Origin of the sequence: Ferriphaselus sp. R-1 (assembly GCF_000746095.1) — a bacterium.
Lineage (GTDB): Bacteria > Pseudomonadota > Gammaproteobacteria > Burkholderiales > Gallionellaceae > Ferriphaselus.
Map to the genome: position 1 here is coordinate 57,672 of NZ_JQKP01000004.1, position 57,671 is coordinate 115,342.

A 57,671-nucleotide genomic window follows, 5' to 3' on the forward strand; every position below is an offset into this window, starting at 1 on the left:
GCTGCGGGCGGCGCACAACGGGGCGGTACCGGAGTCGCTGCTGCACGAGCTGGATGCCATCCTCGGTCTGGACGACAGCGCAATGAACTACCGCGATGCCAAGCGCGGCATCTCCAAGCGCGCACTGCTGGAAGGCGGCCAGTTGCTGGCCGTGCGCCTGACCGGCGAGACCGCCGCGCGCGACTGGCTGAAGGAGATCATCGCCAGCGGCGCGGATGCGACGGCGCTGCGCCCCTGGCTGTTCGCCCCGCTGGCCGCACCCCCCGCCGGTCAGTCGCAACGCGGGCGCATCGTGTGCAACTGCCTCGACGTGTCGGAAACCGAGATTCTCGCGGCACTGCGCGACGGGGCTGACTTCGCCGCATTGCAACAGGGATTGAAATGCGGCACGCAGTGCGGTTCCTGCGTGCCGGAACTGAAACGCCTGGTCACGAACTTTATGGAGAAAGAGACATGCAAAAACTGAAACTGGTCATGGTCGGCAACGGCATGGCAGGGGTGCGCACGCTGGAGGAGCTGCTCAAGCTGGAACCCGATCTGTACGACATCACCGTGTTCGGCGCCGAGCCTTACCCGAACTACAACCGCATCATGCTGTCGCCGGTGCTGGCCGGGGAACAGGAGATACAGGACATCATCCTGAACGACCTCGACTGGTATGCGCAGCACAACATCACCCTGCACCTGAACAAGAAAGTGGTGCGCATCGACCGGCAGAGCAAGACGGTCCACGCTGAGGATGGCACCAGCGCGAGCTATGACCGCTTGCTGCTGGCGACCGGCTCGAAGCCCTTCATCCTGCCAGTGCCCGGCAAGGAGCTGGACGGCGTGATCGGTTACCGCGACATCCACGACACCCACGCCATGATCGAAACCGCCAAGCAATACCGGCATGCGGTGGTCATCGGCGGCGGCCTGCTCGGGCTGGAAGCGGCGAACGGCCTGGCCTTGCGCGGCATGGACGTGACCGTGGTGCACCTGATGCCCTGGCTGATGGAACGCCAGCTCGACCAGGTCTCGGCGCAGATGCTGCAACGCTCGCTGGAAGCCAAGGGACTGAAGTTCCGGCTCGGCACCCAGACCGAGTCCCTGCTCGGCGAGGGACGGGTGCAGGCCATCCGCTTCAAAGACGGCACAGAGATCCCCGCCGACCTGGTGGTGATGGCGGTCGGCATCCGTCCCGACACGGCGCTGGCCGCCTCCGCCGGAGTCCATTGCGACCGGGGCGTCGTGGTCGATGACACGATGCAGACCTACGCGCCGGGCATCTACGCCGTGGGCGAGTGCGCCGCCCATCGCGGTATCGCCTACGGCCTAGTCGCGCCGCTGTTCGAGCAGGCCAAGGTGTGCGCCAACCATCTGGCGCGGCTGGGCATCGCCCGCTACCAGGGTTCGGTGACTTCGACCAAACTGAAAGTGACTGGCATCGACCTGTTCTCGGCAGGCGATTTCAGCGGCGGCGAGGGCACGGACGAGGTCGTGCTGCACGATGCCGCTGGTGGCGTGTACAAAAAGCTGGTGCTGCGCGACGACACGCTGATCGGCGCGGTGATGGTGGGCGACACCAAGGACGGGGCCTGGTATTTCCAGCTGATACGCGACGGCAAGAACGTGGCCGACATGCGCGACCACCTGATGTTCGGCCAGTCGCATCTGGGCAACACCGGCCATCAGGGACAGGACAGCGCGGCAGCCATGCCGGACGAGATGGAGGTGTGCGGCTGCAACGGCGTGTGCAAGGGCACCATCGTCAAAGCCGTGAAGGAACAGGGACTGTTCACGCTGGACGAGGTGCGCAAACACACCAAGGCCTCGGCTTCCTGCGGCTCCTGCACCGGGCTGGTGGAACAGATCCTCGCCTCCACGCTGGGCGGGGCTTATGCCGCCCAGACCGGCAAGGCCAAGCCGCTGTGCGGCTGCACGGCCTTGACGCATGAAGAGGTGCGCAAGTCCATCGTCGATGAGCAGCTGCTGTCCATCCCGCAGGTCATGCAGCAGTTGAACTGGAGCACTCCCAACGGCTGCGCCTCCTGCCGTCCCGCGCTCAACTACTACCTCATCTGCGCCTGGCCGCGCGCGGCGAAGGACGATCCGCAATCGCGCCTCATCAACGAGCGCGCCCACGGCAACATCCAGAAGGACGGCACCTTCTCCGTCGTGCCGCGCATGCATGGCGGTGTCACCACGCCGGAGCAACTGCGCCGCATCGCCGATGTGGCGGACAAATACCAGGTGCGCACGGTCAAGGTGACAGGCGGCCAGCGCATCGACCTGTTCGGCATCAAAAAGGAAGACCTGCCCCAGGTGTGGGCTGACCTGGACATGCCTTCCGGCTATGCCTACGGCAAATCACTGCGCACGGTGAAGACCTGCGTGGGCAGCGAGTGGTGCCGTTTCGGCGTGCAGGATTCGACCCAAATGGGGATCGACATCGAGCACGCGCTGGATCGCATGTGGACACCGCACAAATTCAAGATCGCCGTGTCCGGTTGCCCGCGTAACTGCGCCGAGGCCGCCATCAAGGATGTAGGCATCATCGGCGTGGATTCCGGCTGGGAGATCTATGTCGGCGGCAACGGCGGCATCAAGACCGAAGTCGCGCAGTTCCTGGTCAAGGTGAAGACGCGCGAGGAAGTGATGGAATACGTCGGCGCATTCACCCAGCTGTATCGCGAGGAAGCGCGCTATCTGGATCGGACCGTGCACTACATCGAGCGCGTCGGGATGGATCACATCAAGCAGCGCGTGGTGGAAGATGCCGCCGGTCGCAAGGCCATGTATGACAGATTGCTGTTCGCGCTGGAAGGCGCGCAGGATCCCTGGGCCAAACAAAACCTCAACCCGCGCGAGTACGCGCCGCTCACGCTCTGAAAGGAAACGACATGGAAAACTGGATCCGCATCGCCACGCTGGACGACATCCCGGCGCTGGGTTCACGCGTAGTGAAGACTCCGCAGGGCGACATCGCCCTGTTCCGCACGGCGGACGATCAGGTGTTCGCCCTGCACGACCGTTGTCCGCACAAGGGCGGCCCGCTGTCGCAGGGCATGGTGTTCGGCCACACCGTGGCCTGCCCGTTGCACGGCTGGAACATCAATCTGGAAAGCGGCGAGGCGGTCGCGCCGGACGTGGGTTGTACGAAGAAACTGGCGACCAGGCTGGAAGCGGGAGAGGTCTACCTGCTGGCCTAGTGGGTCTGCCGGGAGACCGGCAGACCCGCTCAGATCTTGGGCAGGGTCACGCCGTGCTGGCCCTGATACTTGCCGCCACGGTCTTTGTACGAGGTCTCGCACACCTCATCGCTCTCGAAGAACAACACTTGCGCCACGCCTTCGTTGGCGTAGATCTTGGCGGGCAGCGGCGTGGTGTTGGAGAACTCCAGCGTGACGTAGCCTTCCCATTCCGGCTCGAACGGCGTGACATTGACGATGATGCCGCAGCGCGCATAGGTGCTCTTGCCCAGACACACCGTCAGCACATTGCGCGGGATGCGGAAATATTCCACGGTGCGCGCCAGCGCGAAGGAGTTCGGCGGGATGATGCAGTAGTCGGCCTCGACGTTGACGAAGGAGTTCGGATCGAAGTTCTTCGGGTCAACAATCGTGCTGTTGATGTTGGTGAACAGCTTGAATTCGCGCGAGCAGCGGATGTCGTAGCCGTAGCTCGACGTGCCGTAGGACACGATCTTCTGGCCGTTGACCTCTTTCACCTGCCCCGGCTCGAACGGCTCTATCATGCCGTGCTGCTCCGCCATGCGGCGTATCCATTTGTCGGATTTGATGCTCATTGCTCTCCGTCCTCTCGCTTCCCTCGCCCACTTGTGGGAGAGGGGCTGGGGGAGAGGGAATCCAGCGGTTGACCCTCTCCCTAACCCTCGCCCGCCTGCGGGAGAGGGGATCTGTTAGGTATTCTGCACCACGATCTTGGGGAACACGGCACTGTGATCCTGCGCCATCTCCGCCACCTTCACCGCCACGCGGCGGGCGATCTGCTTGTAAACGCGGGCGATTGTACCATCCGGGTCAGCCACGACAGTAGGCTTGCCGGAATCGGCCTGTTCGCGGATACGGATGTCCAGCGGCAGACTACCCAGGAACTCGGTGTGGTAATCGGCACACATCTGCTCGCCACCACCCGCACCGAAGATGTGTTCTTCGTGACCGCACTTGGAGCAGATATGCGTGCTCATGTTCTCGATGATGCCGAGGATTTTGATGTTGGTCTTCTCGAACATCTTCAGCCCCTTCTTGGCATCCATCAGCGCGATATCCTGCGGCGTGGTGACGATCACCGCGCCGGTGACCGGAATCTTCTGCGCCAGCGTCAGCTGGATGTCGCCGGTGCCGGGCGGCAGGTCCACCACCAAATAGTCGAGGTTGTCCCAGCGCGTCTGGTTGAGCAACTGGTCCAGCGCCTGGCTGGCCATCGGACCGCGCCAGATCATGGGCGCATCGTCGCCATCGATCATGAAGCCGATGGACATGGCCTGGATGCCGTGGCCCTCCATCGCCTCCATCGACTTGCCGTCCCTGGATTTTGGCCGTCCGGTGATGCCCAGCATGGTGGGCTGCGAGGGGCCGTAGATGTCAGCATCCAGCACGCCGACGCGCGCGCCCTCGGCGGCCAGCGCCAGCGCCAGATTCACCGCTGTGGTGCTCTTGCCCACGCCGCCCTTGCCGGAAGCCACCGCGATGATGTTCTTCACGCCGTCCACCAGTTTCACGCCGCGCTGCACCGCATGGGGCACGACCTTGCTGGAGACGTTCACCGTCAGCGCACCCACACCGGGAACGCTGGCGCGCAGATGCGCTTCCACCTGCGCCCGGATCTCGTCCCACACGCTCTTGGCCGGGTAGCCCAGCAAAATGTCCAGCGATACGTCGCTGCCGCTCACCTTGATATTCTTCACCGACTTGCCGGAAACGAAATCCTTCTTCGTGTTCGGGTCGATCAATTGCTTCAGGGCGGACTGGATGTCGGTTTCGGTAAAGGCCATGCGGTGTCTCCATAAGCGGTTGCTGACGTGGGCGGGGATTTTACCCAATTCCCGCGCTCAAGTTTGTTAAAATCAGCCCCTGCTTTCAACAAGGTCACACCATGCCGCGCAAGATACTCGTCACCTCCGCCCTGCCCTACGCCAACGGCAGCATCCACCTCGGCCACCTGGTCGAGTACATCCAGACCGACATCTGGGTGCGTTTCCAGAAGATGCAAGGGAATTCATGCCACTACGTGTGTGCCGACGACACCCACGGCACGCCCATCATGCTGCGCGCCGAGCGCGAGGGCATCACGCCGGAGGCGCTGATCGCCCGCGTCTGGCAGGAGCACAAGGCCGACTTCGATGCTTTCCACATCGGCTTCGACCACTACGGCTCGACCAACTCCGAACAGACCCGCGAATTCGCCTACGACATCTACCGCAAGCTGCGCGCCAGCGGCCTGATCGAATCGCGCTCCATCGAACAATTCTACGACCCGGTCAAACAGATGTTCCTGCCCGACCGCTTCATCAAGGGCGAGTGCCCCAAGTGCGGCACGAAAGACCAGTACGGCGACAACTGCGAAGCCTGCGGCGCAGCCTACGCCCCCACCGAGCTGAAGAACCCGTACTCCGCCGTCTCCGGCGCCGTGCCCGAGATGCGCCAGTCCGAGCACTTCTTCTTCAAACTCTCCGACCCGCGCTGCCAGCAGTTCCTGCGCGAATGGACCACCGGCGGCGCGCTACAAGCCGAGGCTGCCAACAAGATGCAGGAATGGCTAGGCACCGACGAAGACAACAAGCTCTCCGACTGGGACATCTCGCGCGACGCGCCCTACTTCGGCTTCGAGATTCCCGATGCGCCGGGCAAATACTTCTACGTCTGGCTGGATGCGCCGGTTGGCTACATGGGCAGCTTCAAAGCGCTGTGCGAAGCCAAAGGGCTGGACTTCGATGAATACTGGAAGGCAGATTCGCAGACCGAACTCGTCCACTTCATCGGCAAGGACATCCTCTACTTCCACGCCCTGTTCTGGCCAGCGATGCTTAAGAACGCCGGTTTCCGCACGCCGACCCGGCTGTGCGCCCACGGCTTCCTCACCGTCAACGGCGAGAAGATGAGCAAATCGCGCGGCACCTTCATCACCGCCAGCAGCTACGTCGAGCACGTGAAGAACACCGAATACCTGCGCTACTACTACGCCGCCAAGCTCAACGGCAGCATCGAAGACACCGACCTGAATCTGGATGACTTCGTGGCGCGGGTGAACAGCGACATCGTCGGCAAGTTCGTCAACATCGCCAGCCGCTCGGCCAACTTCGTCGCCAAGCACTTCGACGGTGAACTGAAGCTGCACGGCGAAACCTTCGACCTCGCTGCCGCCCAGGCCAGCGCTGCGCAGGTGGCCGAGGCCTTTGAAAGCCGCAACTACGCCGATGCCATCCGCCAGATCATGAAGATCGCCGATGGCGTGAACGAGTATTTCGACACCCGCCAGCCTTGGGCGCTGGCGAAAGACCCGGCCAAACGTGACAAGCTGCAAACTGTGTGCAGCCAGTGCCTGTACGGCTTCCGCCAGCTCGCCATCCTGCTCGCGCCGGTGCTGCCGCAGATCAGCCGCCGCGTGGCGCGCGAACTGTTCGGCATGGAGCGCGATTTCGTCTGGAGCGATGTTGCCGCACTGCCCGCCCGCGTCGCCCCCTACCAGCACCTCGCCGCCCGCCTGGATGCCAAGCTGGTGGAGGCGATGGTGGCCGCCAATAAGGAATCGCTGCAACCGCCCCCCTCGCCCACCGGGAGAGGGGCTGGGGGTGAGGGAAAGCACCATGCGCCCCTCCCCGCCGACATCAAAGACTTCGCTCGCAAACTTAGATTGGAACAAACCGATGCCGAGCAGTTGGTCTGGGGGCTGTTGCGAGACCGACGAATGGGCGGCGCAAAGTTCCGTCGTCAACACCCGGTCGAGCCGTATGTGTTGGACTTTTACTGTCACGAGGCCAAACTCGCAGTCGAGCTGGATGGTGGGCAACACGCCGAAACCGTGACCAAAGACGAAGCCCGCTCTGCGTTCTTGAAGTCAAAAGGCATTGATGTGCTGCATTTCTGGAACAATGAGGTACTCACAGAAACTCAATCTGTGCTGGAGAAAATCTGGCTGGAGTTGGATGCGCGGAATGCGCTCAATTTGACCGCAAGGGCAGCAGCAACTTCGACGGACACGCCCTCACCCCTAGCCCCTCTCCCAGCGGGAGAGGGGAACATCGCCCCGACCATCTCCATCGACGACTTCACCAAGGTGGATCTGCGCATCGCGAAGATCGTCAACGCCGAGCACGTGGAGGGCGCGGCCAAGCTGCTGCGGCTGACGCTGGACATCGGCGAAGAGAAGACCCGCAACGTGTTCGCCGGGATCAAATCGGCTTATGCGCCGGAGCAACTGGTGGGCCGCCTCACGGTGATGGTCGCCAACCTCGCCCCGCGCAAGATGAAGTTCGGCATGAGCGAAGGCATGGTGCTGGCGGCGTCCGGTGAAGATTCGCCCGGTCTGTTCATCCTGTCACCCGATTCCGGCGCGCAGCCGGGGATGCGGGTGAAGTAAACATCCCGTTCACCTGTCGCAAGGTGAACGCTCATTCTGCGATTTCCGCTCCGTTCCTGGTTCGACACCACGAACGGAGCGCATGGAGGTGCTGCCACAGCCCGTATGGAACAATCGAGCAAGTTGAAGTCGTCGCATTATTTCCGTCCCCGCGCGCTGGAACTGCTGCGCGACTACAGCCAGGCACGCTTCCGCGCTGATGTCACGGCAGGGATCACGGTCGGTGTGGTGGCGCTGCCGCTGGCCATCGCCTTTGCCATCGCTTCGGGGGTCAAGCCGGAAGCGGGCATCTTCACCGCGATCATCGCGGGCTTTCTGATCTCGGCGCTGGGCGGATCGCGGGTGCAGATCGGCGGGCCGACCGGCGCCTTCATCGTCATCGTGTACGGCATCGTCATGCAGTACGGGCTGGCCAATCTGCTCATCTGCACCATCATCGCGGGCTTCATGCTAGTGGGGCTGGGCGTGGCCCGGCTGGGCAGCCTGATCCGCTATTTCCCGCGCCCGCTGGTCTCCGGCTTCACCAGCGGTATCGCGGTGCTCATCATGCTGAGCCAGGTGAAGGAGTTCCTTGGCCTCGACATCGCCGTGATGCCTGCCGAGTTCCTGCACAAAGTCCCCGCCATCTACGCCGCCCTGCCCACCCTGGACTGGGTCACTCTGCTGCTGGCCATCTTGTCGGCACTGCTGATCTGGCACTACCCCAAAGCCTGGGCGCAAAAGATACCCTCGCCCATCGTGGCCCTGGCACTGGGCACGCTGGCGGTGACGTTATTCCACCTGCCGGTGGAGACCATAGGCACGCGCTTCGGCGGCATCCCGCAGGGCTTGCCGGTGTTCGATCCGCCCGAGTTCACTCTGGCGACGGTGAGCTACCTGATCCCGCCCGCCATCACCATCGCCCTGCTCGGTGCGGTCGAGTCTCTGCTCTCCGCCACCGTCGCCGACGGCATGGCCGATGACAAGCACGACCCGAATCAGGAGCTGATCGCCCAAGGCATCGCCAACATCGTCACCCCGTTCTTCGGCGGCATCCCCGCCACCGGGGCCATCGCCCGCACCGCCACCAACGTGCGCGCCGGGGCCACCAGCCCGATCTCCGGCATCGTCCATGCGCTGGTGCTGCTGCTCATCATCCTGATTGCCGCGCCGCTGGCGACCAACATCCCGCTGGCGACCCTGGCCGCCATCCTGATGATCGTGTCGGTCAACATGGGGGAATGGCGCGAGTTCGGACGGCTGCACAGATACCCGCGCGAAGACAGCACGGTGCTGGTCACCACCTTCCTGCTCACCGTGGTGTTCGACCTCACCGTGGCGGTCGAAGTCGGCCTGCTGCTGGCTGGCATCTTCTTCATCCGCAAGATCACCGATCTCACCCACGTCAGCCAGGAAGAGACCGAGCACGAGGAAGACACCGCCGACACCGAACCCAGCCGCAAGCTGCGCGTGCCGCGCGGCGTGATGGTCTACCGCATCTACGGCGCGCTGTTCTTCGGCGCAGCGGACAAGCTGGAAAGCGTGCTGCACCAGCAACACCTGGACCCGGAAGTGCTCATCCTCAAGATGGACGAGGTCATCACCATGGATGCCAGCGCCCTGCACACCCTGCAAGGGCTGGCCGACAAACTGCGCCGACGCGGCAAGCATCTCATCGTCTGCGGCCCGCACACCCAGCCCTACTTCATGATGCGCGATGCCGGCTTCTTCGACGAGCTCGGTCAGGACAACGTCTGCGGCTCGCTAGACCACGCCCTGAAACGTGCCCGCAGCCTGCGCAACGGCACTGCAACATAGCTCGTCAGGACGAATCACAACGGACCTGCCGCCCCCCCTGCTCGTGACCCAGCCATGGGTGAGCTTGGAGCCCGAGCCGAACGATTTCCGTTGCACATCCTACCTGGCCTGCCGGAACCCACACCCCATGTAGGCCTTTGGTCCCATTGTCTGGCGCTCAGGATTGCTGCAATATCCGCCATGATAATCAGCAGGATACGACATGTATCACAATCTTCAGGAGAAAAAGATGAGCAGACATTCCGACCAGGTCGCACTGGGCTTCATGCGACTATCAGAAGAAGAGCGCACAGAGGCGATCAAAAAGATGAGTGATTTTCTGAACACCACCGAGCACAGGAAATCGATGATGATGGAAAGCGTACGCATCCAGGCCGGCCTCGACCATGGGCAACTGGATCAGCGTGGGTGCCGTTGCTGCGGGCGCTTACCCGACGTGCATCCACCCATCCCTCTTTGACACCCACTCCCGGCAAGCAGATGGACGACGCTACGTCTTTGCCCACCCCGCGTACCGTCGGCAACCGCTTTATCCCACGCCCAGCCCTGCCTCTCCCGCGCTAGCCTGCCATTCCGCCGCGACCGCGACACCGATGACACTGACGAGTTGCTCGCCGCAGTAGAGCAGCGGCAGGCGTGCGCGTTGCCAAGGCGGGATCTGGTGTTGTTGCAGCAGGTTCTTCAGCGTGCGAGTCGCAGCGCGAGGGTGGGGACGCAGGGATTCGCCGCCTTGCCGCAGGCGCAGGGTGACGCGGGCAGTGCGCAGCTTGTCCAGACTGATGCCCTGCCCCGACAGCGGGCGGAAATGGATGTCGCGCGCCAGCGGTGGCCAATGCAGGCTGGCTGACTCCTGCCAATCCAGCACCAGCGCAGGGTCGAACGGTGCAGGCCGAGGCAGGACGTAGGCTGCGCCCTGATAGCGCCGCACCTGCCAGCCACCGAACTCCACACAGACCTCGGCGTTGGCGCGCGGGCTAGCGAGTTGCGTCAGCATCTGGTCGAGCTGGGCAGCTTGCGGCAGCGGCGCGCCGCGCGCGTGGAGGAACTGGCGCAACAGATTGGCGGCACGCGGGCGGGACAGCACGGCAAGGCGTTCGACCGCCAGCGTCTCGCCCCATGCGCCGCCTGCGTCTTGCTGCGCCAGTTCGGTCAGCAGCGCGTCGGCCTCAGCGAAGTGGGCGGCACTGCGCGCCAGCGTCTCGCGGCAGGCGGGATAGTGGCGTTCCAGTCGTGGCAGGATATGGTGGCGCAGGAAGTTGCGCGGGTAGCCCGTATCGGCGTTGCTTTCGTCCTCGATCCAGCTCAGGTCGTGGGCAGTGGCATAGTCCAGCAGCTCGCGCCGGGTACAACCCAGCAACGGGCGCAGCAAAGCTGGACCGCTGTCGCCCGCTTTCAACTCGGACATGGCGGCTGCGCCCTTGAGACCCGCACCGCGCAACAGTTGCAGCAACAGGGTCTCGGCCTGATCGTCGGCGTGGTGCGCCAGCGCAATGAACTCGGCAAATTGGCGCGCCAGCGCGGCATGGCGCAAGGTGCGCGCCGCCGCTTCGATACCGAGATGGCGCAGCGGCGCGATGTCCACCCGCTCCACCGCCAGCGGCACGCCCAGCCGCTCACACAGCCCGGCGCAGAAGTCCGCCCAGGCAGCGGCGTTCGGGCTGATGCCGTGATGCACATGTAGGGCGGACACGCGCCAGCCGTGGCGGGGAGCAAGCTGGCTCAGAAGATGCAGCAACACCACCGAATCCATGCCGCCACTGAGTCCGACGCAAACCGCGCCGCCTGCGGGTATGACGGTCACCAAACGAACGGACAGGTGTGTGAGCAAATCAGCGGACATGGCGGACACCGGGCAAAGGAAAAGGCCGCTCATGTTGTAACAGCATCAACACGAACGGCCTCATCATCGAAAACTGCAGTTATGCGGCCTGAATCTCGATTTCTTTGAATTTGCCGTAGCTCATCAGGCGGTTGAAGCGGGCTTGCAGCAGCTCGTCGGAAGTCTTGCCCTGCACCTGCTTCAGCGCATCCTGCAAGGCTTTCTTCACGGTCTGCATTGCAGCGGGATAGTCGCGGTGCGCGCCGCCCTGCGGCTCGGCCACGATCTTGTCCACCAGCCCCAGCGACTTCAGGCGCGTAGCAGTGATGCCCAGCGTCTCGGCAGCATCCGGCGCTTTGTCCGCACTCTTCCACAGGATGGAGGCGCAACCTTCCGGCGAGATCACCGAATAAGTCGCGTATTGCAGCATCAGCGTCACGTCACCCACCGCGATGGCCAGCGCTCCGCCGGAACCACCTTCACCGATGATGGTGCAAATGAGCGGAGTGCGCAGCTCGGCCATCTCGAACAGGTTATGGCCAATGGCCTCGGACTGCCCGCGCTCTTCCGCGCCCACTCCGGGATAGGCACCGGGCGTATCCACAAAAGTCAGGATGGGAATGCCGAATTTCTCGGCCAGCTTCATCAGACGCAACGCCTTGCGGTAACCCTCGGGACGCGGCATGCCGAAGTTGCGGAACTGGCGCTCCTTGGTGTCGCGCCCCTTCTGGTGGCCGATCACCATCACGCTCTGACCATTAAAACGGGCCAACCCGCCCACGATGGCGGCATCATCCGCATAGGTACGGTCACCGTGCAGTTCCTGGAAGTCGGTGAACAGGTGCTGCACATAATCCAGCGTGTAAGGACGCTGCGGATGACGCGACACCTGCGAGATCTGCCAGGGCGTGAGCTTGGCGTAAGTGTCCTTCAGCAATGCGCTACTCTTTTCCTGCAAGCGGCTGATCTCGTCGGAGATATCCAGCGCGGCGGAATCGTCGTGCATCTTGGAAAGTTGCTCGATCTTGCCCTCAAGATCGGCGATAGGCTGCTCAAAGTCGAGAAAGGTCAGTTTCATTTTTAAACCGTTTTCGTTCGTTCAAATTAGGGGCGAATGATACAGGAATACGCCGAGAACCGCTGAAGGGGACACACTGGCAATGCTTGTAAAAAGTCGACAAAACCGTGGTCTGACACCATTTACTCTCTCCAGCGTCAACGTTTGAATTCAGCGGCCGGAAAAAGCGCAGCTTTTGACGGTCCGCTGGAATGATTAGTTAGAACGGCAAGCATTTTCTGAGGACAAATGCCTTAGATACCAGCCCTCTGAACCCAAGGACACTAGCTCACCGCAAGCTAGACCTTTTGTAAGCCAGTCGGACGGTTGTTTTGTGAAGTAGAGCTCAAAACCACCGCCTGAGACCGCGATTCCCCAACGCCTAAGTAGCACCCTGAGTCCTTCGAGTGGTTTTCCCTCGGCCACCTGATTTCTATCTGCAACAGCCAAGACCACATTAAGTGATCGAAGTTGTGTCTGTACACGAGAAATATCGTCCTTTAGGGATGAGTTGCTTTGGCAATACTGGTCAATGTGCTCCATTGAGCTCAGTTCAACTCGGCGCAAACAGGGATTAGATTGGAATTCGTTTTTGATAGCGTCGATTTCTGCATGATGCTGATCGAACCAACCGGAAACTTCAGAAGGCTCAATATCGAGACCCTCGGAGCCACAGGCCGCAAGGGATAAAGCGATCAATGCTATAAATACTCGGAGCATAGAGTTCTAATGTTAAATAGACACCCTAAAAATGGCCGTAAAAAACATCACGATCAATCCTCCATAGTCTCTCGATTTGCGATAAGAGATACCAAGGTTTTCATACGCCCCATATGGGCTACGCTGTGCCGCCCACCGTCAATCCATCTATCCGCACAGTCGGCTGTCCCACGCCGACCGGGACGCTCTGGCCTTCCTTGCCGCAGGTGCCCACACCGGGGTCGAGCGCGAGGTCGTTGCCTATCATCGAGACGCGGTTCAGCGCTTCCGGGCCGTTGCCGATCAGGGTCGCGCCTTTCACTGGGTAGGTGATCTTGCCACCTTCGATCATGTAGGCTTCGGTGGTGGAGAACACGAATTTGCCGCTGGTAATGTCCACTTGCCCGCCGCCGAAGTTAGCCGCGTACAGGCCGTGCTTGACCGAGGCGATGATCTCTTCCGGCGACTTATCGCCGTTCAGCATCATGGTATTGGTCATGCGCGGCATTGGCAGGTGGGCGTAGGATTCGCGGCGCGCGTTGCCGGTCACCGGGACGTTCATCAGGCGCGCATTCAGAGTGTCTTGCAGGTAGCCGCGCAGGATGCCGTCCTCGATCAGCACGGTGCGCTGGGTGGGATTGCCTTCATCGTCCATCTGCAAGGAACCGCGCCGGTTGGCGATGGTGCCGTCGTCCACCACGGTGACACCCTTCGCCGCGACGCGCTCGCCGACGCGACCGGAGAAGGCCGAGCTGCCCTTGCGGTTGAAGTCACCTTCCAGCCCGTGCCCAACGGCCTCGTGCAACAGGATGCCGGGCCAGCCGGAGCCGAGCACCACGGTCATGCTGCCCGCTGGCGCGGGTTTAGCGTCGAGGTTGATCACGGCCTGATGCACCGCCTTGGCGGCGTAATCTTGCAGCAATTCGTCGGTGAAATAATCATAGCCGAAGCGCCCGCCGCCACCCGCCGAACCTTGTTCGCGCTTGCCGTTGGCTTCGACGATGACTTGCAGCGACAGCCGCACCAGCGGACGGATGTCGGCGTTCATCAGGCCGTCGCTGCGCGCCACCAGCACCACCTCGTATTCGCCCGCCAGATTGGCCATCACCTGGGTGACGCGCGGATCGAGGGCGCGTGCGGCACGTTCCAGCTTCTCCAGTAGCGCGACCTTGGCGGCGGCATCCAGCGTCGCCAAAAGATCGTGTGGCAGATAGAGGTCGTGCTTGCGCCCGCCATGCAGTTGCGGCGCAGTCTGCGTGCCGCCCTGACGGGCGATGGCGCGGGTCGCCAGTGCGGCGTTCTCCAGCGCGGCCAGACTGATGTCGTCGGAATAGGCGAAGGCGGTCTTCTCGCCGGAGACGGCGCGCACGCCCACGCCCTGGTCGATACCGAAGCTGCCGGACTTGACGATGCCCTCTTCCAGCGCCCAACTCTCGGCGCGGCTATATTGGAAATACAGGTCGGCGTAGTCCACGCGATGCGTCAGCATCTGGCCGAACACGCCTTGCAAGCGGCCCACATCCAGCCCCTGCGACAACAGCAGCGATTGGCTCGCCAGTTCGAAGATGGAATCACTCATTTCGGCTTGTCGCAGCAGGTGCAGATCAGGGTGCGATGCGACAAGGCCGGCAGACTGGCGCGGATGCTCGCCTGATACGCGGGATTGATGTCGGCTACCACCACACCGGAGCCGCGCGGCAACTCGTCCAGCACGCGCCCCCAGGGATCGACGATCATGCTGTGGCCGTGCGTCTCGCGGCCATTGACGTGGTAACCACCCTGCGCCGAGGCGATGACGTAGGCCAGACTCTCGATGGCGCGGGCGCGGATCAGCACCTCCCAGTGCATCTTGCCGGTGGTGGCGGTGAAGGCCGAGGGCAGCACCAGCAGATCGACATCCTTCATGGCGCGGAACAGTTCGGGGAAGCGCAGATCGTAACAAATCGCCAGGCCGATGCGCCCGAACGGGGTCTCGACCACCACCACCTGGTCGCCCGGCTCGATGGTGCGCGCCTCGTGGTATTTTTCGTTGCCAAGATCCAGATTGAACAGGTGGATCTTGTCATAACGGGCGACTTGCTCGCCCTGGGCGTTGAACACGAGCAGCGAGTTGCGCACCTTGGCGGGATCGTTCGCCACCAGCGGAATGGAACCGCCCACCAGCCAGATGCCGAACTCGCGCGCCGTGTCGGCCAGGAACTGCTGGATGCGCCCCACGCCCGGCTGTTCGCGCACCGCCACCTTGTCGTTCTCGTTCATCCCCATGATGGGGAAATATTCCGGCAGCACCACCAGTTGTGCGCCCTGCTCCACCGCTTTGGCGATGAGGCGGTGCGCCTCGTTCAGATTGGCTTCGACATTGGGGCCGGAAGCCATCTGCACGGCAGCGACCTTGAAGAAGGTGGCGGGATTCGACGAGGAGTTGGGCATGTTTCAGTTCTCCAGAAGAGGATTTTTGGGCGACTCGACCGGCACTTCGCCGACCTTTACTACGCTGGGATTCACCCAGTTTCCGGTGATATTGTATTCAAACGACACCAGTCTATCGAGCGGATTACTCAACAATTTGTTGGCCAGATAGGTACCCACACCGACCACCGGATTGATGACCAGCGCGCCGATCAACGACACGCTGTTGCCCACTGTGGGCAGGATGCGCACCCGCAGGTTCTGCGTCTCCCGGTTCAGGTCGACCTCGCCGCGCATGTTCACTTTGGCGGCGGAACCCTCGATGCTGAACGTATCCGAGCGCAGCACGCCACGCCGGATCTGCGCCTCGCCGTTGATGCTGTCGAACTGGAAGCCTTCGCTAAACACATCCTTGAAGTCCAGCGTGATGCGCTTGGGCAAGGCCTGCAGGCTAAGGATGCTCAGCAGTTTGCCGATGCCGGGATCGATCTTCATGAACTGGCCGCGACCGGCCTCCAGCTTGACGTGACCATCCAGCGTGGCGTAATTGAACTGCGCCGGACCACCGAACCAGGCGAACTGCCCCTCCAGTTTGCCGCTGCCCTGCTTGACGCTGTTGGGGTAACCGGAACGGTCCAGTATCCTGCCCGCGTCATAGATCTGTAGTGCCACGTTCATCTGCGTCACATCGCCGCCACTGGCATTGGTCTGCAGCACACCATCCACGCCCAGCACCCCTTCCGGATTGTTGAGACTCAACCTCTCCAGCCGCCAGTCCCTGCCCCTGGGCTGGCCCGCCAGCTCGAAGCGCCCCAACTGCCTGCCGTTCCAGTTCAGGTTGTCCACCGTCACATCCAGCTTGGGGAGGCGCTCCCCGACCGGCGGCACCGCCAACCCCGAACTGACCTCACGCGCATCACCGGCAGGCTGGGATTCCAGTTTGAGGCTCTTCAGCCGCGCCACCAGCGCACCCTTGCCTTCCGGCATCCAGTTAAGACTGCCGCTCACATCGTCCGAAGCCAGACGCAGCTCCAGCGCATTGCCGCGACTGCGCCCGGTGAGATGCACGCCGTCGATCTTGTGCCTGCCGCCGGTCAGCTTCTGCACCGTCAGGTCTATGCCCGCCAAGGCCGGGACTGCATCCTGACCGCCGGTGCTCAGCGCACCCCAGCCATCCAGCGCCAACACCGGGATGCTGCCGGTCAGCCACACGCCCTCCTTGTCCGGCACTTTCGCCGCCCCGCCAAAATTCACCGTGCCCCGCACCACCTGCATCTCGTCGCCAGACTCCTGACGCTGCAAACGCGCCTCGACCACTTCGCCATAGCGCACCACCAGCCCATCCTGCCCCGGCTGCACACTCTTTTGCTCCAGACGGAACGGGACCACCTCTTCGGCACGCTTGCCGAACGGGGCAGGCAGATCGGATGCCAGTCCGGCCAGAGAGGAACTCACCACCGCATCGACCGCTTTCTTGCGCACCGAAATCTGTGCGGCCCAGTCGGACTCCCCTCGCAGATAGCGCAATACCGCGTAGGGTTCGCTGGCCCGCACCGTCTCGGGGTGGATGCGACCGACAGCCTTGACCTGCAACGTGCCGTCCTCGCCGCTATCGACCTGGACCGTCGCCGGACCGCCCAGGATCTGGGCAGTGACGTTCTGCGTGTGCACTCCCGACTCGGTGAACAGCAGCTTTCCCCGGGTATGCATCGCCTTCGGCATACCCTTGGCCAGCACCAGTTCATCGTCCAGGAAGGCATACTCCCCGGCCACACCGACCGGCTGATCGCCACGCAACGGCACCCGCACCTTCAGTTCCAGATGGCCCTCGCCCTTTGCCGACATGCCGTCGATGAACTCATCGATATAGCCGCGCACCGGACTCTGCTGGATGAACTCCAGCCCGTGCGCCACCGGCCCGGCGAACCCGCCAGTGATCTCCAGCATGGCGGCGGGATCCACCATGTCCGCGAGCACCACCTTGACATCTTTCAGCCCCCCGCCCACCGTCGTGGCCGTCGGACACGACACCTCCATCCGCGCTCCCTCGATGCGCAGATCGACCGTAGCGTTCTCCACCCGGGGCCAGCCAGGCACATATTCCAGCGCTACGTTGCGCGCATGCGTCTCCAGTCTGAACTCGCCCTTGCGCTTGCCCGCGAAAGGGAAGTCCGCCAAGTCGCCCTTGAGCTTGAGCCGCAAGCCCGCCGTTTGCCCGCCCTTGAGCGCCGTCGCCAGCCAGTCATGTGTAGCCTGATTGAGCGCGATCAGGGGAATGTAACGCGCCGCATGGCCGACCTCGGCATGGGTCAGATTGGCCTCCAGGTCGATGATGCCCAGACCGCCCGGCACGGTCTGGAAGGTGAATGCCAGCGCGCCCGCCACATCGGCGTTGCGGAAACTGGATTCGGCGAGCTGATACTCCATGCCGCCATGGCTACGTTGCCAGCGCATCTGCGCCTTGAGTTCGGGGAAGGACAGCGGCTCCCGCATCAGCAAGGGCGCATCCAGAGTGAACTGGCGCGAACTGACCGTCAGACTGCCGCTCTTGTCCGTACCATCGACCTCGCCACTCAGGCCGGAGAATCCCGGGATCACCCCCAGCTTGTGCAGCCCCAACCCCTCGAAGCGCCCGTTGATCCGATACTCCTGCAATGCCTCGCCCGCCATCCCCCAGCTCGCACTCAAGTCACGGACCTGACCTTCGGGGGCCAGGGAACGTAACTGCTCCCGCATGACGGGGGCGAGCGGGAAGAACTGCGACAGGTTCAACAAGGTGGGCAAATGCAACTGGCTGGCGCGAATCTCGCCGCGTGGCGGATACTTCTCGCGACTCTCCGCCAGCTTCAGGAAGAAGTCGGTCGGCGGCAGCACGGTGCCTTGCATCAGTCTCAGGCTGAGCTGTTTCGATGAGACCTCGAACTCGCCCCGGCTGGCACGCCAGGCCAAACGGCCATTCAGCCGACTCAAAGCCAGTTCCGGCACGTCGTCACCCAAGTGGCTGACCACATCCACCAAGGCCAGATCGGCTGCGGTCTGCGTGAACTTGCCCTGCTCCAGTCCTATCCAGGCGCGCACACCGCCGCGCCCCCGGCTGACACTGGACGGCAGGTCGACCCAGGGTCGCCAGGCTTGCAGATCGGTGTGATCCAGCTGGACGAAGAACTCGCCGTGCCAATCCTCCATATGATCGAAGCTCGCCCCGCGCAGGTCGCCGCGCAGGTCGATTGGAGTCGCCAGCACGGCCTGCGGGACGGCTCGCACGGCAAAGCGATGCCGGTCGCCGCGATTCTCGATCAGGGCATAGACTTTGTTCAGGTGCAGAGTGTCGGCATTGCGTTTGGCATCGTACCAATACACCTGCGCATCGCGGATGACGATCAGGCGCTGATACAGCAGCAGGTCCGCCAGTCCGTTGTTCTGGCTGGTCCGCGACAGCGGCACGCCCGCCACGTAGATCACGCCTTGCTCGTCGCGCCGCAACACCAGAGTAGAGTGGTTGATCTCCAGGCTGTGCAGGCTCAACTTGCCGGTCAACAGGGATCGCCAGGACAGCGTACCCTCGACCTTGCTCAGTTCCAGCGCCGGCAACTGCTCTGCATCCAGCACCTGCACGCTGTCCACCACCAGATGCGGGCGAAAGCCATCCCAGTCGGCCCGGATCGCGCCCAGTGCAACCGGCAACCCGACCGCCTCGGTCAGCGCCCTCTGGAAACGGTCGTGATAGCGCATCACGTCCGGCAATACCCAATAACGCAGCGACAGCACCCCGGCCCCCAGCAGGATGAAAGCCAGTCCACCGACGACCATGAAGAAATGCGCCAGCCTGCTCGTGTGATGCCAAATGTAACTGGGGGATATCTTCAGCATCGGGGATTAGGGATGGAGAGCGTGGAGCGACACGTTTCGAGTCTTATAATGCCAACATGGCAAGACCGCATTCTAACTGGAAGCCCCCTCGATGAACACCGCAAACGACTTTGAGCACAAACTCCAGCACCTCCTCCGTTGCAGCCAGTACGCCAGCCGCATCCTGGGCTCCGACACGGCACAGTCCGCCGCCCTGCGCGCGGGCTACGCGCGGCCGTTCGGGCGGGCCGAGATGGAGGCGGCGCTGGCACCCGCGCTGGACGAGGCGACGCTGTCCACCGCCCTGCGCCGTTTGCGCAAGCAGGTCATGCTGCGGCTGATGCTGCGCGACCTGAACGGCCTGTGCGGGCTGGAAGAAGTGATGCACACCATGACCATGCTGGCCGAGGTCGCGGTGCAACAGGCGCAACGCTGCGTCAGCGCCGCCCTGCACGCCTCGTTCGGCCAGCCTATCGGTGAGGCCAGCGGCCAGCCGCAGGAGCTGCTGGTGATCGGCATGGGCAAGCTGGGCGGCGGCGAGCTCAATGTCAGTTCGGACATCGACCTGATCTTCGTGTATGCCGAAGATGGCGAGACCGATGGCGCGCGCCGCATCGGCAACCACGAATATTTCACCCGCCTGGGCAAGCGGCTGATCGCGCTGATCAACGACCTCAACGGCGACGGCTACGTGTTCCGGGTCGATATGCGGTTGCGCCCCTACGGCGACAGCGGCCCACTGGTGATGAGCTTCGCCGCGCTGGAAGAATATCTGGTGACGCAAGGGCGCGAGTGGGAGCGCTACGCCTGGATCAAGGCGCGTGTCATCTCGCCGGAGCAGTCGCCCGCCATCGCCGAGCTGGCCAAACTCGCCCAGCCCTTCGTGTTCCGCAAATATCTGGATTTCGGTGCCTTCGATTCCATGCGCAAGCTGCACGCGCAGATCCGTGCCGAGGTCGCCCGCCGCGATCGCGGCAACAACATCAAACTCGGCCCCGGCGGCATCCGCGAGATCGAGTTCATCGCCCAGGTGTTCCAGCTCATCCGTGGCGGGCGCGATACCAGCCTGCGCATCCGCCCCACCCGCCAGGTGCTGGAACTGCTGGTGCGGCATCAGGAGCTGTCCGCCGATGCCGCCGCTCGCCTCGATGCGTCCTACGTTTTCCTGCGCAATCTCGAACACCGGCTGCAATATCTGGACGACCAGCAGACGCAGGAACTGCCGGACGACCCGGCCAACCAGCAGACCGTCGCGCTGGCCATGGGCTACGCCGACTACGCCGCCCTGCTGGAGGCCCTCGCCCCGCTGCGGCAGTTCGTCAGCGCACAGTTCGAGACCATCTTCAGCACCAAGCAAGAGGCTCCGGAGGCCTGCCCGTGGTGGCACGAGGGCATGGGCGTGGACGACACCGCCACGGTACTGGGGAACCTCGGCTACCGCGCGCCCATCGAGACCGCCGCACGTCTGGTGCAGTTCCGCCAAAGCGCGCGTTACCGCCAACTTCCCGAGATCAGCCGCCCGCGCCTGGATACGCTGGTGCCGAAACTGACCGCACTGTGCGCAGGACAGGCCGGGCCGGACGACGCATTGGCACGCCTGCTCGCCTTGCTCGAAGCCATCGTCCGTCGCGCCTCCTACCTCGCCTTCCTGGCCGAATATCCTCAGGCGCTGCCGCGTCTGGTCAAGATGGCCGCCGCCAGCGCCTGGGCCTGCGACTACCTGACGCAACACCCCATCCTGCTGGACGAGTTGCTCGATGACCGCGAGATCTACACCGTGCCGGACTGGGCGGCGCTGGATGCCAAACTGAGCGCGCAACTGGCCGATTGCGGCAACGATACCGAGCACCAGATGGATGCGCTACGCCAGTTCCAGCACGCGCAGACCTTCCACCTGCTGGCCATGGATCTGCAAGGCCTGTTGCCGCTGGAGACGCTGAGCGACCACCTGTCCGATCTGGCCGACCTGATGCTGCGCCACGTGCTCACCCTGTGCTGGAACGGGCTGGCGCGCAAACACCGCGAGGTGCCGCGCTTCGCCATCATCGCTTACGGCAAACTGGGCGGTAAGGAACTGGGCTACGCCTCCGACCTCGATCTCGTCTTCCTCTACGACGATGACGCGCCGGATGCCAACGTGATCTACGCCCGCCTCGGCCAGCGCATCAACACCCTGCTGTCCAGCTACACCGCCGCCGGGCGGCTGTACGAGGTGGACCTGCGCCTGCGTCCCAACGGCGACAGCGGCCTGTTGGTCAGCAGCGTGGCCGCGTTCGAGGAATACCAGCAGCAGCACGCCTGGGTGTGGGAGCACCAGGCGCTGACCCGCGCCCGTTACTGTGCGGGCGATGCGGACATCGGCGCGGCGTTCGAGCGCATCCGCAACGACGTGCTGCGCCAGCCACGTGAACTGCCCAAGCTGCGTGCGGAGATCGTCGCCATGCGCCAGAAAATGCACGACGGCCACCCCAACAAGACCGAGCTGTTCGACATCAAGCACGATGCCGGTGGCATGGTGGACATCGAGTTCATGGTGCAATACCTGGTGCTGGCCCACGCCCACGCCCATCCCGAGCTGGCCGAGAACAAGGGCAACCTGGCCCTGCTGGGCCGCGCCGCCGATGCCGGGCTGATCCCGCCGGAGGCCGCCGAACAGGTGGCCGGACTCTACCGGGAGCTGCGCCGCCTCCAGCACGCCATGCGGCTGAACAACCAGCAACCGCGCGTCGTCGCCGAGTCGCTGGATGTGTCGGCCTGTCTGGGGTTATGGGCGGCGTTGCTGGCATAGCCAGCGCCGTCGCCTGCTATAATCGCGCGTCCTTCAATGACTACACCCCCGCCGTGACCAAGATCCGTTTCTATACCGGTGCCCCCGACAAACTGCGCGCCGCTTGCTTGTTGAGCAACAAGGCGATGCAGAGCGGGCTGCGGGTGATGGTATCCACGCCGGACGAGGCGATGACCGCCACGCTGGACAAGATGCTGTGGACCTACCCCGGCATCGCCTTCATGCCGCATGGTCGCCTGGCCGACCCAGCCGCCGCGACCCTGCCGGTGCTGGTCGATCATCTCGCTGACGATTTCCCGCACCACGACCTGCTGATCTCGCTGCACCCCACCCCGCCCGCCTTCTTCAGCCGCTTCGCCCATCTGGTCGAGATCGTCGGCAACGAGGACGAGGACAAACGGCTCGGGCGCGAGCGTTTCAGTCACTACCGCAACCGTGGCTACGAGCTGCAGCATTTCGACCTGAGCCGAAACGAAGGGGTATGAGATGACGGACAAGTCCGCCGCTGATCTGCTCGCCGGCCTGCCGGTACTCACCGAAGTGATCGAGGACGGTGCCGATCTGCCGGTGCTGACCGAAGTCGAGCCGGAGCCGGTCGCGCAGGCGGCGAATGCGCCCGACACCGAGATCGCACCTGCGCCTGAAGTCATCGCCGCTCACGCAGAACCTGTCGTGGATGCCGCGCCGCCCGCCGTCGAGCCCGAAACGGCAACGCCCCCGGTCCAGATGGACGAAGAGGCTTGGGCAGAATCCCTGCTGGCCCGCCTGGAGCCACAGTTGGACGCGATGCTGCGCGACAAGCTGCAAGCCGGGCTGGGCTCGGTTGCCGACGAGCTGCTGGCGCGCACGCTGCAACACATCGAGGCCGAACTGCCGCGACTGCTGCGCGAGCTGCAGCCCCCGGCCAGTGTCGCTGCGCCCGCCGCCGTCACGCCCGGCGCACCCGTCACGGCTGCGCCCATCCCTGCCGCAGCCGCCGCTCCCGAAGCCACGGCCACGCCTGCTATAATCGCGCCCCTTCCGGCGCTGCCGAACACGACTCACACGAACGAAAACCCGATGGAACTCGCTAAAAGCTTCGACCCCAACTCCATAGAATCGCACTGGTATCCCGAGTGGGAACAGGCGGGTTATTTCCGCAGCACGCTGAATGCCGGCAAGCCCGGCTACTGCATCATGCTGCCGCCGCCCAACGTCACCGGCACCCTGCACATGGGCCACGCCTTCCAGCACACGCTGATGGACGCGCTCACCCGCTACCACCGCATGAAGGGCGACAACACCCTGTGGCAGCCGGGCACCGACCACGCGGGCATCGCCACGCAGATCGTGGTGGAACGCCAGCTGGATGCGCAAGGCGTGTCGCGCCATGATCTCGGTCGTGACAAGTTCCTGGAGAAAGTGTGGGAATGGAAGGCTTATTCCGGCAACACCATCACCAGCCAGATGCGCCGCCTGGGCACCTCGCCCGACTGGGAGCGCGAGCGCTTCACCATGGATGAGGGCCTGTCGAAGGCGGTCACCGAAGTGTTCGTCCGCCTGCATCAGGAAGGTCTGATCTATCGCGGCAAGCGTCTGGTGAACTGGGACCCGGTGCTGGGCACCGCCGTGTCCGACCTGGAGGTGATCTCGCAGGAAGAAGACGGCTCGCTGTGGCACATCGCCTATCCGCTGGAATCCGGCGTGGGCGCGCTGATCGTCGCCACCACCCGCCCCGAAACTTTGCTGGGCGACGTGGCCGTGGCGGTGCACCCTGAAGATGCGCGCTACAAGCACCTGATCGGCAAGAACGTGAAGCTGCCGCTGTGCAACCGCCTCATCCCCATCATCGCGGACGAGTACGTCGATCCCGCTTTCGGCACCGGCTGCGTCAAGATCACCCCGGCGCACGACTTCAACGACTACGCCGTTGGCCAGCGCCACGGCATGACCCCGATCAGCGTGTTCACGCTGGATGCCAAGATCAACGACCACGCCCCCGCCGCCTATCGCGGCATGGACCGCTTCGAGGCGCGCAAGAAGATCGTCGCCGATCTGGAAGGACAGAAGCTGCTGGCTTCGATCAAGCCGCACAAGCTGATGGTGCCGCGCGGCGACCGCACCAACACGGTGATCGAACCGATGCTGACTGACCAGTGGTTCGTCAAAATGGACGGGCTGGCCAAGGAAGGCCTGGATTGCGTGGCTTCCGGCGAAGTTAAGTTCGTACCGGAGAACTGGACCACCACCTACAACCAGTGGCTGGAGAACATCCAGGACTGGTGCATCTCGCGCCAACTGTGGTGGGGCCACCGCATCCCGGCTTGGTACGACGAGCAGGGCAACATCTACGTCGCCCGCACCCAGCAGGAAGCAGAGGATCAGTGGCGCGAGGCGCTGGATTCCAAATCCGATGCCGAAATCGAAGTGGCGCTGCAGAAGCTGACCGAAGACATTTCGCCGCTACGCCAGGACGAAGACGTACTGGACACCTGGTTCAGTTCCGCGCTGTGGCCCTTCTCCACCTTGGGCTGGCCGGACAAGACCCCGCAGCAGGAGATGTTCCTGCCGACCTCGGTGCTGATGACCGGCTTCGACATCATCTTCTTCTGGGTCGCCCGTATGGTGATGATGACCAAGCACTTCACCGGCCAGGTGCCATTCAAGGAAGTCTATGTCACCGGCCTGGTGCGCGACCAGCACGGCCACAAGATGAGCAAATCCAAGGGCAACGTGCTCGACCCGCTCGATCTCATCGACGGCATCACGCTGGATGCGCTGCAAGCCAAGCGCACCAGCAACCTGATGAACCCCAAGCAGGCCGAGAGCATCGCCAAGAGCACCAGCAAGGATTTCCCAGACGGCATCCCGGCCTTCGGCACCGATGCCGTGCGCTTCACCTTCGCCAGCCTGGCCTCGCATGGCCGCGACATCAAGTTCGATTTCAAGCGCTGCGAGGGCTACCGCAACTTCTGCAACAAGCTGTGGAACGCCACACGCTTCGTGTTGATGAACTGCGAAGGCAAGGACGTGGGGCTGGATGAATCGCTGCCGCTGGAATACTGCGCGGCGGATCGATGGATGGTCAGCCGTCTGCAACAAGCCGAAGCAGCCATCGCCGCCGACTTCGACAACTACCGCTTCGACATGGCCGCCCGCACCGTGTACGAACTGGTGTGGGACACCTATTGCGACTGGTACGTGGAACTGGCCAAGGTTCAGCTCAACGCCCCTCTCCCTAACCCTCTCCCACACGCGGGCGAGGGGACAAACGATGCCTCGCTCGCGCGAGACACTGATTTAATTCTGGCGCAGCAACGCGCCACCCGCCGCACCTTGGTGCGCGTGCTGGAAAGCATCCTGCGCCTGGCCCATCCCATCATCCCCTTCATCACCGAAGAGCTGTGGCAGACCGTCGGCCCGCTGGCGGGCAAGACCGGCGCATCCATCATGGTGCAACCGTATCCGGAAGCCGACAGCAGCAAGATCGACAGTGCCGCGCTGGCCGAGATCGCCCGGATGCAGGAAATGGTCAACGCCTGCCGCAGCCTGCGCAGCGAGATGAACCTCTCGCCCGCCCAGCGCGTGCCGCTGATCGCCGCCGGTGACGCTGTCGCGCTCAACGCCGCCGCGCCCTATCTGCAAGCGCTGGCCAAACTGTCCGGCGTGGAAGTGGTGGCCGAGTTGCCCGAGACCGATGCTGCCGTCGCCATCGTCGGCGAGTTCAAGCTGATGCTGAAAGTGGAGATCGACGTGGAGGCTGAACGCGTCCGTCTGGACAAGGAGATAGCCCGCCTTTCCGGCGAGATCGCCAAGGCCCAGGCCAAGCTCGGCAACGAGAGCTTCGTCGCCCGCGCCCCGGCTGCGGTGGTGGAACAGGAGAAACAACGCCTGGCCGATTTCGGCTCCACGCTGACGCAGTTGCAGGTGCAGCGCGGGAAGCTGGGGTAAACAGCATGTCATTCCCGCGCAGGCGGGAATCCAGCCGCGATAAAACCCGCGTAGCGGACAAAATCCACGAGGTGCTGTCCGCTACGCGGGTTCTTTGTTTCCAACTGGATTCCCGCCTGCGCGGGAATGACGCAATCATCGACTAAGCAGTATGCCCACGCTCACCCCACAACGCGAACGCACCCTGCTGCTGACGCTGGCCGGCATCCAGTTCAGCCACGTGCTCGACTTCATGATCATGATGCCGCTGGGGCCGGTGCTGATCCGGGCGTTCGGCATCGGCACGCACCAGTTCGGGCTGCTGGTCGCGTCCTACAGTTTCAGTGCCGCGCTGTCCGGGCTGCTGGCGACTACTTTCGTGGACCGCTTCGAGCGCAAGCGCATGTTGCTGACGATGTTCGGCCTGTTCGGACTGGCGACGCTGGCCTGCGGACTCGCGCCGGGCTATGCCACTTTGCTGGTCGCACGCGGCTTGGCAGGTGCGTTCGGCGGCATCATGGGCGCGATGGTGCAGACCATGATCGGCGACGTGATCCCCTACGCGCGCCGCGCCAAGGCGGGCAGCATGGTGTCGGCGGCGTTCTCGGTCTCGACCGTGGCGGGCGTGCCGCTGTCGTTGTGGCTGGCCAACCATTACCAGTGGCGCGCCCCGTTCATGTTGATCGCGGCACTGACACTGCTGTTCATCGTCATCGGCTGGCGCGTGCTGCCCGACCTGCGCCACCATCTCTCGACCGAGCGCCGCGCCCATCCGTTCAGCGACCTGTTCGCGGTGATGCGCGATGCCAATCACCTGCGCGCCTTGCTGTTCTCGGCACTGATCATCTTCTCCGGCTTCTCGGTGATCCCCTACATCACGCTGTACAGCGTCAGCAACGTGGGCATCTCGCTGCACGACATCCCGCTGGTGTATCTGGTGGGCGGCATGGCCACGCTGGTGACGGCGCGACTCATCGGCCACGTCGCGGACGCGCGCGGCAAGGTACAGGTCTATCGCGGAGTAGCGCTGGCGGCGACGTTGCCGCTGCTGGTGGTGACGCAGATCGGCGCGGCACCCTTATGGCTGTGGCTGGGCTGCACCACGACGTTCTTCGTGTTGGTATCGGGACGCATGATCCCGGCGATGGCCATCATCACCTCGGCGGCCCAGCCCAGGTTACGCGGCACCTTCATGTCGCTGCACGCCACCACCCAGTCGCTGGCCATGGCTTTGGCGACCACACTGGCGGGCTGGTTGATCACGCAGGACAGCGCCGGACACCTCTCCGGTTACGGCACGGTCGGGTTCATCGCCATAGGCGCGAACGCAGTAGCCATAGCCTTCGTGGCCCGGGTGGTGATGCACGACCAGGCGGGCTGAGCGCCCGGACCTGGCTCAGTCTGCGGTCAGCGGCAGCCCGGCTTGCGCCCAGGCGAGGATGCCGCCTTGCAGGTTGTACACTTCGCTATGGCCTTGATTGGCGGCAAAAGCTGCCGCCTGGGCGGAGCGCCCACCCATCTGGCAGTAGAACACCACCGGCGCGCTTCGCTCGAACTCGGCCAGGCGCAACGGCAGCAGATGCAGCGGCAACTTGGTCGCACCGGGGATGTAACCGCGCGCGACCTCGGCATCGGTACGCACATCGACCAGACGGACTTGTCCGGCAGTCAGCTTGGTTTGCAGTTCAGCAGCAGAAATATTCTTGAAGTCCATCATCATCTCGCAAAATTGGGCCTGGGCATCGCCGGGCAAAGAAGGCGCGCATTTTCCTGATTTCGCCCCCGAGTGTCCAGCTAGGTTATGATTGCGCCATGAAAAAACTTGCCACTGTCCTGCTCTCCACCCTGCCGCTGCTGGCCTATGCCGACGGCCTGCCCGACCTGGGCGACACCTCGCAGGAAGCCGTGTCGCCGCAGCAGGAACGGCAGATCGGGCGGCAGAGCATGTTCGAGATACGCGCGGACAAGAGCTATCTGGACGATCCCGAGGTCAACGATTACCTGAACCAGCTCGGCTACCGTCTGGTCGCCAACAGCAACGAACCCTCGCAGGATTTCGAGTTCTTCGCCATCAACAACGCGGCCATCAATGCGTTCGCCCTCCCCGGCGGCTTCATCGGCGTGCATAGCGGCCTCATCCTCACCGCGCAGACCGAGTCCGAGCTGGCCTCGGTGTTGGCACATGAGATCTCGCACGTCACCCAGCACCATCTGGCGCGCATGATCGCCGGGCAGAAGTACGACACGCTGGCCTCGATGGCGGCGGTAGCGGTGGCCATCCTCGCCGCGCGCAACAATCCGCAAGCATCGCAAGCAGCCCTGGTCGGGGCGCAGGCCGGACTGATGCAGCGCAAACTCGATTTCACCCGCAGTTACGAAAAAGAAGCCGACCGCATCGGCATCGAGCTGCTGGAGCGCTCCGGCTTCGACACACGCGCCATGCCCGCCTTTTTCGAGCGGCTGCAAAAGGCCAACAGCTTGCAGGAAGGCAATGCGCCGTCCTACCTCCGCACCCATCCGCTCACCCTGGACCGTATCGCCGACGTGGACAACCGCGTGCAGCAACTGCCCTACAAGCTGGTGGCGGACAGCCTGAGTTTCCGGCTGGTGCGCGCCAAGTTGCAGGCGATGGAGCAAAGTCCGGCCAACGCCGTCGCTTACTTCACCTCGGCACTGGGGCCGCAACGCTTCGGCGATCCGGTCGCCCAGCGATACGGGTTGGTGCTCTCCTTGTTGCGCCAACGCAAAACCGATCAGGCCGAGCTGGAATTCGCCACGCTGTACCAGCACGCGCCGCAGAACCCCATGCTGGAGACACTGGCCGGACAGATGCTGAGCCGCAAGAAGTCCGGCAAAGAGGTCAGTGCCTTCTACAAGAAGGCGCTGCAACGCTTCCCGCAACACCGCGCGCTGGTGTATGACTACGCCGACCAGTTGCTGAGAGAGCAGAACCACGCCCAGGTCATCAAGCTGCTGGAAGAGCGCATCATCGGCACTCCGACCGACCCCAGACTATATGAGTTGCAGGCCCAGGCCTACACCGGAATGAATCAGCCGCAGCCGGCGCACCGGGCGCTGGCCTATGCCGCCCTGCTGCAGGGCAATCTGACGGGGGCCATCCAGCAGATGGAGCTGGCCAAACTAAGCGGCAACGACTTCTACCAGATCGCCGCCATCGAGAGCGAGCTGAAAGAGCTGTACGAGATGGCCGCCGCCCGCAAGAAAAAGTAAGTCGCGCCCAATGAAAAACGCCCGCCTAAGCGGGCGTTTCACTGTAGCGAACTGGATTACTTACAGAAGCCAGCGGCCAGGCAAGTACCGCTCTGTGTCCAGGTGATGGCACTACCTGCAGCGTTCAGCGCAGGAGTCAAGATTGAGGTATAGCCACCCGCAGCTGCCGTACCCGTAGCCGTCACCACACCATCCGCCACAGCGATACTCGCCAGATTGGCAGTCGCGGCGGGAGCAGCAGGGATGCCGTTGGTAGCGTGCGCACAGCCGACGAACGTACCCAAGTCGTTCTGGCAGACAGTCACTGCCTTCTGGTAGGACTCGCTCATGGACAGCACTTCGCTGAACTTGGCTTTCTTGGTGTAGTTGCTGTAAGCCGGGATAGCGACTGCGGCCAGGATGCCGATGATGGCGACGACGATCATCAGTTCGATCAGGGTGAAACCTTGTTGTGCTTTCTTCATGTCGATCTCCTTAGGGTTGGAATGAGGTATCGCTACCACACTCAGTCGGTAGCAGGCTTCGTGCCAGCTCTCTCACCGATTTCTATCACCATGATTACATTGGGACAGGCAACGATCCCAAGGCATAGTGGCGCGCGCGCTCACCTCGCATACTGCCCATCTCAAGCGCAAGACTGACAATTTTCGTCACTTTATGCAGACGGCGCGTACCTGATGCATGTCGGTAAAACCCTGCAACACCTTCTCGATGCCGTCCTGTTTCAGGGTACGCATCCCCTCATCCAGCGCCGTGACCATCATCTCGGCCACCCGCGCGTGCTCCTGGATGTTCTTCTTGATGGCATCCGACCCAACCAACAGTTCATGTAAACCCAAACGACCGCGATAACCCGTCCCGGCGCAACTATCGCAGCCGACCGGCTCGTACAGGGTGAATCTTCCGTCCGCGCCAGCAAAGTTACGCGTCCACTCCGTGCGCAATGTCGCGCGCGCGGCCTCGGGGTCTTGCTGCCAGCGTTCGATGTGCTTCAACTCGTCGGCATATTCGCTCAGCAAGGCATCGACCTCCTCCTCCGAAGCGATATAGCTCTTGCGGCAATCCTTGCACAAGCGCTTGGTCAGGCGCTGCGCCAGCACGCCCAGCAGGGCATCGGCGAAGTTGAACGGGTCCATGCCCATGTCCAGCAGACGGGTGATGGATTCCGGCGCGCTGTTGGTGTGCAGGGTGGCGAACACCAGGTGGCCGGTGAGCGAAGCCTCGATGCCGATGGAGACGGTCTCTTTGTCGCGCATTTCGCCGACCATGATGATGTCCGGATCGGCACGCAGGAAGGCGCGCATGATGGTGGCGAAATCCAGCCCGGCTTTCTTGTTGATCTGCACCTGGCGCAGACCTTTCTGGGTGATTTCCACCGGGTCTTCCGCCGTCCAGATCTTGGTGTCCGGCTTGTTGAGCGAACTCAAAATCGAGTGCAGCGTGGTGGTCTTACCGGAACCGGTCGGGCCGCACACGAAGAACAGGCCGTAAGGCTTGCTGACCACGTTCTTAAGCGTCTCCAGGTTGTAGGTGGAGAGGCCGAGCTTCTCCACCGGCAGCGGCTCACCCGAGGCGAGGATACGCATCACGATATCTTCCACGCCCCCCTGCGAGGGCAAAGTCGCCACCCGCAGCTCGATGTCCAGCGGGCCGAACTTCTTGAACTTGATCTTGCCGTCCTGCGGCTTGCGCTTCTCCGAGATGTCCAGGTCGCACATGATCTTGATGCGGGTGATCAGCGCATTGCGATACGAGGCCGGCACTTCGATGTAGGGCAGCAGCGAGCCGTCCTTGCGAAACCGGATCAGCGTCTTGGCCTTGCCGGGCGCGGGTTCGATATGGATGTCGGAAGCCCCCATTTTGTAGGCATCGACAATGACCTTGTTGACCAGCTTGACCAGCTCGTTGTCCGCCGCCGCACTGATGTCTTCGGGGTTGATGCCGGCCAGTTCATCGTCCTCACCGCCCAGCGAGGTCAGCAGGTCATCGACCGAGCCCTCCATATCATGCGCATGCAGGGACAGATCGGATACGCCCTTGCTGAAGAAAGCATCCAGCGTGGCGCGGAACTCGCGCTGCGAGCACACCTTGAACAGCAACTTGGCCTTGGGAAACACCGCATTGGCCAAGCGGGAGGCACGGGTGCGCTCAGGATCGGGTGTGAGCACGACCAGTCCATCCTGATTCTCTTCCAGTGGGACCCAGCCACTGCTCGCCACATATTCACGCTTCAAGTTCTTGAGCAGGTCCGCCGGTTTGATCCGGTCGGCCCGGAACGGCTCATACGGTACGCCGAAGAAGCGCGCCAGACTGGAACCCATCTGCGCGGCAGTGACATGGAAATCCTCTTGCAGGACTTCTTCGACATCGATGCCCTTGCGACGCGCAGTCCTGGTCGCCAGCTCCAGCTCAGCCGACGATACGACCGCATCGGCCACCAGATAGTCGAACTTGCCTTTGATGGCGGTGGGGGCGTGACGTTGTTGCAGCGCCACGGGCAACGCACGCGCGATCTCTTGAACGGCTTGTTGCACGATGGCCGAGAACGGCTGGTCCGCCTTGTTGTTCACCAGCTGGATAACGCCGACCAGTTCATCGGCATCCTGCTTCAAGACCGGCACCACCAGCATCTGCTTGGTGCGGTAACCGGTACGACGATCCACGTCCTGCAGGAAACGCAGTTGCGCACCTATGCGCCCTAACTCCTGCTCGTCATAGACATCGTTGATATTGAGGACCTTGTGGTTCAACGCACAGAAGCCGGCGATGCTTTGCGCTGTCATCGGCAGACGCAGATCCTTGAAGGTGTTCACTCCGACCCTGACTTTGGAGACCAGCGAGAGCCTGTCTTCGCTCACCTCGTAGATGCTGATGCGATCGGCGTTGCACAGCGCAGCGATATCGCGGCTGACCTCGCTCGCCACCTCATCCGCTGTGGCCGTCTGGATGCGCGCCAGCAAGGCGTGCAGGCCGTGCAATATCTCCGGAGATGCCCCGGTTGTCGCAACGGGTGTCAACGATAACTCGACCATTGCATCAGCTCCCTATCCCTATTTGACCAATACGACCGGCACACTGGCCAGACGCGCCACCTTGTCCGCAACCGTCCCCAGCAGCAGGGATGACAAAGTCTCCTGCCCATGTGCCCCCAACACGATCAGATCCGCCCCATGCTCCTGCGCATACTGGACGATGCCCTCGGCAGGCGTACCCACGCTGATATGGTAGCTGTAGGCCAAACCGGCGGCATCCAGCCTCTGGCAGGCAGGGGTCAATGCCTCCATGCCCTGCTCGCGATAATAATCGTTGATGGTGTCCTGGCTGATGAACAACTTGACGTTACCGGTGGCCAGTTTCCACTGCACATTGAGCAGGAACACCTGCGGCACGTCTTTCAGCCAGGACAGGCTGTTGATGACATAGTCCACCGCGCGATTAGCGCCTTCCGAACCATCCACCGGAACCAATATCTTCATCGTCATCCCCTCAGCCCTTACGTACCGGCGCACCGGCCACCTGCTCGTCCAGCACGTCGACCACCGGCGCTGCCGCTGCCATGCGCAACGCCAGCCACTTGCCCAGCCCAACCACCGACACGGCGCATGCGAGCGGCAACACGACGTGCAACCAGGCGGCAGATGCCAGCACCGTATGCAGCGTCTCGTCACTCACCAGCATCTCGCCCGCGACATAACCGAGCAGCCCCCCGCCCATATAGATGATGATGGGGAAGCGGTCGATCAACTTCAGCACCAACTGGCTGCTCCAGGCGATCAGCGGGATGCTGATCAGCAGACCGAACACCAGCAGCATGGTATTGCCATGGGCCGCTGCTGCCACGCCCAGCACATTGTCCAAGCTCATGATGAAGTCAGCCACGATGATGGTCTTGACCGCCCCCATCAAGCTGGCTTCGGCCTTGACGCTGCCTTCACCATGCTCGTCCTCCGGCAGGATCAGCTTCACCCCTATCCATAGCAGCATCAACGCCCCCGCCAGCTTGAGGTATGGCAACGACAACAGCCCGACCGCGAAGAAAGTCAGCACCACACGCAGCCCGATCGCACCCAATACGCCATACAGCACGCCCTGCTTGCGCTGCTCTGGCGGCAAATTGCGGCAAGCCAGCGCGATCACCACCGCGTTGTCGCCCGAGAGCAACACGTCGATCATGATGATCTTGAACACATCCACCCAGAACTGGGTGGTACTCAACATTTCCAGCATCGCCAACCTTTCTTGGGGAAGGGGAACGGGAGCGCGCCTGCGGCGCCCAAGGGGGAATGGGTTGTACCCTTCCCCCCTCCCTTTACCCTTCTCAGCCTTTCAACACTTGCTGCATCACCCGGCCCATCTCCGCCGGGTTGCGCGTGATGGCGATGCCGCATTCTTCCATCACCGCCAGCTTCTCCGCCGCGCCGCCCTGACCGCCAGAGATGATGGCTCCGGCGTGGCCCATACGCTTGCCTTCCGGCGCGGTGAGCCCGGCGATGAAGCCGACCACCGGCTTCTTCATGTGCTGCTTGATCCAGCGCGCGCACTCTTCTTCGTCGCTGCCGCCGATCTCGCCCACCATCACCACCGCGTCGGTGTCCGGATCGTCGTTGAACATGCGCATCACGTCCAGATGCTTCAACCCGTTGATCGGGTCGCCGCCGATGCCGACGCAGGACGACTGCCCCATGCCCAGCTCGGTGAGCTGCGCCACCGCCTCGTAGGTCAAAGTGCCGGAGCGCGACACCACGCCGATGCGGCCCTTCTTGTGGATGTGGCCGGGCATGATGCCGATCTTGATCTCGTCCGGCGTGATCAGGCCGGGACAGTTCGGGCCGATCAGCAAGGTCTTCTTGCCCGCCATCTTGTAGCGCGTCTGCAGCATGTCGTGGACGGGAATGCCTTCGGTGATGCAGATCACCAGATCCAGCTCGGCCTCCACCGCCTCGTCTATCGCTGCCGCCGCGCCGCCGGGCGGCACATAGATCACGGAAACCGTCGCGCCGGTGGCCGCCTTGGCGTCACGCACCGAGGCGTACACCGGGATGCCCTCGAATTCCTCGCCCGCCTTCTTGGGATTGACCCCCGCCACAAAGCAGTTCGCGCCGTTGGCGTATTGCTTGCAGTGGAAGGTGTGAAACTGGCCGACCTTGCCGGTCATGCCCTGGGTGATGACTTTGGTGTCTTTGTTGATCAGGATGGACATGCTTAACCTCTCGCCGCCGCGACGACCTTTTCAGCGGCGTCGGCCATGTTGTTCGCCGAAATTATGGGCAGCCCCGACTCGGCGAGGATCTGCTTGCCGAGTTCCACGTTGGTGCCTTCCAGCCGCACGACCAGCGGCACGGTGAGCTGCACTTCGCGCGCTGCCGCGACCACGCCCTGTGCGATCACATCGCACTTCATGATGCCGCCGAAGATGTTGACCAGAATGGCCTGGAGCTTGGGATTACGCAGCATCAGCTTGAAGGCTTCGGTGACCTTTTCGGTCGTCGCGCCGCCGCCCACGTCGAGGAAGTTGGCCGGGCTGCCGCCGTAGAGCTTGATGATGTCCATGGTCGCCATCGCCAGCCCCGCGCCGTTCACCAGACAGCCGATGTCGCCGTCGAGCTGGATGTAGCTGAGGTCAAACTTGGAAGCCTCGACTTCCGCCGGGTCTTCCTCGTCCAGATCGCGCAGCGCCACCAGTTCGGGATGGCGGTACAGCGCGTTGGAATCGAAATTGAACTTGCAGTCCAGCGCCACCACGCGGTGGTCGGCAGTGAGGATCAGCGGATTGATCTCGGCCAGCATCGCGTCCTTCTCGACAAAAGCACGATACAAGCCCTGCAACACGGCACGAACGTCGGCCTGGGCGGCTTCCGGCAAGCCGATGGCGCGCGCGGTCGCGTCGGCCTGGACATCGGTCAGCCCGGCCACCGGGTCTATCCATTCGGTTTTGATCTTTTCCGGCGAGTGCGCGGCGACCTCTTCGATCTCCATGCCGCCTTCGGAACTGGCGATCAGCGCCACGCGCTGGCGGCTGCGATCCACCACCATGCCGAGGTAGAACTCACGGGCGATGGCCGCGCCCTCTTCCACCAGCAGACGGCGCACCGTCTGGCCCTGCGGGCCAGTCTGATGGGTGACGAGCTGCATGCCCAGAATGGCTTGCGCATGAGCGCGCACTTCATCCAGCGACTTCGCCACCTTCACGCCGCCGCCCTTGCCGCGCCCGCCCGCGTGGATCTGCGCCTTCACCACCCACACGCTGCCGCCGAGCTGCTGCGCTGCGGTAAGTGCTTCGTCCACGCTGAAACACGCCACACCACGCGGCGTGGGCACGCCGTACTGGCGCAATAATTCCTTAGCCTGATATTCGTGTATCTTCATCCTGCTACCTAAGCTTTATCGTTTTATTCTTGAAATCCCCGAGCAGCCGCAATGTTACCCAATAATCCCCGGAAATGCGGCGGAATTCGCGCTGAAAAGCGCGCCAATTCGCCGTTTTCCCGCTACTCGCCTGCCACCGTCATATTCTCGATAAGAATCGAGCCACACTGGCGTGAGCCCTGGACCAGCACATCGTTGCCGACGGCGACGATCTGGCGGTAGATGTCCTTGAGGTTGCCGGCGATGGTGATCTCCTCCACCGGGTACTGGATTTCGCCGTTCTCTACCCAGAAACCGGCCGCGCCGCGCGAGTAGTCGCCGGTGACGTGATTGACACCCTGCCCCAGCAGTTCGGTCACCAGCAGGCCGCGCCCCATCTGCTTGAGCAAGCCGTCAAAGCCCAGCTCGCCGGGCTTGAGGATGAGGTTATGCGTGCCGCCGGAGTTGCCGGTGGTGCGCATGCCCAGTTTGCGGGCAGAGTAGCTGGCGAGGAAATAGCCGCGCAGCACGCCATCTTCCACGATGTTGCGGCGCTGGGTGCGCACGCCTTCATCGTCGAACGCGCCGGAAGCCAGCCCCTTGCGGATGTCCGGCACGTCGCTGATCTGGATGTGGGGCGCAAAGATCGGCTGATCGAGCTGATTCAGCAGAAAGGACGATTTACGGTACAGACTGCCGCCGCTGACCGCATGGACGAAGTGCCCGAGCAGACTGGCCGCGATGGGTGCTTCGAACAATACCGGCACCTGCATGGTCGCCAGCTTGCGCGACTTCAGGCGGCGCACGGTGCGGGCGGCGGCGATGCGACCGATCTCGGCGGCAGGCAGCAGGTCAGCCGCGCAACGCGCATCGCTGTACCAGTAGTCGCGCTGCATGGCGTAGTCCTTGCCCGCGATGACCGCGCAACTCACGCTATGGCGCGAGGTGGGGAAACCGCCGACGAAGCCCAGACTGTTGGCGAACACGAATTGCGACTCATGCACATTCACCGTCGCGCCTTCGGAATTGCGGATGCGCCGGTCGGCGGCGAAGGCCGCCTGTTCGCACTGCTGCGCCAGCGTGATCGCACCTTCGACATCCAGCGCCCACGGGTGATACAGATCGAGGTCGGGAAATTCGGTGGCCAGCAACTCGGCCTCGGGCAGCCCGGCACACTCGTCCTCGGCGGTGTAGCGCGCGATATTCAGCGCCGCCTCCACCGTGTCGCGCAGCGCCTGCGGCGAAAAATCCGAGGTGCTGGCGTTGCCGCGCCGCTGGCCAAGATAGACGGTGATGCCCACGCCCTTGTCGCGCGTGTATTCGATGGTCTCGACCTCGTTCTGGCGTACCGTCACCGCCTGCCCGAAGCCGTCCGACACTTCGGTGGCGCTGGCCGTCGCGCCACGCTCACGCGCATAGCGGATCATGTCCTCGGCGATCTGGCGCAAGGCATCGGCGGAATGGGAGAAACGGTCGTGATCTTGAGCGGCGGGGCGAGTTTCGGCAGTGGACATTACGGCGATAGGGCAAACGGTTAATTCGGAAGGCGTTATCATACACTCCATTCAATCTGAAGCAGGAAGCCATGCACTACCACGAACAAGCCAACGAGCTCGACGACGAGATCGAACTGCCGCCCAGCAAGACCAAGATCAAGCAGCAGATGCACGAATTGCAGGATCTGGGCGAACGCCTGACCGAGCTGTCCAACGAGAAGCTGCGCGAACTCGACCTGCCCGAACGCCTGCTGGACGCGATCAAGGAGCTCAAGAAGATCAACAAATTCGGCGCTCAACGCCGCCAGCTGCAATACATCGGACGCTTGATGCGCGAAGTCGAGCCTGAGCCCATCATCGCCAAACTGGATGCCTGGAACGGTGTCTCCGCTACGCACGTGGCCTGGCTGCATCGTCTGGAGCAATGGCGCGACCGCCTGCTCGATCAGCCCGAAGCGCTGGGCGAGCTGCTCGCAGCCCATCCGCAAGCCGACGGCCAGCGCCTGCGCACGCTGGTGCGCAACGCTATCAAGGAGCGTGAGCTGATGAAGCCGCCCAAGAACTACCGCGAAATTTTCCAGATGCTGAAGGAGATCATGCCGGAATGAGCGTACTGACCCACATCCTGCTGGACAGCGGCAAAGCGCCGCAACACAGCGTCATCTGGCTGCACGGCCTGGGCGCGGACGGCAGCGACTTCGTGCCCATGGTGGAAGAACTGAAGCTGCCCGTCCCCGTCCGCTTCCTGTTCCCCCATGCGCCGATGCGCCCGGTCACCATCAACGGCGGCTTCGTGATGCGCGCCTGGTACGACATCGTGGCGACCGACATCGGTGCCAAACAGGACAGTCGTGCCATCCGCAACTCGCAGGCAGAACTGGAAAAACTGATCGCGATGGAAGTCGCGCGCGGCGTAGCTCCCGAGCACATCTTCCTCGCCGGATTCTCGCAAGGCGGCGCCATCGTGCTGCACACCGGCTTGCGTCATGCGGCCAAACTCGGCGGCATCCTGGCGCTGTCCACCTACCTGCCGCTGGCCGACACGCTGGCCGACGAAGCCAGCGCAGCCGCCCGCGCCACTCCCATTTTCATGGCGCATGGCCGCAGCGACCCGGTGGTGCCGTATGCGCTGGGCAAGCTGTCCGAAGAGCGGCTGCTGGCACATGGCTGCACGCTGGAATGGCACGAATACGCCATGCCGCATTCCGTCTGCCAGCCCGAGATCGCCGACATCGAACGCTGGCTGATCCAGCAGCTAAGCGCCAATCCGGCCTGACCATCGGCGCACCGGCATGATCCCGCTGCTGCACCGCGACACGTCCTTCCCGCCCGTCAAACTGGCGCTGACCTACCCCAACGGCCTGCTCGCATCGGGTGCCGACCTCTCGCCGCAACGCCTGCTCGATGCCTACCGGCGCGGCATCTTCCCGTGGTTCTCAGAGGGCGAACCCATCTTGTGGTGGAGCCCCGACCCGCGCATGGTGCTGGTGCCCGCCGAATTCAAACTGTCGAAGTCACTGCGCAAGACGCTGCGCAACGCTCGCCACGAAGTGCGCTTCGACACCGCCTTCGAGCAGGTCATGCGCGCCTGCGCCGCACCGCGCGCGGGACAAAGCGGCACCTGGATCAGCCAGGAAATGATAAGCGCCTACTGCGAACTACACCGGTGGGGTTACGCGCACTCGGTCGAGACCTGGCTGGATGGCGAACTGGTGGGCGGGCTGTACGGCTTGGCCATAGGCCACATGTTCTACGGCGAATCCATGTTCAGCCGCCGCCCCGATGCCTCCAAGATCACCCTCGCCCGGCTGTGCGCCCACTTGCAGGAACAAGGTTGCGAAATGATCGACTGCCAGATGAACACCGCACATCTAAGCTCGCTGGGCGGCAAAGAGATCCCGCGCCACGCCTTTCTTGCTCACCTGTACGCGGCCACCCGGCACGGCCCGATGTCTTTCGCGCGTCCAGTTTAGTGGGGCACCGAGTCCGCCTGCGCTATAATCCGCGCCCTGCATTTTCTCTCACTGAACCATGAGCACTCTGAGCTGGATCATCGTCACCAGCCTACTCGGCGGCGTTTTGAGCGTGGCTTGCGCCGCGCTGTTCGCGCTGAACGCACGCGCGCAGTTCGTCAGCGCGCTGGTCAGCTACGCCATCGGTGCCTTGCTGGGCGCGGTGTTCCTCGACATCCTGCCGGAAGCCATCACGCTCACCTCCAGCGTCACCGCCGTGAGCGCCACGCTGCTGGCGGGCATCCTGCTGTTCTTCATCCTGGAGAAACTGGTGCTGTGGCGGCATTGCCACCATGACCACTGCGAGGCGCACGAGCCGCATACGCACAATCACGACCACGGTCGCAGCGGCACGATGATCATCGTCGGCGACACCTTCCACAACTTCGTGGACGGCATCATCATCGCCGCCGCCTTCCTGGCCGACACCGAGCTGGGCATCATCACCGCGCTGGCCATCATCGCCCACGAGATCCCGCAGGAAGTGGGCGATTTCGTCATCCTACTGCATTCCGGCTACAGCAAGCTGCGCGCCTTCCAGCTGAATCTGGTCTCCAGTCTGGCCACGCTGGTCGGCGGCACGCTGGGCTATTTCACGCTGCAAACCATGCAGAATCTGGTGCCTACGCTGCTGGCGCTGGCAGCGGCCAGCATGATCTACGTCGCCGTGGCCGACCTCATCCCCGGCCTGCACAAACGCACCCAGTTGCGCGACACCTTGCAGCAAGTCATCCTGATCGCGCTGGGCGTGGGCACGGTGGCGCTGGTCGGCGCGGTGGTACACATCTAGGAACCCATCATGAGCAAACCCAACTCCGCGCCGCGCGTCGGCTTCGTTTCCCTAGGCTGCCCCAAGGCGACCTCGGACTCTGAACTCATCCTCACTCGGCTGCGCGCCGAGGGCTACATGATCTCTCCGAGCTATGCCGATTCCGACGTGGTGGTGGTGAACACCTGCGGCTTCATCGACAGCGCCGTGGCGGAATCGCTCGACGCCATCGGCGAGGCACTGGCCGAGAACGGCAAGGTCATCGTCACAGGCTGTCTGGGTGCCAAGGGCGACATCGTGCGGCAGACGCATCCCAAGGTGCTCGCGGTCACCGGCCCGCACGCCACCGACGCAGTGATGGACGCGGTGCATGCGCAACTGCCCAAGCCGCACGATCCCTACACCGATCTGGTGCCGCCGCAAGGCATCCGCCTCACGCCGCGCCATTACGCTTACCTGAAGATTTCCGAAGGTTGCAACCATCGCTGCACCTTCTGCATCATCCCCAGCCTGCGCGGCGACCTGGTCAGCCGTCCGGTGGGCGACGTGATGGCTGAAGCGCAGACACTGGCCGATTCCGGCGTGAAGGAGCTGCTGGTGATCTCGCAGGACACCTCGGCCTACGGCGTGGACGTGAAATACCGCACCGGCTTCTGGGGCGGTCGCCCGCTCAAGACGCGCATGACCGAATTGGCCGCCGCCCTTAGCGAACTCGGCATCTGGGTGCGCCTGCACTACGTCTATCCCTATCCGCATGTGGACGAGGTCATTCCGCTGATGGCGCAGGGCAAGATCCTGCCCTACCTCGACATCCCGTTCCAGCACGCCAACGCGCGCATCCTCAAGCTGATGAAACGCCCAGCCAGCTCCGACAACGTGCTGGAGCGCATCCGCCGCTGGCGCGAGATCTGCCCGGAACTGGTGATACGCAGCACCTTCATCGTCGGCTTCCCCGGCGAGACCGAGGAGGAATTCGAGGAACTGCTGGACTTCATCGAAGCCGCGCAGATCGACCGTCTGGGAGCCTTCACCTATTCGCCGGTGGAAGGCGCGACCGCCAACGACCTGCCCGACCCCGTGCCGCCCGAGGTGCAGGAAGAACGCCTCGCCCGCCTGATGATGTTGCAGGCCGAGATCAGCGCCGAGAAGTTGGCGCGCAAGGTGGGCCAGACCCTCACCGTACTGGTGGATGCGGTGGACGAGGACGGCGCGGTGGCCCGCAGTGCCGCCGACGCGCCGGAGATCGATGGTCTGGTCTATATCGAGAACGGTCAGGACCTGGAACCAGGCGAATTCGCCACCGTGCGCATCACCGACTCGGACGAGCACGATCTGTGGGCGGAAGTGATCGAAACGGAAAACTGAAGCAGTCGCTGTCCGCATGCAGCCCGAAGACCTGCAAAAACTGGTGACCCTCGCCATGCCCTACGGCAAATATCAGGGCACGCTCATCGCCGACCTGCCGGGCAACTACCTCAACTGGTTCGCCCGCAAAGGCTTCCCGCCCGGCGAGATCGGCCGCTTGCTGGCGCTGATGCAGGAACTAGACCACAACGGGCTATCGCACTTGCTCAATCCGCTGCGTCCACCACGTGGGATACACCGAACTGCTTAGCCTCAAAACCTCCTTGCCAAGCAATATCCCCACATAAAACATACAGCTTGGCCTCAAGATACACGGCTACCGATAAGGTAATGCATAGCGTCCCATCGGAAATGGACAAGTATGGTCGGCTGACCTGAACCTCCCCTGGAGCGGCAACGGCGCGACGATAATAGTGACGATGCGCCCAACACGCATCTTCCCCATCTGTCATGGAGAGGAACCGCTGGTCGCGTTTGTGGCCGTCAGTCCCGGGGAGCATATTCGCCCCCAACTGGCAGCCTCCATCATCAAGCACATAGCATCGCCTGGCATCGGGCAAGGATAAAAAATGCAGACATGCACTGGTAGCTTCAATGCCGTTGACGAATGAAACCCGGAAATAATTGAAGGCTTGCAGGTAAGGAGCCATCCAGATGTCGTATTGCTGGCGGGTACTCTTCCCAATTCGCACAGATGCTTGCTTCAAGGTATCGAACAGGCCATAGAGCGGGTCGACCTGCGCCCGGGCCTGTGGCCGGGCGAAAAAGTACCCCTGCACCAAATCGACTTCCGCATCTTGGGCAATTAGGGCCTCTTGCTCGCTCTCGATGCCCTCCATCACGACCAGGCTACCCGTCTCATGCAATAAACGCACAATGTCCGGGACAATTCGGTTTATGGTCTGATTGCTCGCCGCATGCTTAATAAAATTCTGATCCAGTTTGACAATATCGGGCCTCAACCGCCAGATGCGATCAAAATTAGACTCTCCGGTACCGAAGTCATCAATGGCCACCAGGCACCCCAAGGCTTTGTAAAATGACACCGCATCAGACAACAAGCCCTCATCTCGAATCTGATCTTCAACGATTTCCACAACGATCTGCGAGGGGTCCAACTGGAACTGTTGCAAGATGGCGGTAAAGAAAGGGCCGTGCGTGCGCCCGTGTACCGCGACATACGGGTTCACATTCAAGAACAGCCATGCCCGCTGTATCCCCTGCTCCGAAAAGTTGGCGCAGTGTATCGCTCGCGACAAGCGATCAAGCACCACGATGTCTTCCTTGGTCTGCATACCGGCAAAAGCAGCCAGAGGAGAGATGCCCTCCCCCTGTACGTTCTGCACCCGCATCAGGCCCTCGTATCCGACAGCACGGCGGTGTGCCAGGCTGTAGATAGGCTGGAATGCACTCGTAATGGTCAATCCCTGGTACACACCCTGCATAAACGTCGAGCGTGGCTGAAGCAAGCCTTGTATATCCGCATCCAAACAGTTCATCCCACTAGCTCCTCTGGCTGATCGATTGGCATGTCTCTACCCGAATGTGCACATATCGGGCGAGTGGACATGCTTCCAACATCACGCATTCGCTTACAACTGCAACCTGCTAGCCGCTCATCAAGCCAAACCGGCTCAGCATACGTTCCACCGACAGCACCACCAGGATCCTTCTTTCGTGCTGGTTTTCAGCGGGTTTGATAAGGCTATCAATCAGGGAGTGGCCATCCGCCATCATGGCTGGTACCGCCTCGACTCTGGACTTGTCGATTTCAGCGATTTCACCCAAACCATCAATCAGCAAACCAAAAGGCGTAGCCGTTGGTGAGGATTGGAGAATCAACACCTGATTTTTGAAAGTCATTCCCGAGCGAGGCTTTCTCCTGTCATTCTCAACGAGAGGGGAATTGACAATGCCGGAAATGTCGACGACCGTAATTGCCGCCTGTTGGAACATCAAGCACCCGGCGATGTGTCCTTCACAGCCGGGTATGGGCGTCAACTCTGCCACATCGATGGCAGATACGATGAAGCGCGGATTCAACCCGAACCAGCTGCTTCCGATATAGAACGTTGCAATGTCCGCAGTGTGCATGTTCTTCTTGCTGGATAAAGACACATTCGAGAAGCCAAAGTCGCGCGCCACGTCCAGTTGGGCCGCCATCGGTTTCGACTGTTCCAGAGGGTCGGAGATCGGGTACAACATAACCGCATACCGCTTGCTCCTCAGCTCTTCGCTCTGTGTATATTCTCGATACCCACTACTGGCACAGATCCCCAAAGCATAGAAGCGCCCTTGAAATTCGATCACAGCAGATTGATGCACCGACTCTTCCCGCAGCAGAAAGTCACGAAGAAATGTTAATCGCTCTCCCAAAGGCAAAAGCTCGTTAGCACTTGCCAGCACTCGACCTTCAAAGTCTACGTAAGCGGCAATCGCCCCCTCTACTGCCACCCCCAACTCATCTCGGGGCAAGGTTTCAAGCAGCATTTTGTGTAACTGAACTTTCGCATCGAAGACCAATGCGATGCCGCCTATCGGTTTGGAGCTTTGGGTATCGCGTAATGCAGCGCAAAACATATAGGTTTTTTGCCCCCCATACAGCGCATTCTCGGTAAAGTTGGACTGATAATACGACTGCGTATCGGGCAGATTCATCACCGACTTGCTCCACTCTTCCGCCAAAAAATGGCCGGTTAGCCCTTGGGCTACAGGACTGGATACAGCTATCACACGTCCGGTTTGATCAAATAAAACAACATTGCTATAGACTGTATACAGCTGATTCATCTCGACAAGTACAGTGGCTGCCTTGTGCAGGGTGTCCGCAGTCGCATTCGGCAAGACAGCATCGCGTAATGCCGGATTTAATGCCCACCAGCGACAGTCATTGCTACGTTCATACAAGTTCCTGTCCAGAATCTCGATTGCCAGAGCTGAACGTATTGTGCAGGCCAGTAGAATCGAGCGAATCACGGTAATAAACAAGTTGTCTGTGGACTCTGAAAAGACACTCCGCGTCCGACTACCGGTCCTGCCGATTTCACGCAGTAACACTCTGGCAAACTGTGTGCTGCTTTTGCCCTCTTCACTAAATAGCCAGATGTTGCCATTCCATACCGCACGATTTAGCTCCTGCTGGATCCATTCAGCTCGCAGGGGAGTTTCCCTTAGTGTGGGATGAATGACATTGGAAATTGCGGCAACAGTGCATAGCGTGGCTCTATCCCCAGCCTCATCTGAGATAGCCTCACCATCGAAAGCATGCTCCAGCGGGACTAGCGCCTGACCATACCAGCCCGGCCCGACGTAGCCCTCGTATGGGGTGGCTGCACTTGCCGTGGACAGATACTCCCGCCCCCTAAATCGAATCACTTCCACCGCATGTTTAGCGGGTCGCGTCAGCCGAGCGCCTAAAGGGATTTGATGTTGATCGCTACTGGAGATGACTTGTCCGGACGCATCCATGATCGTCAATACAGTCCAGTCCGACGGGCTCAACAAGCTGTTGAATATCTTTTCACATTCATCCAGGAAGCGAAATGACAAGCACACGACACCGAGGGTTTGCCCCTCATCGGACATGACCCGGAATGAGAAGATCAGAGGGTATGGGTTAAGGGGGTCCAGATCCGTTGTGCGAAATGTCTCCACAAAACGTTGCTCGGTGGTGAGTGACTCACCAATCAGGCGATCCTGACTGCGTTTGGTGGGGATATTCTCTTTCAGTCGATGAATGATTTCCCCTTGGCTGGATAAAATGATCACATCATCGTAAACGGTGTACTTGGTCACGTACTCGGACAAATATCCGTACATCTTGATTTGCCAAGATATATTGCGAGTCACCCCCTGATCCTGCTCATGACAGAGTAACAGCTCCTTGATCAACTCATCCTTGGCAATAAATCCGATATCAGCACTTCTTTCATAGAGATTGCGGATCAGCACATTGATTGCGATTTGCGCATCGGACAAAAGCTTAGAACTGACCTTCTTCATGTGCTCGCTGGCCAGCTGCTCTAGCAATACATCCGCTAGCGCATTGAAGTCATTTCGCATCTTGGTAATGTCCGTACCAGCCCCAAGCAATTGTCCCAGCAGCGTCAAATTGTCATATACGGTTTGTATTTCACTTAGGCGCTTAATATCTGGTGCCAGTTCGTGCATGTGGCGCATGAGTTGTTTGACATCCATGTGCAACCTCGCTTCATCAGAGTTAAGCCAACCCTCCTAACTGCAATGTTCATGCCACCATGATGGCCGACCACACGGGCAAATCAAATTACTCGCCACAATGGGAAGAATGCCAATTAAATTCATGCCACTACCAGATCGCAGCGGGAGATCTGCACACACGGGAAACACGAGTGCCACCCGGGCAACACCCTGCTCATATGGTCGACCAGGCCGCACCATATCGGTGCAACCTAGCCCCCCGCTCTTTACCCTCTGCCATCGGACCGCTCCATCACACGAACGCCGACCAAAACAAAAGCCCGGCAATGCCGGGCTTTTTCACTGCACTGGAAACAGACTCAAGCGAAGTTGGCTTCAGCGAAGCTCCAGTTCACCAGGCTGTTCAGGAAGGTCTCGACGAACTTGGGGCGCAGGTTGCGGTAGTCGATGTAGTAAGCGTGTTCCCACACGTCCACGCACAGCAGCGCCTTGTCGCCGGTGGTCAGCGGGGTGCCTGCTGCGCCCATGTTGACGATGTCGACGGAGCCGTCGGCCTTCTTCACCAGCCAGGTCCAGCCGGAACCGAAGTTGCCTACGGCGGAAGTCTGGAACGCCTTCTTGAAGCCCTCCAGATCACCCCACTTGGCATTGATGGCAGCCGCCAGCGCGCCGGAAGGTGCACCGCCGCCGTTCGGCTGCATGCAGTTCCAGAAGAATGTGTGGTTCCACACTTGGGCGGAGTTGTTGTAGATACCGCCAGCCGGGGCCTTCTTGACGATGGCTTCGAGATCGAGGTTCTCGTATTCGGTGCCCTTGATCAGATTGTTCAGGTTGGTGACGTAAGCCTGATGGTGCTTGCTGTAGTGGTAATCGAACGTCTCGGCGGACATGTGCGGCACGAGCGCATCCTTGGCGTAGGGCAATGCGGGCAGTTGGTGTTCCATTACGGTCTCCTTGTAAAAATTTCGGACGCTCGATTGTAGCGAAATCTACCTGCGCGGACAATTGTTGAGTGTATTTGTCGGATGCTGCCCACCACAACATGCATATCCGGCTCCGCTGTCATATTCCCTTAATACCGGACAATTAGCATGGGCACCGGATCAACGCAGACAAGGAGCTCCACCATGACCCACCACGACCAAAAGTTCGACTACTCGGTACACCCGGACAGCCTGCTCTATGCCGGGCCGGCAGCCAATTTCCCGCTGACCGACCGCGCCGCACGCCCATCTTCTTTCATGCGCCGCCTGAAAGTGGCGATGGGACGGCTGCTCAAGAGCGGAGGCCCGCAAACTCGGTCTGCGAAGCCGAAAAAGATCGACCGCTACGAGCGCGCCTGACCTTGCGGCAAGCCCCGATGAAGCATCCGGATTTCTGTAATAATTGTGCAACACAACTGTTTTATGATGCACCCGCTGACTCGACAAGCACCTTGCGACAGCAACCGAATTCACACTACAACATATTGGAGGGTAACACCATGATCCTGAAAATGAACCGCGTCATTGGCGCACTGGGCATCGCAGCATCGCTGGCCTTCTCGACCCAGGCCCAGGCTATCGACCTGACCGGCGCTGGCGCGACTTTCCCCTACCCCATCTACGCCAAGTGGGCTGAAGCCTACAAGGCTCAGACCGGCGTGGGCATGAACTACCAATCCATCGGCTCCGGCGGCGGCATCAAGCAGATTCTGGCCAAGACCGTGGATTTCGGCGCGACCGATGCTCCGATGACACCGGAAGAGCAAGCCAAGAACGGCCTGACCCAGTTCCCGACCGTGATCGGCGGCGTGGTGCCGGTGGTCAATCTGGCTGAAGTCGTAGGCGGCCAGCTGAAGCTGTCGCCCGCTGTGCTGGCCGACATCTACCTGGGCAAGATCACCAAGTGGAACGACCCGCGCATCGTTGCTGACAACGCCGGCATCAAGCTGCCCGACCTGCCCATCACCGTGGTTCACCGCGCAGACGGCTCCGGTACAACCTTCATCTTCACCACCTACCTGTCGCAGATCAGCCAGGAATGGAAGGACACCATCGGCGCCGAGAAGTCGGTCAACTGGAAGTCCGGCCAGCTGGGCGGTAAGGGCAACGAAGGCGTGGCCGTGTACGTGCAACGTACCAAGGGTGCCATCGGCTACGTGGAATACGCCTACGCCTTGCAGAACAAGATGGATTACGTGCAGCTGAAGAACCGCGACGGCCAGTTCGTCAAGCCGGACGACACCTCGTTCAAGGCCGCAGCCGCCAATGCCAAGTGGGATGCCAAGAACGGCTTCTACGAGATCCTGACCAACGAACCAGGCAAGGAAAGCTGGCCCATCACCGGCGCTACCTTCATCCTGATCCACAAGGCACAGGACAACGCAGCCACCGGCAAGGAAACGCTGAAGTTCTTCGACTGGGCCTACAGCAGCGGCAGCAAGATGGCCGCCGACCTGGATTTCGTCCCGCTGCCGGAAGGTGTGCAGAAGCAAGTCCGTGACTCCTGGAAGGCAAGCGTCAAGGATGCTTCCGGCAAGGCGCTGTGGAAGTAAGCGGCTGACAAACGCTGATTACCGGCTATAATTCGCGGGGGCACGACCCCCGCGAACTCATTATAAGAAACCGACTTCTCCATGCAGACGTTACTCCGCGAAGCGCGCTTGAAGCGCCAGAACATCCTGGACATCGTGTTCCGCAACATGACACGTGTCTCCGCCTTCGCCGTTCTGGCCCTGCTGACCGCCATCCTTGCTTCGCTGGTGATCGGCAGCATGCCAGCCATCAAGGCTTTCGGCTTCAACTTCCTCAGCAGCTCCGAATGGGACCCGGTCAACGAGAACTTCGGCGCACTGGTGCCCATCATCGGCACGCTGGCTACGGCGGGCATCGCCTTGGTGATCGCCATTCCGGTCAGCTTTGGCATCGCCCTGTTCCTGACCGAACTTTCGCCGCAATGGATGCGCCGCCCGCTGGGCATCGCCGTCGAGTTGCTGGCCGGCATCCCCAGCATCATCTACGGCATGTGGGGCTTGTTCGTGTTCGCCCCGCTGTTCGCCGACCACATCGAACCCTGGATCAATGAGCACATCGGCCCGCTGCCGATGATCGGCCCCTACTTCTCCGGCCCGCCCATGGGCATCGGCATCCTTACCGCCGGCATCATCCTGTCCATCATGGTCATTCCGTTCATCACCTCGGTGATGCGCGACGTGTTCGACGTGGTGCCGACCCTGCTCAAGGAATCGGCTTATGGCCTCGGTTCGACCACCTGGGAAGTGATGTGGCGTGTGGTACTGCCCTACACTCGCATCGGCGTGGTCGGCGGCGTCATGCTGGGACTGGGCCGCGCGCTGGGTGAGACCATGGCAGTGACCTTCGTCATCGGCAACGCCAACGAACTGTCCGGCTCTCTGCTGATGCCGGGCAACAGCATCTCCTCGGCGCTTGCCAACGAGTTCACCGAAGCGGTCGGCGACCTCTACACCGCGTCGCTGGTCGAGTTGGGCCTGATCCTGTTCTTCATCACCTTCGTCGTCCTGTCCATCGCCCGCTTCATGCTCTACAAGCTGGGACAGAAAGAGGGCCATTGATCATGTTCTCGCTCTACAACCGCCGCCGCCTCATCAACTTCATCAGTTTGGGCGTCTCCATCCTGGCCATGCTGTTCGGCTTGTTCTGGCTGGGCTGGATCCTGCTCACCCTGCTGGAACATGGCCTGCCCGGACTGACCCCCGCCCTGTTCAGCAAGATGACCCCGCCACCCGGCAGCGATGGCGGCCTGCTCAACGCCATCGCCGGCAGCCTGATGATGACCGTGCTGGGTACGCTGATCGGCACGCCCATCGGCATTCTGGCAGGCACCTATCTGGCCGAGTTCGGCCAGCGCGGCTGGCTGGCCCCGATCACCCGCTTCATCAACGACGTGCTGCTGTCCGCGCCGTCCATCGTGATCGGCCTGTTCGTGTACGAGGTCTATGTCGTCCACGTCAAGCATTTCTCCGGCTGGGCGGGCGCGCTGGCGCTGTCCATCATCGTCATCCCGGTGGTGATCCGCACCACCGAGAACATGCTGCGTCTGGTGCCGAACACCCTGCGCGAAGCCGCAGCCGCGCTCGGCGCACCGCAATGGAAGGTGATCAATTTCGTGACGCTGCGCGCCGCGCGTGCCGGCATCATCACCGGCATCCTGCTGGCAGTGGCGCGCATCTCGGGCGAGACCGCACCGCTGCTGTTCACCTCGCTCAACAACCAATTCTGGAACGGCGACATGGACAAGCCTATGGCCAACCTGCCGGTGGTCATCTTCCAGTTCGCCATGAGCCCCTATGAAGACTGGCAGCATCTGGCCTGGGCAGGCGCACTGCTGATCACTTTCAGCGTGCTGACGCTGAACATCGTGGCTCGCGTCATGTTCCGCCAGAACTCAAACCATCACTAAGCTAGGAAACGGCATGATTGCTGAAAAGAACATCACTCCGAAACTGGTCGTACGTGACCTCAATTTCTTCTATGGCGAATATCGTGCGCTGAAGGACATCAACCTGACCATCCCCGAAAAGATGGTCACCGCCTTCATCGGCCCGTCCGGCTGCGGCAAATCCACCCTGCTGCGCACCTTCAACCGCATGTACCAGCTCTACCCCAAGCAGAAAGCCACCGGCGAGATTCTGCTCGACGGCAACAACCTGCTGGACAAGCGCCAAGACCTGAATATGTTGCGCGCCAAGGTCGGCATGGTGTTCCAGAAGCCGACACCGTTCCCGATGTCGATCTACGACAACATCGCCTTCGGCGTGAAGCTGTACGAAAAACTCTCCCGCCATGACATGGACGAGCGCGTGGAATGGGCGCTGAAGAAAGCCGCGTTGTGGAACGAAGTGAAGGACAAGCTGAAGCAGAGCGGCACCGGCCTGTCCGGCGGCCAGCAGCAGCGTCTGTGCATCGCCCGTGCCATCGCCGTGAAACCGCAAGTGTTGCTGCTGGACGAGCCGACCTCCGCGCTCGACCCGATCTCCACCGCCCACATCGAGAAGCTGATCGACGAGCTGAAGGAAGACTTCACCATCGTCATCGTGACGCACAACATGCAACAGGCGGCGCGCGTCTCCGACTTCACTGCCTACATGTACATGGGCGACCTGATCGAGTTCGGCGACACCAGCACCGTGTTCACCAACCCCAAACGCAAAGAAACGGAAGACTATATCACCGGCAGATTCGGTTAATCTGCCGGTGATATTGCAGCGGTTGAAACCAAGTCCACCGTACGGATAACAAAAAGGGCAGCTTGCGCTGCCCTTTCCATTTACAGACTACGCTGCCGATCACCAGCCCGACTCACGCTCCGGAGTGGCGCTGATCTTGTGGATGGAGAGGTCGGCACCATTGAACTCCTCTTCCGCATCCAGACGGATACCAACGGTCTTCTTGATCGCCCCATAAACGACGAAGCCCCCCGCCAAGGCGATGGCTATGCCCATGAGGGTACCGATCAGTTGCGCCATGAAGCTGATACCACCGATGCCGCCCAACGCCTTCATGCCGAAGATGCCTGCCGCAATGCCACCCCAGGCACCGCACAGGCCATGCAGCGGCCACACGCCCAGCACGTCGTCGATCTTCCAGCGGTTCTGGGTCAGGGTGAACATCCACACGAACAGGCCGCCCGCCACGCCGCCGGTGACCAGCGCGCCCAGCGGATGCATCAGGTCGGAGCCAGCGCACACCGCCACCAGACCGGCCAGCGGGCCGTTGTGCACGAAACCGGGATCGTTCTTGCCCAGCCACAGCGCCACCAACGTACCGCCGACCATGGCCATCAGCGAATTGACCGCCACCAGGCCACTGATCTTGTCTATGGTCTGGGCCGACATCACGTTGAAGCCGAACCAGCCTACCGTCAGGACCCAGGCACCCAGCGCCAGAAAGGGGATGCTGGAGGGCGGATGCGCGGAGATCTGGCCATCCTTGCGATAGCGCCCGCTACGCGCGCCCAGCAGCAGCACTGCCGCCAAGCCTATCCAGCCACCGACCGCATGCACCACCACCGAACCGGCGAAGTCATGGAACTCTGCGCCGAAGCTGGCATTGAGCCAGTCCTGGATGCCGAAGCGGTGGTTCCAGGCGATGCCCTCGAACAATGGATAGATGAAGCCGACCAGCATGAACGTGGCCGCCATCTGGGGATTGAACTTGGCGCGCTCGGCCACGCCGCCGGAGATGATGGCCGGGATCGCCGCTGCAAAGGTCAGCAGAAAGAAGAACTTGACCAGCTCATAGCCATTCTTCTGCGCCAGCTCTTCCGCGCCGGTGAAGAAGTTCACCCCGTAAGCGATGCTGTAGCCGATGAAGAAGTAGGCCAAGGTCGAGATGGCGAAGTCGCTCAGGATCTTGACCAGCGCATTCACCTGGTTCTTCTTCCGCACCGTGCCCAGTTCCAGAAAGGCAAACCCGGCGTGCATCGCCAATACCATGATCGCGCCCAACAGGATGAACAGCGCGTCGTTACTGACTTTCAAATTTTCCATACCCATCTCCAAGTGCAAACCGACCGTATTTAGCAAGACCCATGCCAAACCTCGCAATACATTGTTTAATAAGTACAGTATAAAAATATCTCAGCACAATGCCGCAAATATTGCACCACCGCAGTGCATATCAAAAATCAATGCACCGCATCATGCACTGAATAAGTGCTGATCTCTAAGCCACAGAAACAAAAAAGGAGCCGAAGCTCCTTTTTCGTACAACCCTGTCGCCAACGCTCAAGCGCGCTTCTTGAACTCGCCAGTGCGGGTGTCGATCTCGATCTTGTCGCCGATGTCGATGAAGGCCGCCACGGGCAACTCGAAGCCGGTGTTCAGCTTGGCAGGCTTCATCACCTTGCCGGAAGTGTCGCCACGCACGGCTGGCTCGGTGTACACCACTTCACGCACGATGGTGTTGGGCAACTCGACGGAGATGGCCTTGCCTTCGTAGAAAGTCACTTCGCACTTGTCTTCCATGCCGTCAACGATGTAGTTGACCACATCGCCCACGTTCTCTTTTTCGACTTCGTACTGGTTGTACTCTTCGTCCATGAACACGTACATCGGGTCAGCGAAGTAAGAATAGGTGCACTCCTTCTTGTCCAGAATGATCTGGTCGAACTTGTCATCGGCGGAATAGATGGCTTCGCTAGGTGCGTCGGTCAGCAGGTTCTTGAACTTGAACTTCACCACCGAGCCACTGCGGCCGGAGCGGCTGTATTCACATTTTTGCACGACCAGCGGCTGGCCTTTGACCATCACCACGTTACCGGCGCGGAGTTCCTGAGCGATTTTCATTGCATTATCCTTAAGAGGTAAATGAGGAGCTAAATTCGAAGGCGCGCATTCTACCCGTTTCGCGACAAAAATCCAGTAAATTCAATGCCAGACTGTGACCCGCCAAACTTGCCGACCAGGCCTCGGCACGGGACCGAAACACCGCCCGCTGCACCTCGAACGCCTCCCATGCCGCCCCCGCATCCGCCCCCGTGTTCCAGGCGAGCCAGAGATCGGACAGCGCCGCTGTCGCCACCGAAGGCATCCCTGCGCCGTAGCGCGCCAGCAAGGCGCGCAACTTGTCCAGATGCACGCCGTCGTGCTGCGGATATATCTGCCAGACGAATGGCCGCGCCGCCCACTGCGCCCGCACGCAGGAATCCTCGCCGCGCACGAAGTTCACATCACAAGCCCACAGCAGGGTGTCGTAGCGTTCCTGCTCGACGAAGGGCAGCACCCGCACTCGCAAGTTACCGCGCCGCCAGCCCGCGTCCGCTGCACCCTCGTCAAAACCGAAGAATTCCGCCACCTGCGGCAGGATGCGCCCTTCGGGTACTAGACAAGTGACGGCTCGTGCACCCTCGCTCCACTCCCGCAACAATCCGCTGACGGCAGCGTTCTCGTAGCCGAACAGGGAAACGCGCAGCTCATCGGGCTCAGGTGCGGGGAGATCGAGTGATCGCCAATAAGCGGTGATGGCCTGCGGGTCACGCTGAAAGGCATCGCGCCGTGCCAGCAGGTCGCGCTCCAGCAACAGGCCTCCGGTCTTGGGCGAGAAACCGGGAAAGAAGAAATGCCTGGTTAGCGGCAAAGTCGGGTGCGGCGACGGTAGCCTGTGGCAACCCTCCACCCAGTCTTCGCCAGAGAGATATTCGAGGTTGACCCACAGCGGCGGCTCTAGCATGGCCGCCATCGCCGCGAGATAGTCCGGCGGCAGCTTGCAGGCAAAGGCTTCGATGACCAGTGGGGCCGGTGTGGTTGCCGGGAACGGCTGCGACCAGCGCCGCACTTCCACGCCACGACAAAGCTGCAGTTGGCTTGTGGCATCCAGTTCCGGGCACAGCTTGGCGAAACTCGCCAGATCGTCCACCCATAGCCGCACCGCCACACCCTCGTCGCGCAGGCATTTCGCCAGCCGCCAGCACACGCCGATGTCGCCGTAGTTGTCCACCACGGCGCAGAAGATGTCGCAGGTGAAACTCATGAGCTGCGGTTCAAGCGCGGGTCGAAAGCATCGCGCACCGCATCGGCGAACAGGTTGGCGGCGAGCACCAGCACCAACATGAAGCTAAAGGCCGAGGCCAGCGTCCACCACACCATGGGCTCGCGCCCCATCTCCATGCGTGCCGCGTTGATCATAGTGCCAAAGCTGATGGTGGCGGGATCGACCCCGACACCGACATAGGACAGTACCGCTTCGGCCAGCACCAGCCCGGAGAAGTCCATCACCACCGAAATGAGCACGATGTGCATCACGTTGGGCACGATGTGCCGCGTCAGGATGCGGAACGAGGACACGCCGAACGCCTGCGCCGCCTGGATGTATTCCTGCTCGCGCAGCTTGAGCGTTTCGCCGCGCAACAAGCGGCACAGTCCGGTCCAACTGGTCACGCCGAGGATCAGGCACAGGCACAACAGACGCACGTCGGCACGCGCGGCGGCGGTATTGAACCAATCGGCGTGCTGTTCGATCACCAGTTGCATCATCAGCACTGCCGCCGCGATCAGCAGCACACTGGGGATGGAACTCAGCACGGTATAGACGTACTGAATGACATCGTCCACCCAGCCGCGCAGATACCCCGCCGCTACGCCCAGGAACAGCGCGAACGGCAGCATCACCAGCGTGGTGACGGTGCCGATCACCAGCCCGGTGCGGATGCTCTTCAGGGAAAGGTAGAGCACATCCTGCCCGACCTTGTCGGTACCCAACACGTGATAGACCTGGGCCAGGCTGGCCACGCTGCCGATGACCACGCCGGCCAGCAGCAACACCGCCATCGGACCGTGTCGGCGCATCGGTGCGCAGCGGCGGAATGCCAGTATCAGCATGCCCCCGGCCAGTGCGCCCAGGCCACCACCGAGCAATGCTCGCTTGAGCACATCGCCCGCCCAGTCGCGCTGCGGATCGGCCAGATGCGCCCCGCCGAACTTCAAGCGCGGGTAGTCGCGCAGCACCTTGCCATCCTCGCTCTCATGCGTTTCCCTGGCGTAAAGATAGGCCGCCAGCGGCGCGGAATAGGTCTTTTCGGTACGACTGCGCAGTTCGCCGACAGCGGCATCGAAAGCACTCAGCACCTCAGGAGAGTAGACGGCATGGCCGTTGTTCCGGTCCGGCATGGCCGCACGGTAATGGAGCGAATCCAGAAATCCAACCAGCAGGAACAGGGCGAGCACAATCAATGAAGCCATCCCGACCCCATTGCGGGCGACGCGCTGCCACGGCAGCAGCAAGTGGGGATGTCGGCGCACCCAGAGCGCGCCGGCCACGCCGACCGCCAGCAGCAGGTAGACCATGGCATCGGTCAACAGGACGACGGGCATCATGTCGCTGGCTCCAGGTACGGGCGGGAGGGTGTCGAATAGGGAAAGAATGTCTCCATCCGGCGGATATTAGGGGGCGACCACAGCAAAGTCCAGCCCGATGCCGGGCCGATCCCGCATTTCAGGCATAATCCGCAGCCATTCCACCGCCGAGAGCGCGCATGCATCCCGAGATCCTGAAACTCATCCACGTCGGCAGCGTGTCTGTCAGCTTCGGCCTGTTCTTCTTGCGCGGCTGGTGGAGGTTGCACGATGCGCCGCACTTGCGGCAGCGCTGGGTCCGGATCGCGCCACATCTGGTGGACACGGTGCTGCTGACCAGCGCCATCGCCCTGGCAGCGAGCCTCGGATATTCCCCGCTGGACACGCCCTGGCTGGCCGCCAAGATAGTCGCACTGCTGGTCTACATCGGTCTGGGGACAGTGGCTCTCAAACGCCGAAGGTCGCGGAGCATCAGGCTCTCCGCCTGGCTGGCTGCGCTGGCCGTGTTTCTCTACATCGCCAGCGTGGCGGTCTGCCATACGCCCGCGCCCTGGCAATGCCTGCAAGCTCCGGCGAGCTGAGCACGCCTCCGTCTGGCAGCACCGCTCGCCCTGCGGCTCTCGCCGGGCCGCTAACTACCATCCGCCTTCCGGCCATGTTCGCCGTAGAGTCGACGCAGCTCGTCCTCGTACTGGGCGACCACGCGGTTACGGCGTAACTTCAAGGTGGGTGTCAACTGCCCGCCCTCGATGGTCCACGGTTCGCGCAGCAACAACACCCGACGTATCTTCGCGTAGCCGGGGAAATCATTGATCTGCCGGGTGATGCGCGCCAGCGCCCTTTGTTCCACACGCGAATCCAGCAACGACTCCGGCATGTCGGGCTGGATGCCGACCTCCGCCGCGAATCGCTGCCAGACCTCGGCATTCACGACCGCGATCGCCACCAGAAAGGGGCTGGCCTCACCGTACACCATCACCTGCTCGAACAGCGGATCGCGCAGGATGGCCGACTCCATATCGCCGGGCGGCACCTTCTCGCCGTTGGACATGACGATGATCTCCTTCAGCCGCCCGGTGATGTAGATGTGTCCCGTTTCCGCGATGCGCGCCGTATCCCCGGTATTGAGCCAGCCATCGGCGGAGATCATGGCGCGCGTCGCCTCGGGATTGTTCCAGTAGCCCAGCATCACACTCGAACCGCGCACCAGTAACGCGCCCTGCTCACCGATGGCGATCTGCGTCCCCTCCAGCGGCGGGCCGACACTGTCCGGGAGATTGCTGCCGGTAAGATTCACGCTAATGACCGGGCTGGTTTCGGTCAGGCCGTAACCTTGCAGGACGTTCAGCCCCAGCGAGATGAAGAAGCGCGAGATATCCGGCGGCAAGGCCGCACCGCCGCTGATGGACAGACGCAAACGACCGCCCAGCTTCGCCGTCACCTTGTCCGCCACCAGCCTCTTCAGCAACGGCCACAACAGCAAGGCAGGATGCCAGGAAGTGCGCCCCTGGGCATACTCGAACTGCCGCCAGCCTACCGCCAGCGTCAACGCGAACAGCCACTGTTGCAGGCCGGGGGCCTGCTCCAGCTTGGCGCGTATACCGCCGTGGATGCGCTCGAAGATGCGCGGCACCGAGATGAGTATGGTCGGCTGGATGAACTGCAGATCGTCGGCCAGATGCGAGATCGAACGCGCGAACGCCACCTTGCCGCCCGCCATCACGTTCAGGTAATAGCCGACTGTGCGTTCGAAGGCATGTGACAGCGGCAGGAAGGACAGCATGCTGTCATCCGGCAGGACATCAAAGGTCTTCAGTCCGTCGCGCGCGTTGTGCAGGATGTTGCTGTGCGACAGCATCACGCCCTTGGGTCGCCCCGTCGTACCGGAGGTGTACATGATGGTCGCCAGCGTGTGGATGTCGCGCGGCGGCTCGGCCTGCAAGGTCGCCCGTTCCGGCAGCCAGGCGCTGGCCGCCACCAGGCGCGGCTCAGACTGGTCGGCGCAATCGTTCAGGCTGACGAAGCGCTGCACCGTCGCCATCTGTCCCGCCACGCCGCGCAAGGTCTGCCATTGCTCGCGGGTTTCGATCAGCAACACCCGCAAGCCGGCATCCTGCGTGATATAGGCCACGTTCTCCGGCCTGTCCACCGTGTACAGCGGCACCACCACCAAGCCCAGCGACATCGCCGCCTGGTCGAACATCACCCATTGCGGACAGTTGCGCAGCATGATACCGACGCGGTCGCCCGGATTCAGACCTTCGCCGATCAGAGCCGCCTGCCAGCACGCCACCTGCTCGGCCACCTGCCGCCAGGTCAATGTCTGCCAGGCCTTGAGCTGAAAGTCGAAATATTGATACGCCACCTGATCGGGTGAACGCCGCACCCGCTCCAGGAACAGACCGTGCAGCGAACTGACCTGCCCCGGCTCGATCAGATCGAGCTCTCTCCCACTCCCCATATTCCCCCCGAACCCAGCGTCTAATCCAACGTGGCGAAATCATCCACCATGATGACCCGGCGACGCAGCGCATAGTCACGCTCCAGCAGCG

At 62.0% G+C, this 57,671-nt stretch carries 47 protein-coding genes (2 of these 47 cut by a window edge); 23 read left to right on the forward strand and 24 right to left on the reverse strand.

Annotated elements, in window-relative coordinates; all coding sequences use genetic code 11:
- The 3 genes in view from DM08_RS05780 to nirD are tightly spaced (at most 11 nt apart) and all read left to right on the forward strand, a layout consistent with a single transcriptional unit that may run on beyond the window.
- A protein-coding gene (locus DM08_RS05780) for a nitrate reductase (protein WP_035383700.1) crosses the window boundary here: on the forward strand, nt 1-466 show its end. The gene continues 2,231 nt to the left of window position 1, outside the view; 466 of the gene's 2,697 nt are visible here — the last part of the coding sequence; the start codon falls outside the window, past its left edge; the stop codon is at nt 464-466.
- Nucleotides 454-2,871, forward strand: a complete 2,418-nt coding sequence (gene nirB, locus DM08_RS05785) for a nitrite reductase large subunit NirB (RefSeq protein WP_035383701.1) — start codon at nt 454-456, stop codon at nt 2,869-2,871. The genes DM08_RS05780 and nirB overlap by 13 nt, the downstream gene beginning before the upstream one ends.
- A gap of 11 nt (nt 2,872-2,882) precedes the next feature.
- A complete protein-coding gene (nirD, locus tag DM08_RS05790) occupies nt 2,883-3,191 on the forward strand; it encodes a nitrite reductase small subunit NirD (RefSeq protein ID WP_035383702.1) in 309 nt (102 codons plus the stop codon).
- A 29-nt stretch (nt 3,192-3,220) separates the two neighbouring features.
- Here the strand turns inward: nirD and dcd are convergent, their stop codons facing one another.
- Both dcd and apbC read right to left on the reverse strand, forming a co-directional pair.
- Complete coding sequence (gene dcd / locus DM08_RS05795) at nt 3,221-3,787, reverse strand: dCTP deaminase (protein WP_035383703.1); 567 nt, start codon at nt 3,785-3,787, stop codon at nt 3,221-3,223.
- Between the two features lie 114 nt (nt 3,788-3,901).
- Entirely contained in the window at nt 3,902-4,996 is a 1,095-nt protein-coding gene (apbC, locus tag DM08_RS05800; protein ID WP_035383704.1) for an iron-sulfur cluster carrier protein ApbC, read from the reverse strand.
- Nucleotides 4,997-5,097: 101 nt separating this feature from the next.
- Between apbC and metG the strand changes: the two genes are divergently transcribed.
- From metG to DM08_RS05815, 3 genes are all read left to right on the forward strand, one after another.
- Nucleotides 5,098-7,581, forward strand: a complete 2,484-nt coding sequence (gene metG, locus DM08_RS05805) for a methionine--tRNA ligase (protein ID WP_051937821.1) — start codon at nt 5,098-5,100, stop codon at nt 7,579-7,581.
- Nucleotides 7,582-7,686: 105 nt separating this feature from the next.
- The gene (sulP, locus tag DM08_RS05810; protein ID WP_051937822.1) at nt 7,687-9,378 is read left to right on the forward strand and encodes a SulP family inorganic anion transporter; all 1,692 of its coding nucleotides are present in this window, start codon (nt 7,687-7,689) and stop codon (nt 9,376-9,378) included.
- A 202-nt stretch (nt 9,379-9,580) separates the two neighbouring features.
- Nucleotides 9,581-9,838 carry a hypothetical protein gene (locus DM08_RS05815; protein ID WP_035383705.1) on the forward strand — a complete coding sequence of 86 codons (258 nt, stop codon included), beginning with the start codon at nt 9,581-9,583 and terminating at the stop codon, nt 9,836-9,838.
- Between the two features lie 69 nt (nt 9,839-9,907).
- Here DM08_RS05815 and tilS read toward each other — a convergent pair whose 3' ends face one another.
- The 5 genes from tilS to DM08_RS05840 all read right to left on the reverse strand — a co-directional run bounded on the left by tilS (nt 9,908) and on the right by DM08_RS05840 (nt 19,232).
- Nucleotides 9,908-11,218 (reverse strand): tRNA lysidine(34) synthetase TilS, encoded by a 1,311-nt coding sequence (tilS, locus tag DM08_RS05820; protein ID WP_035383706.1) that lies wholly within the window; start codon nt 11,216-11,218, stop codon nt 9,908-9,910.
- A gap of 79 nt (nt 11,219-11,297) precedes the next feature.
- On the reverse strand, nt 11,298-12,275 hold the full coding sequence (locus DM08_RS05825) for an acetyl-CoA carboxylase carboxyltransferase subunit alpha (protein ID WP_035383707.1): 978 nt from the start codon (nt 12,273-12,275) through the stop codon (nt 11,298-11,300).
- 817 nt (nt 12,276-13,092) lie between these two features.
- Complete coding sequence (tldD, locus tag DM08_RS05830) at nt 13,093-14,532, reverse strand: metalloprotease TldD (RefSeq protein WP_035383708.1); 1,440 nt, start codon at nt 14,530-14,532, stop codon at nt 13,093-13,095.
- Nucleotides 14,529-15,383, reverse strand: coding sequence for a carbon-nitrogen hydrolase family protein (locus tag DM08_RS05835; protein WP_035383709.1), 855 nt, complete (start codon nt 15,381-15,383; stop codon nt 14,529-14,531). Before DM08_RS05835 ends, tldD begins: the two co-directional genes overlap by 4 nt.
- Before the next feature lie 3 nt (nt 15,384-15,386).
- On the reverse strand, nt 15,387-19,232 hold the full coding sequence (locus DM08_RS05840) for a YhdP family protein (RefSeq protein ID WP_035383710.1): 3,846 nt from the start codon (nt 19,230-19,232) through the stop codon (nt 15,387-15,389).
- A 91-nt stretch (nt 19,233-19,323) separates the two neighbouring features.
- Here DM08_RS05840 and glnE point away from each other — a divergent pair, with 91 nt between their 5' ends.
- The 4 genes from glnE to DM08_RS05860 all read left to right on the forward strand — a co-directional run bounded on the left by glnE (nt 19,324) and on the right by DM08_RS05860 (nt 27,289).
- A complete protein-coding gene (gene glnE / locus DM08_RS05845) occupies nt 19,324-21,999 on the forward strand; it encodes a bifunctional [glutamate--ammonia ligase]-adenylyl-L-tyrosine phosphorylase/[glutamate--ammonia-ligase] adenylyltransferase (RefSeq protein ID WP_035383711.1) in 2,676 nt (891 codons plus the stop codon).
- The gene (locus DM08_RS05850) at nt 21,978-22,484 is read left to right on the forward strand and encodes a DNA polymerase III subunit chi (protein WP_237560233.1); all 507 of its coding nucleotides are present in this window, start codon (nt 21,978-21,980) and stop codon (nt 22,482-22,484) included. The genes glnE and DM08_RS05850 overlap by 22 nt, the downstream gene beginning before the upstream one ends.
- Before the next feature lie 574 nt (nt 22,485-23,058).
- On the forward strand, nt 23,059-25,929 hold the full coding sequence (locus tag DM08_RS05855; protein WP_035383792.1) for a valine--tRNA ligase: 2,871 nt from the start codon (nt 23,059-23,061) through the stop codon (nt 25,927-25,929).
- 151 nt (nt 25,930-26,080) lie between these two features.
- Nucleotides 26,081-27,289, forward strand: a complete 1,209-nt coding sequence (locus DM08_RS05860) for an MFS transporter (protein ID WP_035383712.1) — start codon at nt 26,081-26,083, stop codon at nt 27,287-27,289.
- 15 nt (nt 27,290-27,304) lie between these two features.
- Here DM08_RS05860 and DM08_RS05865 read toward each other — a convergent pair whose 3' ends face one another.
- A complete protein-coding gene (locus tag DM08_RS05865; protein ID WP_237560234.1) occupies nt 27,305-27,622 on the reverse strand; it encodes a rhodanese-like domain-containing protein in 318 nt (105 codons plus the stop codon).
- A 98-nt stretch (nt 27,623-27,720) separates the two neighbouring features.
- On the opposite strand from DM08_RS05865, the gene DM08_RS05870 reads away from it, so the two are divergent.
- Nucleotides 27,721-29,139 (forward strand): beta-barrel assembly-enhancing protease, encoded by a 1,419-nt coding sequence (locus DM08_RS05870; protein ID WP_035383713.1) that lies wholly within the window; start codon nt 27,721-27,723, stop codon nt 29,137-29,139.
- 56 nt (nt 29,140-29,195) lie between these two features.
- Here DM08_RS05870 and DM08_RS05875 read toward each other — a convergent pair whose 3' ends face one another.
- The 7 genes from DM08_RS05875 to pmbA form a co-directional block, all read right to left on the reverse strand.
- Nucleotides 29,196-29,603, reverse strand: coding sequence for a pilin (locus tag DM08_RS05875; RefSeq protein ID WP_035383714.1), 408 nt, complete (start codon nt 29,601-29,603; stop codon nt 29,196-29,198).
- Between the two features lie 186 nt (nt 29,604-29,789).
- The gene (locus tag DM08_RS05880; protein WP_081908791.1) at nt 29,790-32,171 is read right to left on the reverse strand and encodes an ATPase, T2SS/T4P/T4SS family; all 2,382 of its coding nucleotides are present in this window, start codon (nt 32,169-32,171) and stop codon (nt 29,790-29,792) included.
- Nucleotides 32,172-32,189: 18 nt separating this feature from the next.
- Nucleotides 32,190-32,615, reverse strand: a complete 426-nt coding sequence (locus tag DM08_RS05885; protein WP_051937823.1) for a universal stress protein — start codon at nt 32,613-32,615, stop codon at nt 32,190-32,192.
- A gap of 10 nt (nt 32,616-32,625) precedes the next feature.
- Nucleotides 32,626-33,366, reverse strand: a complete 741-nt coding sequence (locus tag DM08_RS05890) for a TerC family protein (RefSeq protein WP_035383716.1) — start codon at nt 33,364-33,366, stop codon at nt 32,626-32,628.
- 91 nt (nt 33,367-33,457) lie between these two features.
- A complete protein-coding gene (sucD, locus tag DM08_RS05895; RefSeq protein WP_035383717.1) occupies nt 33,458-34,339 on the reverse strand; it encodes a succinate--CoA ligase subunit alpha in 882 nt (293 codons plus the stop codon).
- A gap of 2 nt (nt 34,340-34,341) precedes the next feature.
- Nucleotides 34,342-35,505 carry an ADP-forming succinate--CoA ligase subunit beta gene (gene sucC, locus DM08_RS05900; protein WP_035383718.1) on the reverse strand — a complete coding sequence of 388 codons (1,164 nt, stop codon included), beginning with the start codon at nt 35,503-35,505 and terminating at the stop codon, nt 34,342-34,344.
- A 122-nt stretch (nt 35,506-35,627) separates the two neighbouring features.
- A complete protein-coding gene (gene pmbA, locus DM08_RS05905) occupies nt 35,628-36,998 on the reverse strand; it encodes a metalloprotease PmbA (protein WP_035383719.1) in 1,371 nt (456 codons plus the stop codon).
- Between the two features lie 71 nt (nt 36,999-37,069).
- On the opposite strand from pmbA, the gene yjgA reads away from it, so the two are divergent.
- The 6 genes from yjgA to DM08_RS05935 are packed head-to-tail and all read left to right on the forward strand — an operon-like array spanning nt 37,070 to nt 41,376.
- Complete coding sequence (gene yjgA, locus DM08_RS05910; RefSeq protein ID WP_035383720.1) at nt 37,070-37,588, forward strand: ribosome biogenesis factor YjgA; 519 nt, start codon at nt 37,070-37,072, stop codon at nt 37,586-37,588.
- Nucleotides 37,585-38,256 carry an alpha/beta hydrolase gene (locus DM08_RS05915; RefSeq protein WP_035383721.1) on the forward strand — a complete coding sequence of 224 codons (672 nt, stop codon included), beginning with the start codon at nt 37,585-37,587 and terminating at the stop codon, nt 38,254-38,256. Before yjgA ends, DM08_RS05915 begins: the two co-directional genes overlap by 4 nt.
- Nucleotides 38,257-38,272: 16 nt before the next feature.
- Complete coding sequence (gene aat / locus DM08_RS05920) at nt 38,273-38,953, forward strand: leucyl/phenylalanyl-tRNA--protein transferase (protein WP_035383722.1); 681 nt, start codon at nt 38,273-38,275, stop codon at nt 38,951-38,953.
- A gap of 58 nt (nt 38,954-39,011) precedes the next feature.
- Nucleotides 39,012-39,782 carry a ZIP family metal transporter gene (locus tag DM08_RS05925; RefSeq protein ID WP_035383723.1) on the forward strand — a complete coding sequence of 257 codons (771 nt, stop codon included), beginning with the start codon at nt 39,012-39,014 and terminating at the stop codon, nt 39,780-39,782.
- A gap of 9 nt (nt 39,783-39,791) precedes the next feature.
- Nucleotides 39,792-41,126 carry a 30S ribosomal protein S12 methylthiotransferase RimO gene (rimO, locus tag DM08_RS05930; protein WP_035383724.1) on the forward strand — a complete coding sequence of 445 codons (1,335 nt, stop codon included), beginning with the start codon at nt 39,792-39,794 and terminating at the stop codon, nt 41,124-41,126.
- 16 nt (nt 41,127-41,142) lie between these two features.
- Nucleotides 41,143-41,376: a DUF3820 family protein gene (locus DM08_RS05935; protein ID WP_035383725.1), complete on the forward strand. Its 234-nt coding sequence runs from the start codon at nt 41,143-41,145 to the stop codon at nt 41,374-41,376.
- Here the strand turns inward: DM08_RS05935 and DM08_RS05940 are convergent.
- The 3 genes from DM08_RS05940 to DM08_RS05950 form a co-directional block, all read right to left on the reverse strand.
- Nucleotides 41,333-42,625, reverse strand: coding sequence for a sensor domain-containing phosphodiesterase (locus DM08_RS05940; RefSeq protein ID WP_051937824.1), 1,293 nt, complete (start codon nt 42,623-42,625; stop codon nt 41,333-41,335). The genes DM08_RS05935 and DM08_RS05940 overlap by 44 nt on opposite strands.
- Before the next feature lie 109 nt (nt 42,626-42,734).
- On the reverse strand, nt 42,735-45,323 hold the full coding sequence (locus DM08_RS05945; protein WP_035383726.1) for a chemotaxis protein CheW: 2,589 nt from the start codon (nt 45,321-45,323) through the stop codon (nt 42,735-42,737).
- Nucleotides 45,324-45,664: 341 nt separating this feature from the next.
- Entirely contained in the window at nt 45,665-46,249 is a 585-nt protein-coding gene (locus tag DM08_RS05950; RefSeq protein ID WP_035383727.1) for a superoxide dismutase, read from the reverse strand.
- Nucleotides 46,250-46,432: 183 nt separating this feature from the next.
- Here DM08_RS05950 and DM08_RS05955 point away from each other — a divergent pair, with 183 nt between their 5' ends.
- The 5 genes from DM08_RS05955 to pstB all read left to right on the forward strand — a co-directional run bounded on the left by DM08_RS05955 (nt 46,433) and on the right by pstB (nt 50,514).
- Entirely contained in the window at nt 46,433-46,648 is a 216-nt protein-coding gene (locus DM08_RS05955) for a hypothetical protein (protein WP_035383728.1), read from the forward strand.
- Nucleotides 46,649-46,788: 140 nt separating this feature from the next.
- The gene (gene pstS, locus DM08_RS05960) at nt 46,789-47,841 is read left to right on the forward strand and encodes a phosphate ABC transporter substrate-binding protein PstS (protein WP_202593374.1); all 1,053 of its coding nucleotides are present in this window, start codon (nt 46,789-46,791) and stop codon (nt 47,839-47,841) included.
- Nucleotides 47,842-47,922: 81 nt separating this feature from the next.
- Nucleotides 47,923-48,879 (forward strand): phosphate ABC transporter permease subunit PstC, encoded by a 957-nt coding sequence (gene pstC, locus DM08_RS05965; protein WP_035383729.1) that lies wholly within the window; start codon nt 47,923-47,925, stop codon nt 48,877-48,879.
- Nucleotides 48,880-48,881: 2 nt separating this feature from the next.
- A complete protein-coding gene (gene pstA / locus DM08_RS05970) occupies nt 48,882-49,727 on the forward strand; it encodes a phosphate ABC transporter permease PstA (RefSeq protein ID WP_051937825.1) in 846 nt (281 codons plus the stop codon).
- Nucleotides 49,728-49,740: 13 nt separating this feature from the next.
- On the forward strand, nt 49,741-50,514 hold the full coding sequence (pstB, locus tag DM08_RS05975; RefSeq protein WP_035383731.1) for a phosphate ABC transporter ATP-binding protein PstB: 774 nt from the start codon (nt 49,741-49,743) through the stop codon (nt 50,512-50,514).
- A 99-nt stretch (nt 50,515-50,613) separates the two neighbouring features.
- Here pstB and DM08_RS05980 read toward each other — a convergent pair whose 3' ends face one another.
- From DM08_RS05980 to DM08_RS05995, 4 genes are all read right to left on the reverse strand, one after another.
- A complete protein-coding gene (locus DM08_RS05980; protein ID WP_035383732.1) occupies nt 50,614-51,816 on the reverse strand; it encodes an ammonium transporter in 1,203 nt (400 codons plus the stop codon).
- A 237-nt stretch (nt 51,817-52,053) separates the two neighbouring features.
- Nucleotides 52,054-52,614: an elongation factor P gene (efp, locus tag DM08_RS05985; RefSeq protein WP_035383733.1), complete on the reverse strand. Its 561-nt coding sequence runs from the start codon at nt 52,612-52,614 to the stop codon at nt 52,054-52,056.
- 10 nt (nt 52,615-52,624) lie between these two features.
- Nucleotides 52,625-53,797 (reverse strand): elongation factor P maturation arginine rhamnosyltransferase EarP, encoded by a 1,173-nt coding sequence (gene earP, locus DM08_RS05990; RefSeq protein WP_035383734.1) that lies wholly within the window; start codon nt 53,795-53,797, stop codon nt 52,625-52,627.
- Complete coding sequence (locus DM08_RS05995) at nt 53,794-55,140, reverse strand: ABC transporter permease (RefSeq protein ID WP_035383735.1); 1,347 nt, start codon at nt 55,138-55,140, stop codon at nt 53,794-53,796. Before DM08_RS05995 ends, earP begins: the two co-directional genes overlap by 4 nt.
- Nucleotides 55,141-55,298: 158 nt before the next feature.
- Here DM08_RS05995 and DM08_RS06000 point away from each other — a divergent pair, with 158 nt between their 5' ends.
- On the forward strand, nt 55,299-55,700 hold the full coding sequence (locus tag DM08_RS06000; protein WP_035383736.1) for a SirB2 family protein: 402 nt from the start codon (nt 55,299-55,301) through the stop codon (nt 55,698-55,700).
- Nucleotides 55,701-55,750: 50 nt separating this feature from the next.
- On the opposite strand, the gene DM08_RS06005 is transcribed toward DM08_RS06000, so the two are convergent.
- Together DM08_RS06005 and DM08_RS06010 are read right to left on the reverse strand one after the other, a co-directional pair.
- Nucleotides 55,751-57,580 (reverse strand): AMP-dependent synthetase/ligase, encoded by a 1,830-nt coding sequence (locus tag DM08_RS06005; protein WP_035383737.1) that lies wholly within the window; start codon nt 57,578-57,580, stop codon nt 55,751-55,753.
- 20 nt (nt 57,581-57,600) lie between these two features.
- Nucleotides 57,601-57,671, reverse strand: the 3' portion of a protein-coding gene (locus DM08_RS06010; protein WP_081908797.1) for an acyl-CoA dehydrogenase. Its footprint extends 2,335 nt past the window's final position; 71 of the gene's 2,406 nt are visible here — the last part of the coding sequence; its start codon lies beyond the right edge, outside the window; it ends in the stop codon at nt 57,601-57,603.

Bases quoted from the DNA above. Each gene is read 5' to 3' on its own strand.
- DM08_RS05880 (WP_081908791.1), bottom strand. From the start codon at position 32,171: ATGGTCGAGTTATCGTTGACACCCGTTGCGACAACCGGGGCATCTCCG.
- DM08_RS05885 (WP_051937823.1), bottom strand. From the start codon at position 32,615: ATGAAGATATTGGTTCCGGTGGATGGTTCGGAAGGCGCTAATCGCGCG.
- pstS (WP_202593374.1), top strand. From the start codon at position 46,789: ATGATCCTGAAAATGAACCGCGTCATTGGCGCACTGGGCATCGCAGCA.
- pstB (WP_035383731.1), top strand. From the start codon at position 49,741: ATGATTGCTGAAAAGAACATCACTCCGAAACTGGTCGTACGTGACCTC.
- DM08_RS05835 (WP_035383709.1), bottom strand. From the start codon at position 15,383: ATGCCCAACTCCTCGTCGAATCCCGCCACCTTCTTCAAGGTCGCTGCC.
- DM08_RS05915 (WP_035383721.1), top strand. From the start codon at position 37,585: ATGAGCGTACTGACCCACATCCTGCTGGACAGCGGCAAAGCGCCGCAA.
- glnE (WP_035383711.1), top strand. From the start codon at position 19,324: ATGAACACCGCAAACGACTTTGAGCACAAACTCCAGCACCTCCTCCGT.
- DM08_RS05980 (WP_035383732.1), bottom strand. From the start codon at position 51,816: ATGGAAAATTTGAAAGTCAGTAACGACGCGCTGTTCATCCTGTTGGGC.
- yjgA (WP_035383720.1), top strand. From the start codon at position 37,070: ATGCACTACCACGAACAAGCCAACGAGCTCGACGACGAGATCGAACTG.
- metG (WP_051937821.1), top strand. From the start codon at position 5,098: ATGCCGCGCAAGATACTCGTCACCTCCGCCCTGCCCTACGCCAACGGC.
- DM08_RS06000 (WP_035383736.1), top strand. From the start codon at position 55,299: ATGCATCCCGAGATCCTGAAACTCATCCACGTCGGCAGCGTGTCTGTC.
- DM08_RS05850 (WP_237560233.1), top strand. From the start codon at position 21,978: ATGGGCGGCGTTGCTGGCATAGCCAGCGCCGTCGCCTGCTATAATCGC.
- rimO (WP_035383724.1), top strand. From the start codon at position 39,792: ATGAGCAAACCCAACTCCGCGCCGCGCGTCGGCTTCGTTTCCCTAGGC.
- DM08_RS05815 (WP_035383705.1), top strand. From the start codon at position 9,581: ATGTATCACAATCTTCAGGAGAAAAAGATGAGCAGACATTCCGACCAG.
- DM08_RS05825 (WP_035383707.1), bottom strand. From the start codon at position 12,275: ATGAAACTGACCTTTCTCGACTTTGAGCAGCCTATCGCCGATCTTGAG.
- tilS (WP_035383706.1), bottom strand. From the start codon at position 11,218: ATGTCCGCTGATTTGCTCACACACCTGTCCGTTCGTTTGGTGACCGTC.
- sucC (WP_035383718.1), bottom strand. From the start codon at position 35,505: ATGAAGATACACGAATATCAGGCTAAGGAATTATTGCGCCAGTACGGC.
- DM08_RS06005 (WP_035383737.1), bottom strand. From the start codon at position 57,580: ATGGGGAGTGGGAGAGAGCTCGATCTGATCGAGCCGGGGCAGGTCAGT.
- earP (WP_035383734.1), bottom strand. From the start codon at position 53,797: ATGAGTTTCACCTGCGACATCTTCTGCGCCGTGGTGGACAACTACGGC.
- DM08_RS05995 (WP_035383735.1), bottom strand. From the start codon at position 55,140: ATGATGCCCGTCGTCCTGTTGACCGATGCCATGGTCTACCTGCTGCTG.
- DM08_RS05840 (WP_035383710.1), bottom strand. From the start codon at position 19,232: ATGCTGAAGATATCCCCCAGTTACATTTGGCATCACACGAGCAGGCTG.
- pmbA (WP_035383719.1), bottom strand. From the start codon at position 36,998: ATGTCCACTGCCGAAACTCGCCCCGCCGCTCAAGATCACGACCGTTTC.
- DM08_RS05875 (WP_035383714.1), bottom strand. From the start codon at position 29,603: ATGAAGAAAGCACAACAAGGTTTCACCCTGATCGAACTGATGATCGTC.
- DM08_RS05935 (WP_035383725.1), top strand. From the start codon at position 41,143: ATGCAGCCCGAAGACCTGCAAAAACTGGTGACCCTCGCCATGCCCTAC.
- tldD (WP_035383708.1), bottom strand. From the start codon at position 14,532: ATGAGTGATTCCATCTTCGAACTGGCGAGCCAATCGCTGCTGTTGTCG.
- sucD (WP_035383717.1), bottom strand. From the start codon at position 34,339: ATGTCCATCCTGATCAACAAAGACACCAAAGTCATCACCCAGGGCATG.
- sulP (WP_051937822.1), top strand. From the start codon at position 7,687: ATGGAACAATCGAGCAAGTTGAAGTCGTCGCATTATTTCCGTCCCCGC.
- efp (WP_035383733.1), bottom strand. From the start codon at position 52,614: ATGAAAATCGCTCAGGAACTCCGCGCCGGTAACGTGGTGATGGTCAAA.
- aat (WP_035383722.1), top strand. From the start codon at position 38,273: ATGATCCCGCTGCTGCACCGCGACACGTCCTTCCCGCCCGTCAAACTG.
- DM08_RS05855 (WP_035383792.1), top strand. From the start codon at position 23,059: ATGGAACTCGCTAAAAGCTTCGACCCCAACTCCATAGAATCGCACTGG.
- DM08_RS05940 (WP_051937824.1), bottom strand. From the start codon at position 42,625: ATGAACTGTTTGGATGCGGATATACAAGGCTTGCTTCAGCCACGCTCG.
- nirB (WP_035383701.1), top strand. From the start codon at position 454: ATGCAAAAACTGAAACTGGTCATGGTCGGCAACGGCATGGCAGGGGTG.
- pstC (WP_035383729.1), top strand. From the start codon at position 47,923: ATGCAGACGTTACTCCGCGAAGCGCGCTTGAAGCGCCAGAACATCCTG.
- dcd (WP_035383703.1), bottom strand. From the start codon at position 3,787: ATGAGCATCAAATCCGACAAATGGATACGCCGCATGGCGGAGCAGCAC.
- DM08_RS05925 (WP_035383723.1), top strand. From the start codon at position 39,012: ATGAGCACTCTGAGCTGGATCATCGTCACCAGCCTACTCGGCGGCGTT.
- DM08_RS05860 (WP_035383712.1), top strand. From the start codon at position 26,081: ATGCCCACGCTCACCCCACAACGCGAACGCACCCTGCTGCTGACGCTG.
- DM08_RS05865 (WP_237560234.1), bottom strand. From the start codon at position 27,622: ATGGACTTCAAGAATATTTCTGCTGCTGAACTGCAAACCAAGCTGACT.
- apbC (WP_035383704.1), bottom strand. From the start codon at position 4,996: ATGGCCTTTACCGAAACCGACATCCAGTCCGCCCTGAAGCAATTGATC.
- nirD (WP_035383702.1), top strand. From the start codon at position 2,883: ATGGAAAACTGGATCCGCATCGCCACGCTGGACGACATCCCGGCGCTG.
- DM08_RS05890 (WP_035383716.1), bottom strand. From the start codon at position 33,366: ATGCTGGAAATGTTGAGTACCACCCAGTTCTGGGTGGATGTGTTCAAG.
- DM08_RS05955 (WP_035383728.1), top strand. From the start codon at position 46,433: ATGACCCACCACGACCAAAAGTTCGACTACTCGGTACACCCGGACAGC.
- DM08_RS05945 (WP_035383726.1), bottom strand. From the start codon at position 45,323: ATGGATGTCAAACAACTCATGCGCCACATGCACGAACTGGCACCAGAT.
- pstA (WP_051937825.1), top strand. From the start codon at position 48,882: ATGTTCTCGCTCTACAACCGCCGCCGCCTCATCAACTTCATCAGTTTG.
- DM08_RS05950 (WP_035383727.1), bottom strand. From the start codon at position 46,249: ATGGAACACCAACTGCCCGCATTGCCCTACGCCAAGGATGCGCTCGTG.
- DM08_RS05870 (WP_035383713.1), top strand. From the start codon at position 27,721: ATGAAAAAACTTGCCACTGTCCTGCTCTCCACCCTGCCGCTGCTGGCC.